Source organism: Pseudohalocynthiibacter sp. F2068 (assembly GCF_023015645.1).
GTDB classification, from domain to species: domain Bacteria; phylum Pseudomonadota; class Alphaproteobacteria; order Rhodobacterales; family Rhodobacteraceae; genus Pseudohalocynthiibacter; species Pseudohalocynthiibacter aestuariivivens.
In genome coordinates this window covers 1-41,240 of record NZ_JALKAK010000026.1, presented here as the reverse complement: position 1 = coordinate 41,240, position 41,240 = coordinate 1, and the positions used below count along the sequence as shown (strand labels likewise).

Here is a 41,240-nt window from a genome sequence, read left to right as displayed (position 1 = left end):
AATCTGACTGAGGAACATTTTGGTGCGCTCGTGTTGCGGATTGTCGAAAAACTCGATCGGGCCACTTTGCTCGACGATGTCGCCCTCATCCATAAATATCACCTGATCGGCGATGGTCCGCGCGAAGCCCATTTCATGGGTGACCACGATCATTGTCATACCCGTATCCGCCAGTTCGACCATCACATCCAGCACCTCTTTGATCATCTCGGGATCAAGAGCACTGGTTGGCTCGTCAAACAGCATGATCTTTGGGTTCATGCACAGGCTGCGGGCAATGGCGACCCGTTGTTGCTGTCCGCCAGAGAGTTGGCCGGGGTATTTGTCGGCCTGTTCGGGGATCTTTACCCGCTCCAGATAGGTCATTGCGGCTTCTATCGCGTCCGCCTTGCTCATCTTGCGGGTCCAGATCGGCCCCAATGTCAGGTTCTCAAGAATGCTCATATGCGGGAACAGGTTGAAGTTCTGAAACACCATGCCGACCTCGGTGCGAATATGGTCGAGGTTCTTCAGGTTTTTACCAAGTTTGATCCCGTCAACGATGATATCGCCTTCCTGGTGTTCTTCCAGCGCATTGATACAACGGATCAACGTTGATTTTCCCGACCCAGACGGGCCGCAAACGACGATCCGCTCACCTTGATGAACCGTCAGATCGATATCCTTTAGAACATGGAACGCGCCGTACCATTTGTTCATTTTCGCGATTTCGATGATGACCTCGGTCGAGGCGGCCGACGCAAGTTGAGCCTGAGTGAGTTCGATTGTCATGGGTTTCTCCTCGAAGGCTGGGTCAATGTTGATCCCCCGCCGAAAGTTTCACTTCCAGATGGCGGCTGTATTTCGACATCGAAAAGCACAGAACAAAGAACAGGAATGCGCCAAAGATCAGCGGCTCTTTGTGCAGGCCCAACCAGGGCATATCCTTGCTGATTGAACGCAGCATCCCAAGGATGTCGAACAGCCCAATGATCGACACCAGCGTAGTATCCTTCAACAGCCCGATAAAGCTGCCGACGATGTTCGGAATCATGTGTTTCAGCGCCTGAGGCATAATGATTAACCCGGTCGTGCGCCAATAGCCAAGCCCGATGGTATGGGCTGCCTCATACTGACCTTTTGGGATGGCCTGAAGCCCGGCACGCACGGTTTCGGCCATGTAGCAGGCATTGAAAAGAACAACGGCAATGATGACCTGCACTAGCTTGTTCAACACAAACCCTTCGGGCATGAACAGCGGAAACATGGTGGTCGCCATGAACAGCACGGTGATCAGCGGCACCGAGCGGAACACTTCGATAAATGCAACGCACAGAACCCGGACGACCGTCAGTTTGCTGCGACGGCCCAAAGCCAAAATGATACCACCGGGCAATGACGACGCGATGCCGATGCCCGCAATTACCATTGTCAGAAACAGCCCGCCCCATTTTGTCCAACTGACTTCCTCAGCCGTCCAGCTTGCTTGCCAGATAAACACCGCCGCGAAGACCGTAAGTGCGATTGCCAGCAACATATTGCGCTGGATCTTGTCCGGGGCAGTGGTTTTGCCCAGAACGCGCAGCAGATAATCCGGCAGGAATTCGCCCCGCAGCACACCGGTCAGCATATTCGCCGTATTTGCGATCAGCGCGACAATGGCACCGCTGACCATAATCTGCATGAACAGGCCCTTGTCGCCCCCCGAAAACAGATAACCCGCAAGGAAAGGATAGAACGCAACAACACCCGCCCCGATCAGGACCTTGCCTTTGACGCGGCCCATCCATAACGGGGCCATCCACAGCACCAGCATCAGCGCCCCAAAGTTGATCCGCCAAATCTGATCACGCGGGTAGCGGCCGTAAAAGATGTTGTCGAGCCAGTCGATAACGCCGGCCCAGCAGGCCCCGGTCAGGCTGTTGTCATAACATTCGCGCCGGTTCTGGGCTACAAAGGTCGCGTCGGTGAACCCCCAACTCCAGACCCCCGATACGGTGATGAAAACCAGATAACCGGTGACGACGGTCAGGATTGCGTTGAACCACGAGCTGAACAGGTTCTTGTGGATCCAGCCAATGGCGGAGCGTTCGCCAAGGGGTGCTGCGCGTTCAGGGGTTTTTGTGGCGTTGATTATAGCCATATCAGCGTTCCACCAACTGCACGCGTTTGTTGTAGATGTTCAGAAGACCGGAGATTGACAGGCTGATAAACATATAGAACGCCATGGTCATTCCGACCAATTCAACCGCATGTCCAATCTGGTTAAGCGTGGTTTGCATAAACAATGAGACGATGTCGGCATATCCAATGGCGATGGCCAGCGATGAGTTTTTGACCGTGTTCATCCATTGCGAAATCAAGGGCGGCACAATCGCAGGCATGGCTTGCGGGATGACAACCATCGCCATGATCCGGCTAGGTTTCAAACCGATGGAAAGTGCGGCCTCGTTCTGTCCCTTGTTGACTGACAAAATACCGGCCCGCACGGCCTCGGCGATCTGGGCCGCGTGGTAGATGCTGAGCGACACAAGCAGCGCCAGGAATGCCGGTGGCACGCTGGTTCCGCCTGCAAAATTAAAGCCTTGCAGCGTTGGCATATCCCAGCTGAGCGGCATGCCAGTCAGTACAAACACCGCACTTGGCACCAAGAGCACCAGTGCTAGGGATGGAAGTAGCGTTTTGGTTTGCTGGCCTGTGCGCTCTTGCAGTTTCCGCGCCTTGCGCCGCAGCAGGAACACCCCCACAAGGGCGGCACCAACCGCCAACAGGGTCATCCAGAACAGCCCGCCCATGATCGGTGTTGCCACATACAAGCCGCGGTTATTCAAAAGAAACATCTTGGCACCGAGCGAGATATCAATCGTCTTTTTGACCGCCGGTAACAGTGAAAACACCCCGATGTACCAAAACACGATCTGGATCAACAGCGGCGTGTTGCGGAAGATTTCGACAAATGCCAGCGCTACTTTTGACACCAGCCAGTTGTTTGACAGCCGCAGAACGCCGATGAAAAAGCCCAAGGCCGTGCTGACGATGATTGCCAGAAAAGAAACAAACAGGGTGTTCATCGCCCCAATCAGAAATATCAGGCCATAGGTGCCGACGCCGGGCGAATAGTCGATCAGTCTAAAATCAATATCAAACCCGGCCGAGCTTTTGATAAAGCCAAAGCCGGTGTTCATGCCGCGCACTTCAAGGTTATGGGCGGTGTTGGCGACCAGATACCACATCAGCCAGCCAAAAATCCCGGCGGTCAGAAGTGTCTGACTTGAGCGCGTGTGTTATTGACGGCTAAATGGGAGGTGTCACGATTTAGGTAATAAATGCGTTTGAATCGGGCGTGAGCCGAGAATACCTATACGATTGAAACGCGAATTTGGGTAGCCAAAGGAATTCCAACTCGCCTCAATTTCCCAACTCAGGCAATTCGTTAGACCACACAAAGATCGCACCACTTGGCAAGAGGGTGGCAAAATATTGGAACAAACCGTTCCACCAAAGCCACCGGCCTGGTGGCTGATGTCGATCCCGCGTTCGTGTCGCCGGTTTTCAGTGTTGTGTAACGATAGTGGGAAGCGGGCATAGAACGTCACCGCCAGAAGGGTTGCTTCAAGTGACGCTTTGCCGGAGTGAAATGTGCTGCATGTGCTCGTGCCCAAGGTTACGAAATCACTTGATCCGCCTGAAGCAAGTTTCTTCTGATAGCACTCCATAAATGGCTATGGACTTACAACAACGAACGACCGAGCATGGGTGTAGATGGGATCGTTCTGATCATGAAATTGAGAAACTGTGGTTTTATAGCTGATCCCCACTGAAGATGGAGGGACAACCTGAACTCAGGCCGATTTGTGCAGTAACGCCGTCCATATATGACATTTTATAATAAGCACCCGCTTTCAAAGGTAAATTAATGAAAAACATATCACCTTTCTCTTTGCCGGGGCGTTTCTGGCGCGGCAATCTCCATACACATTCGACACTTTCTGACGGAGCTTTACCCATAGAGAGTGTGGTCGAAGCATACAAGAATGCCGGCTATGATTTTCTCATGATGTCGGAGCATTTTGTTGAACAAATTAAATGGCCGATGGCTGATACGCGAAGTATGCGCTCAAACAGTTTTACAACAATACTCGGGGCTGAGTTGCACGCGCCTAAAACAAGCGTCGGGGAGCTATGGCACATACTTGCTGCCGGTCTCCCACTGGATTTTGAACCGTGCGGTGACGAGGAAACAGGCCCTGAAATTGCTCGTAGAGCAGTTGAAGCGGGTGCTTTTGTTGCTATCGCACATCCGGCATGGTCACAGTTCACAATGGAAGATGCGCGCAATATCAATGTGGCTCAAGCGGTGGAAATATACAATCATGGCAGTGCGGTTCAAACCGACCGGGGTGAAGGTTGATATTTGCTTGACCAAATGGCAAATGAAGGAAAACGCCTCACTGCTTATGCAGCTGATGATGCTCATTTTTCAAGTGGCCATGATGATGCTTTTGGCGGTTGGGTTCATGTGAAAGCGGAAAGCCTGGAACCTGACGATTTGCTCAATGCGCTCAAATTAGGAAACTACTACTCCAGCCAAGGCCCGCAAATCCATTCTCTGTCCATTTCCGAAGATCAGATCAATATTGAGTGCTCGCCCGTAGATTCTATTTCCGTTGTCGGCGGCACATCGCGTTCCGTTAAATCACACGGCAAATCCATTACCCGTGCAACGCTCAATCTTGCTGACCTTGACGTCGGTTGGCTGGTGCCGGATCGAAGCCCGTGGTTGCGCGTGACGATAATCGACGGAGCAGGCAAACGTGCTTGGACTAATCCCATATGGCAAGACGAACTTTAACGACGGCATTCAAAGAAGAAACTCTTGGATGCCATCTGGATTTTTTGCGTCAAGAGTTCCTGACACCCGATCATCGAATTTCTTCAGGGTTTAGAATGGGACGAGACAACGCGACATGAAACCTGGATTATCTACTGCTTCGGTGCCGAAGACACGCCTTACGTCTGTGCGGAGAACCGGGAGACCGGGGACGACATGGACATGATTGAAGGGCATGGCGTGAGGGGTGGGCGAGCAGTAGCAGGAGTCCTACAAAGCTTGGAGTGCAGTGGTTGCCTGAACATGAAGCGGGCATTGATTGCACCACACCCAAGGCGCTCTCGCGGGGCATTTTCTTTAACCTCTCTGGTTTGGGAAGACGAAGAAGTTCATGGCCAAGGATTGACGTAGATACAGTGAAAATTGCGGATACTTAGACACACTGAAGTGGCTGGCCACGTCGCCAGGGCAGGGCGAAATTTATGGTGTCAGCCGTTCAAGCATCTACCGGTGGCGCCAAAGCTAATTCAGTTACTTAATCCAACGAGATTTGTACGGGTTTCTGAGGCGAACATCTGAATTCTCGGATCTCCTGTTGAACGTAATTTGCCGCGTAAGTTCCATATTTCTTATTTTATTTCGCTTACCTAACAGAGAACCTCGAACAACGCAGCGGCACCCATGCCCCAACCGACGCACATGCTCACGACAGCCAGTTTCGCGTTGCGACGTTTCCCTTCCAGCAAAACATGCCCGGTCATACGCGCGCCGCTCATCCCATAGGGGTGACCGATAGAGATAGCGCCGCCGTTGACATTGAGCCGATCAGGATCGATTTCAAGTTTCTCACGACAATAGAGAAGCTGTGAAGCGAAAGCTTCGTTGATTTCCCAAAGGTCGATGTCCTGCACCTTAAGAGCGTGCCGTTCAAGTAAACGCGGGATCGCAAGAACTGGACCAATGCCCATCTCTTCGGGTGCGCATCCTGCAACAGCCATGCCTCTGAAGATACCCAAGGGTTCCAGATTGCGCTGGGCCGCTTCGTTGGACGACATGATAACGCAGGCCGACGCCCCGTCTGACATCTGGCTGGCGTTGCCCGCAGTAACACAGTGATCTTCGCCCATAACCGGAGCAAGCCCCTGCAAAGCTTCAAGGGTAGTGCCCGGTCGGTTGCACTCATCCGCGCTAAGCATCACGGGTTCTTCGCACGTTTCACCTGTGGCGTTATCCTTGACCGACTTCATTGTTTTGACGGGAATTATCTCATTGTCAAAGAGGCCAGTTGCTTGGGCTTTGGCCGTTCTTTGTTGGCTTGAAAGTGCATATTCGTCCTGCGCTTCGCGGCTGATATCATAGCGTTTCGCGACAACCTCGGCAGTTTCAAGCATGGGTATATAATAGTTATCTGCCACCGATCTGATTTTATATCGGTGCCCGTTCCATTTGTCGTTCTGAACCAGAGAAATGCTGTCCACACCTCCTGCAAGGGTAACATCGACACCTTCATGCATTACCTGATGTGCGGCGGTGGCGATGGCTGAAAGCCCGCTGGCGCACTGCCGGTCGATTGTTGCGGCAGCGATCGTATCAGGCAAGCCCGCAGCAAAAACCGCATGACGGGCTGCATTGATACCTGTGGTGCCTTGGGTCAGCGCACACCCCATGGTGAAATCTTCAATCTCACCCCCTTCCAGCCAAGCACGCGTCACCGCCGCGCGTATCGCATGCGCCGCCAAAACAGGCCCCTGAGTATTGTTGAAGGCTCCCCTATAGGCTTTGCCAAGAGGTGTTCGAGCGGTGGAAACGATGACAGCTTCGCGCATTTCAGACCCTTTCAGAGTTTTTCCAGACCGCACCAGTCGGCGATAAACAGCGCTGTTGTTTGGGTAATACGGCGCACGGATTCAAGATCGACGCGTTCATTGAAGCCATGAATTGATTCAGCCGCAGGTCCATAAACCAAGGAAGGGGTGTCTGCATAAAGCCCGAAGAACCGCCCATCGGTGGTGGCTGTGATCGGGGCCATATTCAAAGCGTTGCCTGTGACTAAGTGATGGGCATTTTCGAGTTTTGAGATAGCCTGACGCGCTGAGGCGACCTTGTGGTCCTTCAAGGCGTAACCTTCGGCGTGAAAACCATGATAAACAATCTCGGGCTTGTTGTTTCGCAGGAAAGAATGCCCCTGCGCAGCCTCTATCAGCACCTCTTCGATTTCGCGCTTAGCGTCGTCAATGCTTTGGCCAGGGAACAGGCCCATTCGAACGTCAAATACGCACCATGCCGGGACAGAGCTTGTCCAGTCGCCACCTTCAATCTTGCCAACATTCAAGTTCAGCGCATGTTCATGATTGCAATATTGGGCGTGCCTGAATTGCGGTTCATTCCAGCGTGCTTCCATTTTGTGAAGCGCATCAATCAGCGGAATCGCAGCCTCGATCGCGTTAGAACCACTTCCGGCGTAGGCAACGTGCACAGGAATGCCCTTGAGATGCACCTGAAACCAAAGGACCCCCAGTTGTGCACTGACGAGCTGTTCATCGAATGGTTCAGGGATAAGCGCGGCATCCGCTTTGTAGCCGCGCTGCAAGCACGCCAACGCACCGTTTCCGGTGCATTCTTCCTCGACAACCGACTGAAAATGCACATTAGCCGCCGGGACGTAACCGATTTCGCGCAGCGCATCCAATGCGAACAGATTGCTTGCCAGTCCGGCTTTCATGTCACCGGTACCACGACCATACATCCAACCATCGTCTACGCGGGGTGAGAAAGGTGGCGTGTCCCACATATCTAGCGGCCCTTCAGGAACCACGTCGATATGGCCGTTCAGGATAAGGCTTTTACCTTTATTGGTCGTACTTTTATGTGTGCCAACAACGTTCACCGCATCGTCATAGTTGCCGATGACCGGAGAAAAGCCGGGCAGGTGGCAAATATCTTCGACCTCTATATTCCAGCGGTCGACGTCATACCCTCGATTCCGCAGCTCATTTGCCATGAAATCCTGTGCGGATTGTTCGTTGCCGCGTGTTGACGGATGACTGCTGAGTTCAGAAAGAAACTCGATTTCGCTATCAAATAACGTATCAACCGCGTTCAGGATTGCGGATTTTTCTAAGGCTTCCATTGGTCTTTCCCGATTAGAACGTAGGCAGTGGAGCGCTTGGGATGGTGAGATCAGCACCGGTGGCGTTCACGACGTCCTCGACAGAAACACCCTCAGCGATCTCCTTTAGGATCAGGCCTTCCGAGGTGATGTCACAGACGGCCATGTCAGTGTAAATTCGATCCACACAGTTGATTGCGGTCAGGGGCAATGTGCAGCGCTCAAGTATTTTTGGGTTCCCGTGCTTGTCGGTATGGGTGGTGATCACACCCACTTTACGCGCCTTTTGCGCCAGTTCAATTGCACCGCCAACCCCCGCTGCAAAACGTCCTGGAATGATCCAATTCGCAAGATCCCCGTTGGCTGCCACTTCGAAGGCGCCCAGAAGTGTCAGGTCAAGCCGTCCGCTACGCACCAGTGCGAAAGAGACCGCGCTATCGAAATAGGAAGCCCCTGGAACTGGTGAAATATAAGCGCCACCCGCGTCAATCAGATTGCGGTCTGCCTTGTCTTTCGTCACAAGCGCACCAACACCGGCAATGCCGTTTTCAGAATGCAGGCAAACGGGCAAATCCTTGGAAACATAGGTCATCACCTGTGTCGGCAGTCCAATCCCCAGATTGACGGTCATGCCTGCCTCAATATCTTTCGCTGCGCGGCGCAGCATCCGTTCCTTAGCGTTCAACAATGCCATAGACCTCCGGCAGATCTGGTAAAGCCACGACGTGGTCGACAAAGGGGGCAGGGGTTTGCACATGCCCTGGATCTATCTTTCCAAGAGGCACCACCCTTTCCGCCTCGGCAATAGTGCAGCGGGCTGCCATGGCAATCAGCGGATTGAAATTCCTTGCTGTTGCGTTAAAGGTCAGGTTCCCAAATGGGTCAGCCGTATCCGCATGTACAAGCGCGAAGTCTGCTTTCAGGGCAGGTTCGAAAATTCCTTCTTTCCCTTCAAAAGTAACACGTTGTTTACCTTCGGCAAGAGGGGTACCCATCCCGATATCTGTCACAAATCCCATCAGACCGGCGCCCGCGACACGGATGCGTTCAGCCAAAATGCCCTGTGCAACGAATTCTACCTCTATCAGGCCTTCGTTCATTAGTCGCACGGCGTTGGGATTTAGCCCGATGTGGCTGGTGATAAGCTTTTTGACCTGTCCTGATTGCAGCAACCAGTCGACACCCATGCCAGCCTCGTTGCTATCATTCTTGATAATGGTCAAGTTTTTCTGGCCCTGTCTAACCAGTTCCTCAATCAGACAGAATGGTGAGCCGGGCACCCCAAAGCCACCGACCATGATACTGGCCCCATCCGGGATCAGGGTGATGACGCCTGCCATGTCGGTGGTTTTGTCGGGCATCGGCATCAGACATTCACCGGCAGGTTCATCTCGGCAGCCATCGAATCAAGGCTTTCGATTAGGGTTGCTGTGATTTCATCGATTTGAGGCCGGTTTATGATCAAAGGCGGGCAGACAAGAAAGTGGTCACCCTCAATCCCGCCACGTGTACGGCGTGAGTAGATGATCAAGCCGCGTTCATAAGCGAGATCGACCAGCCTGTTGTAAGCGTTAAGGCCCTTGGGCAAAGGCACCATGGTTTCGCGGTCAGAAACCAGCTCAAACGCAAGCAAAAGACCTTTGCCGCGTACATCCCCGATGAACGGATATCGATCCATTAGGGTGGTAAGCTCACTTTTCAGGATCTCACCCATAGCCGCTGCATTTGTGATCAGATCCAGTCTCTGAAGCTCTGTCAAAACGGCAGTCCCGGCAGCGCAGGCAAGCGGATTACCTGCGTAGGTAAAGCCGTGCAGGAAGCCACCCGCGTCCAGTACCGCATCAACAATGTCAGATTTTGCAACCATGGCACCAAGCGGTGAATATCCAGCGGCAAACCCCTTGGACAGGGCCACGATATCAGGTGTGATTCCCCAATGCTCTGAAGCCACAAATTTACCCGTGCGACCAGCGCCGGTCATAACCTCGTCGTAGATCAGCAAAATGCCAAATTCGTCGCAGATTTCGCGGATACGGCCGTAGTAGCTGTCGGGTGCCACCAAGGCCCCGGTAGAGGCGCCGCCAATGGGCTCCATGATAAAAGCCAACACAGTTTCCGGGCCCTGCGCAATGATTTCGTCCCGCAGCATCTCAGCGTATTTCAACCCGCGAGCTTCGTCATCCAGATTGTCTTGATCCAGATAGCACAGGGGCGCCGGAATCTTCGGCATCTCTCGCATCATAGGAGCAAAAGGCTTGGTAAGGGGGTCATACCCGGTTAGTGCGACGGCCCCCAATGTGCCCCCGTGGTACGACGGAAAGCGAGAGATTACTTTCCAGCGTTTATCATTGCCCTGTGTGATCGCATACTGACGCGCAAGCTTAACAGAACTTTCCACAGCTTCCGATCCGCCGGAAACAAAAAACACACGGTCCAACCCTTCGGGCATCAATTCAGCCGTCATCCGGGCAAGTTTTTCGGCAGGTTCGTTTTGAAAATGCAGACGGTAGCCAAATGAAGATTTATCCAACTGTTTCTTCATCGCCTCGATCACGCGGGGGTTGGAGTGGCCGATGTTGCTGACCATAGCCCCGCTTGACCCATCAAGGTAGCGCTTGCCCGATGTGTCCCAAAGGTAAATCCCTTCAGCACGATCCAGCATCGGACGCGCGAGGCGCGACTGATAGAACAAATTCGACGATCGTGTCATGTGCAGGTCTTTCACTTCAGTTCTGGCCTTGAAGGTGCTTTTTCAGAAAATCTTTTGTGCGGTCCTGGGTTGGATTGCGAAACACAACATCCGGAGAGCCTTCCTCGACAACATATCCTTGGTCCATGAATAGAACACGGTCACAGACATCCTGCGCAAAGCCCATTTCATGGGTCACGATGATCATCGTCATATGCTCTTCAGCAAGCTGTTTCATGACGAGGTTAACCTCTTCCACCAATTCGGGGTCGAGCGCGGACGTTGCCTCATCAAACAGCATCACTTTGGGTTTCATCGCGAGCGCGCGGGCAATGGCGACGCGTTGTTTCTGGCCACCCGAAAGCTGGCTGGGGTAGTAGTCAATCCTCTCCAGCATGCCGACGCGTTTCAGTTGCTCTTCAGCAAGTTCATTAACCTCTTTGTCGGAGAGACCTTTGAGCATCTTGGGCGCAAGCGTGATATTGCCGCGAACCGTTAAATGCGGAAATAGGTTGAAGTGCTGGAACACCATGCCGATGTCTTGCCGAACCTGATTTACATGCTTTTCATATTGCCTAAATGGAAGGTCCTTGTTGATCTGCACCCCGTCAAGCCACACCTCACCCGAGGTCAACGGGTCAAGCTCATTTATCGCGCGCAGCAACGTAGATTTCCCTGAACCGCTAGGGCCAATAATGGCAACGATCTGGCCTTTTTCCACAGTCAGATTAATGTCTTTGAGTACTTCGAGAGCACCGAAGCTTTTTGCTGCGTTCCGGATTTCTATAAATGGGGCATCTGACATGATCTGTCTCCTTGCTCGGGCCTAGCGTGACAACTGGATGTGGCGTTCGATCCGCCGCAAACCAGCTTCTAAAGCCAGGTTGATGAAGTAGTAACAAACCGCAGCCGTTACATAGAACTCGAAGGGCCGGAATGTACGCCCGATGGCCTGTTGCGCTGCAAGCGTTAGTTCAGCGACACCGATGACAGACACGAGGGCTGAATCCTTCAGCAATGCGATCATGTTGTTTCCGATTGGCGGAATGACCGCGCGCACAGCTTGCGGAATAACGACCTTGCGCAGAGCCTGACCGCGACTCAGGCCCAGTGTTCTTGCAGCTTCATTCTGGCCCTTGTCGACGGCCAGAATGCTGGCTTGTATTAATTCTGAATTGTAGACGGCAAAATGCAGGCCCAACCCGACGACCCCAGCCACAAAGGCAGGCAAGTCGATCCCGATCTGTATGAGGCCAAAATAAATCAGGAAGAGTTGAAGAAGCAGCGGTGTGCCCATGAACAACCAGGCGAACAACCGAAAGGGCAGGCGGACCAGCAAAGGACCATAGAGCGCAACAACTGCAAAAACGATCCCACCGAAAAAGCTAAGCAAGCCAGCAGCTATTGTTATAGCAACTGTCCATCCGACGCCGATGAAAATGACGTCGAAAAATTTTGGCACAACTGTAAAATCAAGCCCCATAGTGGTAGCTCCCGCTGTGGTTCAGAATAATCATGTGATCTGCACTTTCCGGTCGAGCCAGGCAATTCCGCGACCCGTTACATAAATAATGATCATGTAGAGTGCGCCCGAGATCAGAAACATCTCGAACGGTTTGTAGGTGGAGCCGATATAGCGTTGAGCGGTGTAGGTAAGCTCGATCACTGAAATTGCGGCGACCAGTGCAGTGCCCTTTATCAAAGCGTTAATGTTCACACCCAGCGGGCGAACCATCAGGCGCGCGGCCTGGGGTATTATGACATTGCGCATCGTTTGCCAGCGGCTCATGCCCAGCGTGCGTGCGGCTTCCATCTGGCCTTTGTCAACCGAGATGATCGCACCACGTATAGTCTCGGTCATATACGCACCGATGTTCACGCTCAGGCCAATCACGCCAGCTGAAAAAGCATCCAGCTGTATGCCGATCTGTGGCCCTCCGAAGTAGAGGATGAAAATTTGGATAAGCGCAGGCGTTCCCCGGATGATGCTGACATATGTTGCCCCGATCGCACGGAAGAAACGAAGGCGCGACAATCGCGCCGCCGCACCAAGCGAACCACAGATCAAACCCAGTATGGCAGTCAGAATGGAGAGCTGGACAGTCACCAAAGCCGCTTCAAGAAAGAAGGGAAAAACTCTCATCATGAGATCAAAATCCATTTTTCTCTCTTTCCATCCTAATGGTGGTCTTCACGTGCCAATATTGGCAACGCACGAATTTCGCGAACGAGCGCAGTGGTTTCTTCGATCGCTGCCTGAAGAAACTTAGCCCCGGTTTCCGGATCAGCGACGGTCGGATCACCCATCGTTCCATCGGGTGACGCTTCTGACCACCAGCGCATCAACATGGCCTTGCCGCCACCTTTGGCTAGATCCAGATTGAAAAACTTGCTGCTGGGGTTGTGCTTGTTTTGATTTGTCGATTTTTCAATATGCACAAACTCGGGCTGCAGATGCATGTACATAGCAGCTTCAAATTCACCAGCATGCGCGATGCCACCAATCTCGGACATTCGATGTTCGTTTATCCGGTCGGCGCATAAATTCCAGTAGGAAGCGGAGACACAGATGATTTCATTCGCAATCACGGTTTTGCGCGCCGCAAGATCAAGTACCGGATGATTTGAGCCGTGCGAGTTTAGAAGAAGGATGCGGCGAAATCCGTGATGCGCCAGCGATGCGGTTATGTCGGTTACAAATGCGATCAGCGTTTCAGGCTGAATCCATATGACACCGGGGAAATCCTTGTGATGCTCGTTGAACCCGTAGGCAATCGGGGGCATGACGAAGACTTCATCAGGGGCCATCTTGGCAACGCCATTCGCCACGGCCATTCCTAGCACTGTGTCTGTATCGAGCGGCATATGGGGACCATGGTCTTCGGTCGCTGACACATTCAGGATAACCACGCGATCTTTGTCTGCGTCGCGCACCTCTTCCCATGTCAGTTTGCCGTATTCGGGTGTCATCTTGGGGTTTCCTAGCCAAACGTGTCTGCCGAAGTTATCCGGCAGACACAAAGTTGATGAGGTCAGCGAATGTCGCCGCCGACCCATTTATTGGCAATTTCAAGGTATGTGCCGTCATCCATCATTGAATCGAGGGCTGCTTGCATAGCCGCAGCCAGCTCGGGGTTGCCTTCGCGGATAGCAATGCCCGCGCCGATAACTTCGGTTTCAAGGTCAGGTATCATGACAAAGTCATAACCGACTTCTTTCATCGCCAGAATTGCAGCGATCGAGTCGTTCACGATGGCGTCCACACGACCGTTGTCGAGTTCGAGCAGCAGTTCGGGTAATCCTTTGTACGTGCGGATTGTATATCCCAGGTCACGCGCCCATTCTTCGTGCGTTTCACCCAGCGTGACGCCAAGTGTCGCATCACCCAATTGCGAAACACTGGTTATGTCAGATCCAGCTTTTGTGAAAATGGCGCGCTTTGTTGTGTAATAAGGGCCAACAAAATCAACGACTTCGTCACGTTCTGCAGTGATCGACATGGAACCGACGATGGCGTCATACTTATTCGCAAGCAAACCACCGATGATGCCATCCCAGGCCGTTGTGACAATCTCGACCTCAATGCCCATGCGCTTGCCAATTTCCGCACCGATTGACGGGTCAAACCCGACGACTTCATTTTGCTCGTTAACGAAGTTGAACGGAGGGTAAGCGCCGCTCATTGCTATACGCATAACACCAGCTTCTTTGATGGCATCCAACTCATCCGCAAAAGCAGTCGAAGCAGAGCCTGCGATTGCAACTGTAAGGGACCCGGCCACAGCCACCGCCCTGAAGATATTTCTAAACGCATTCATGTCGCGTCCTTTCCTGTCAGTGTTTCCGTGAGCGGGCCGCGTGAACAGAAGCGGCTCTCGTTTTCGCTCTCATAAATCTGTTGCATGCCGGCTCTACATAATGCAAACAAATACTATCTATTTAGTACATTGATGAGATTAATAATGAAACCCTACGAGCAGAGGTTCCCTTGGAATCTGGATTGGAATTTGCTTCGCACATTCATGGTGGTTGTGGACCGAAGGGGCATCACCCGCGCAGCCGATTTTCTGGGCGTTACTCAACCCACAATAAGCAGCGCTTTGAAACGATTGGAAGACACGGTGGGCAAGCGTTTGGTCGACCGTCGTCCGAGTCATTTTGCTGTCACTGAGGCAGGACAGATCCTTTATCGTGAATGCAGCACCATGTTTGGGTCGGTGTCACAAATTCCGAGTTTAATGACGGAAGCAGAGAGCCGGATAAGTGGTCACATAAGTATTGTGATGACCAGCCATGTGGTGTCACCGCATTTCGACGAAACGCTTGAACGTTTCAATGAAGTCCACCCTGATGCTACATATTCCATTTCGGTTGCAGAAAGCCTGGAGGTACTTAACCGCCTTCGACAAAACCGGGCAACTATGGGCTTGTGTCTGATGAGAGAGCCAGACCCCGCACTGAAAGCCAGTGTCCTGTTTCGCGAATACTTTGGACTATACTGTGGGCCGCACCATCGACTATTTGGGAAAGAGCGGATCAAGATTTCCGAGTTGCAGGGTGAAAGTTCCGTTTCATTTCAAACCGATGTGGAAAGTGGTCCGCTCTATTCAGTTACGCAACTCAGAGAGATGGCTTTGCTGAAGCCCGATCTCAAGGGAATTTCAGCAAACTTACCCGAGGTACGTCGCATGATTATAGCCGGGATTGGAGTGGGTGCTTTGCCCGTGCATGTTGCACAAAAAGACGTCGATCTTGGCCAGTTGTGGCAATTGCCACCATACTCGAACTTACCAGCGGTTGATCTTTACTTTTTGACGAACCCAATGCGAAGTATGAACCCGGCAGAAATGGCGTTGGTTGCATCGATCAACCTATTGCTGAAAGAAGTGCCGATGGCCAAACGCATTTACGACTGAAATCTGGAAATAAGATTTACTGATCAACAAGTAGAACGCTTTTCTCCATTCAGAAATTAATAAACAGCTTCGTAAGCGGCACATCTATCTTCTTCGTTCATCCCGTCGAGGACCGATAATTCACCTCTTTTGTGGGCGATGTACACCGCCGCGAAGTTTTTTGGGAACCAGTTGCAAACAGTTTTGTTGTTCTCAAATCGCTGCAATGCTTCTTCCAAAGACTGGGGCAAGCGGACGTATCCGCGTTGCTCCAATTCCTCGGTTGTTAGAAGTGAGAGGTCTTCTTCAGTCACAGCCGGGGCAGGTAGCGCGTCTTCAATCCCTTGCGCACCGGCATGAAGAATTGACGACAGGGCCAAATAAGGGGATGCTGCCGCATCTGCAGCCCGGTACTCGAAGTTGTATTGACGCGCGATACTTTTCGGATCGGTCCCCGTGACTGGGCAGATGCGCACGGATGCTTCCCGATCTCGGAAACCGAGATTGTTGAACGCCGCGCTCCAACGATGCGGGGTTAGGCGTAGATAGGAGACATCAGAGGGCGCTGTCAATGCAATGATGCTATCAAGATATTTAAGAACTCCGGCTATGAAAGAGGCAGTGACTGGCGACATTCCAGCAGGCCCGTCGCCGGCGTAGGTGGCTGGTTCGCCGCTCTGATCCAGAAAACTCATGTGGATATGCACGCCGTTACCGACACCAGCAGGATCGCGGATTGGGGTGAAGGTCACTTCCTCTCCCAGACGTTTTGCGGTCATGCGGGTCAGTTCCCGTAAAATCACAGCCGCGTCAGCAGAACGAACACCCTGATCGGGACCGTTGGTGACTTCGTACTGGTTGGCACCGTATTCTTTCATGAAAGTATCTGGCTCAAGCCCACAAAATTCGAGTGCTGACATCAGCGCTTCGCCAAAGACGCGGCGATCGCTGAACCCAGCTAAAGAGTAAGCTTCACCTCGGTTTGATGTTGGGCCTTTGAATTGAAACTCATGCTCAAAAGCTGAAACGAGGCTGATACCGCCCACTGCTTTCAACCGCTCCAGAGCACCTTTCAGAATTGAACGCGTGCAGCATTCCCACGGATTGCCTTCAAGATCCGTGATGTCACCCAGCATAAGGCGCTCTGTTGGGCCGCCATCCTGAAAATCCACCTCGACATTTGTGCCGGAGTCGGGGATCAGCAACAAATCTCCCAAAGCTCCAAATGGGCCGTCAGCGATGGCATCAAAGCAGGTGATCATAACGTTTGTTGGGGTCCAACCAACACCTTTTCGCAACCGTTTTTCAAGATCAGCAACAGGAAAGGCTTTGCCGCGCGTTTTTCCGGCAAGGTCAGAAGTAGCAGCAAAAATCAGCGGGTTATTGATCATCGGTCGGTTCTCCAAAGTCCAGTCTCATCGAATCCCATGCTTCGATACGGGTTTTTGTCTTGCTCCAACTCGCTTCCGCGATTCGGGTCACTATCGCCTCAATCAGTGCCATCGCGCCAGCATAACTGTCCCACAGAGTGCCGCTGTCAATCGGAACAGCCAGTACCTCGGACGCGTGTTTGGAAACCGGTGAAAGCCATTTGTCGGTCATCAGGACAATTTGCACATTGCGCGTGTTTGCTGCCTTTTCCGAAAGTGCGTGAAGACTGCGTTGGTAGCGGCGGAAATCTGCGACAACCAGCACGTCTTTTGGCCGCATCCTCAGCAGGTATTCAGGCCAGACTTCTGGATCAGATGGCAGGTGATATACTTTACTTCTGACTTGTCGCAGATGGCGCGACAAATAAAGGCCAAGTGCGTCGCTCATCCGTCCACCAACGACGTAAATGTTGCGCGTTTCGTCCGACAGCAAGCTGCAAATCCGTTCGAACTGGGCTTCGGATACAGCATTGGAGGTTTCCTGAAGCAATGCATTCGCGCGCCCGAGAAAGCTCGCCAGAAATGCACCCTGAACTGGTTTGCTGGTTTTTTGCAGATCAACCGGAGAACGCTGCCCCTCTTTCAATTCGCTGATCAAGTGGCGCTGGAAGTCCAGATACCCGTTGAATCCAAGTTTGGTCACAAAGCGTGACACTGTTGGAGGGGATGTTTTGGTCATCTCGGCAAGGGATTGAATCGGTTCGAGTCCGGCAAAAGGATAGTCTGACAGCAATGCGGTGCACAGCTTGCGTTCTGTCACGGTCAGCTCTTCAGAGAGTTCTTCAATTCGATCTCGAACTTGCATCATGACTCCTTTTATGTACCAAAAAGCATTTTGGAAATAAATTGTCAAATTTATAAAAAATCTTGACTATGAAAAAATATAGTCAAAACTGAAAGGGTAAAATTTCTGGGATTCGTTATGCTAACTTCACCGCGCCAGCACATAATTTCTTCTGTTCTTGCGATTGTGATTGCTATCGTTCTCGCTTCGCTGTTGGCAAGTGCGCTCGGCGCGGCAAGCGAGCGGATACTGACCGTGTTTTTCATCTCACTGATCGCTGTGGTCGGAATGGGGGTCTATAGTGGTAATAGCGGCATTCTGAGTTTTGGGCATCTGTCCTTTATGGGGATCGGGGCCTATACAGCATCGCTTCTTACCTTGCCGGCCAATCTCAAAGTGGCGACCCTGCCTAAGTTGCCAGACTGGCTTGCAACGACAGAGATTGGCTTGTTCCCGGCCTCAGTCATCGCAATCATGCTTACAGTTTTTGTGGCTTTGCTGATTGGTATCGCTCTTGGAAAGCTTGAAGGGTCCGCCGCCACAATATCGACGCTTGGGTTGTTGATCATTATACATGGTGTGTTGATCGGATGGCGTGATGTTACGCGCGGGTCACAAACGTTTTTCGGAATCCCTCGTGAAACCACACTCTGGTCAGCAGCTATCGGGTGCATGTTTGCGCTGATCATTGCGCGGCTCTATCGGGATTCCGTCTCAGGTTTGCGTCTTCGTGCTGGCCGGGAGAATGCAATTGCCGCAAGTGCGGTCGGCGTTCGTATACGGCGAGAACGCCTTGTGTCCTGGGTGCTGAGCGCGGCCCTGATGGCATTGTCTGGCGCTCTCATTGCGCATTTTCTTGGCGCGATCAGCCCTAAGAAGTTCTTTTTCACAGATACATTCCTACTGCTTGCAATGTTGATTGTCGGTGGAATGAGCACGGTTACAGGTGCCGTAACAGGGGCCGTCGCGATAACAGTTGTGACAGAGGTTTTGCGCCGTTTTGAAGGTGGGTTTTCACTCGCTGGTTTTGAGATGCCTGCAGTCTTTGGAACGACGCAGATCGGCATCGGGGCAATTATTTTATTTGCCATGTTTCGCAAGCCTGAAGGCCTTGCTGGTTTGAAAGAATGGGAAGAAAGAGTTTTTTCCCGCCCACATGCCGTCAAAGTCACTGCATCTACTGAACAGCCTACAAAAGACACGCAGCCTTTGATTGCCAAAGGAATGACCATGCGATTTGGCGGTTTGACCGCCGTAAACGATGTATCAATCTCATTGCGGCCGGGCGAGATTATGGGACTTATCGGGCCGAACGGTTCCGGCAAAACAACCTTGATGAACATGTTGTCCGGTGTTTTAGAGCCTTCGAGTGGAAAGTTTCACCGGGGCAAGGAATTGTTGTCTGGGTTGGTGTCATACGAAATTGCGGATCGGGGTATCGCGCGCACCTTTCAGAACATTCGTTTGTTTCCAAATCTTACCGTACATCAGAATGTACTGGTTGCAGCGTTGTCAACTAAAGGCGGTGTAAATGCCGCCGCTCGTGCGGATGCTGCGCTTGAACGAATGGGTGTCATCGGACATGCGCATGATGACGCCGGGACGTTGTCTTACGGAGATCAGCGCCGCGTAGAAATCGCGCGTGCGCTCGCTTGTCTGCCGTCGCTTCTGTTCCTCGATGAACCTGCAGCGGGAATGAACTGGGAAGAAACGGACAGCCTCATGGAAACGCTGCGGATGCTAGCGAAAGAGTTGGGGATCGGGGTTCTGTTGGTCGACCATGATCTTAAGCTGATCAACCAGTTATGTGACCGCATCGCGGTTTTGAACGAAGGGCACCTGATAGCCGAAGGTTCACCGTCAGAAATTCGCAACAACCCCGCCGTAATCGAGGCCTATCTGGGCCCAAACAAAGACTGACTGTCACTACAACAGATGGAGAAAACCAATGAAAAAATTCCTGCTTATCTCAACAATGCTTGGTGCAGCAGCGTTTAGCATGCCAGCAGCAGCAGAAACGCTGCGCATCGGTTTAGCCACGGCCCAGTCGGGTGGGCTTGCTGGCTATGACTCGCCTGTCGTCGAGGGTTTCCACATAGCTGTTGACGAAATCAACACTGCCGGTGGAATCGGCGGCAATGTGATGATTGAGCTCATTGAAAAAGATGTACGTTCTGATGCTGCGCAAACGTCAATTGCAGCGCAGGAGCTGGTGGACGAAGGCGTATCTGTGCTGATTCTGCCCTGCGATGCAGATCCGGCGCTTGCAGCTATCGGTATCGTTTCCTCGGCGGAAATACCGGCCATTTCAACCTGCGCCTCTTCGCCAACGCTGCCTATGATTGGTGGGGAGTACATGTTCGCCAATTTCCCAGGAGACAACGTTCAGGCGACAGTCTCCGCCAGCTGGGCATATGAACAGGGGCATACCTCTGCTTACATTGTTTACTCACCTGATACTCAGTACACGACAATGCCGCTCTATTTCTCTGAAGTGTTTGAAAAGCTTGGCGGAACAATACTGGGGCAGGATACACATTCCATCGGCCAACAGGATTTTTCAGCTATAGCAACGCGGATCGCGGCATTGTCACCGCAACCTGACGTAATTATGACATCGTCCTACGAGCCTGATTTTCCATCGATGCTGAAAGCGTTGCGGGCAGCAGGTGTGACAAGCCAGGTGATAGGATCTGACGGGATTGACAGCCCGACGACCTTCTCGCTTGGTGATGTTGGGGAAGGCGTAGTTTTCACCACCGCAGGTCACGCGACCGAGGGCAGCCCTTTGGCAGCCTTTAACGCCAAGTACGAGCAAATTACCGGCAACCCGTCGGAAACCGTGTTCAACGCAGTTGGTTACGATCTGGTGAAAGTGCTGGAAGCTGCGGTGATCGCGGCGGGCGGTTCCACTGATCCAAAAGAACTGCGGGATGCGATTGCAAATCTTGAAAACGTACAGGGCGCAACCAGCCTTATCACCTACAAGGGGACAGACGGCATGCCAGTGCGTGAAGTCACCCTTATTCGTGTGAAAGACGGTGCGCGTGAACTTGTAGGTCAGCCCAGCCCGGACGCCTCGCTGATCCCAGCACCACGCATGCAGTAAGGTCAGATATCATGGCACCTCTTCTTTCAGTTCAGTCGTTGCAAGTACGGTACGGCCCTATCGAAGCGGTGCGTGGAATCGACTTTGAAATCAAGGAAGGCGAGATCGTCGCCTTCCTTGGCGCTAATGGCGCTGGCAAATCTTCGACACTTAATGCGCTTGTCGGGCTTGTGCCCGTTGCAAGCGGGACAGTTACATTTAACGGTTCCGATATCACCGATTGGCCGCCCGAAACACTTGCGCCAGCAGGGATGACTTTGTCACCCGAAGGTCGGCATGTTTTTGGAACACTAAGCGTTTCAGAGAACCTGTTAATGGGGGCTTACAGCATCAAAGACAAAGACGCTGTCAACGACGCCTGGGAGCGTGTGTATACGCTTTTTCCGATCCTCCACGAACGAAGAGACCAATTTGCAGGTACTCTTTCGGGCGGCCAACAACAAATGCTGGCCGTAGGCCGCGCGCTGATGAGCAATCCACGCCTTCTTTTGCTTGATGAACCATCCCTTGGGCTTGCGCCCAAAATTGTTGGGCAGATATTTGATTTGATATCTTTGCTGCGCGAACAAGGTGTCACGCTTGCCCTTGTTGAGCAGAATGTCTCGATGGCTTTGAACATCGCAGACCGCGGATATGTCCTTTCAAGTGGAAAGATCGTTGCGGCAGGCAGCGCATCTGAGCTTTCACAATCAGATGCCTTGCAATCTGCCTATCTGGGAGGTGAATGATATGGACCTGTTTTTACAACAAACCGTCAATGCATTTGCCCTAGGCGGCACTTACGCCCTCTTGGCACTTGGGCTCGCGGTGGTGTTTTCGATCATGGGCCTGATCAACTTCGCCCACGGCGAACTGATGACAATTGCCGGGTATGTCTTGATGTATTGTGGGTTGGCGGGATTGCCGTTCCTGTTGTCTGTCCCGCTTGCTATTTCGGCCTCGATGGTTGCTGCGGTCCTTATGGAGCGTATTGCGTTTCGCCCTGTCAGGAACAGTTCCGGGGCGACAATGCTTGTGACGAGCTTTGCTGTCGCGATGATTTTGCAGGTACTCTTTCAAAACCTGATTTCAACGCGATCGCAACCGGTTCTGCTTCCTCAACTTTTGTCTGACAGTGTAACGATTGGTGGTCTTGTAATCGGTGTTAACAAAATTGCTGCGATCGTCTCAACCCTCGTGATGCTGGTTGTTCTTGATCGGTTTATGAAACACCAGAAAACCGGAATCGCCATGCGCGCAGCCGCCGAGGATTTTGGTGTGGCGCGATTGATGGGTATTCGCGCGAATACGGTAATTGCCGGGGCCTTTGCTTTGTCAGGTCTGCTGGCAGGTGTTGCTGCTGTGCTTTGGGTAAGTCAGCGCGCGTCAGTAGACCCGTTGATGGGATTTATGCCAGTTCTAAAAGCTTTTATTGCCGCAATTCTTGGTGGGTTGGGCAGTTTACGTGGAGCGGTGGCCGGAGGGTTCCTGCTCGGCTTTATCGAAATTTACCTAGCGGCGTTTTTACCACATGAATTTCAAGAATTCCGTGAACCTATAGGCCTTGGGATCGTCGTTCTTGTTTTGCTGTTCCGGCCGAATGGGTTGATACCGTCAGCCGCCCTGAAAGCAATAAAGGTATGAGCCTCGTTCATTTTGACGTAACTGATACCCAACTTCTTGGGCCTGATGATCCAGCCCCGGTCGAAGTTGTGAATGCGGAAGCCACCCATCCGGTTCTTCTGGTTTGCGAACATGCCGGGCAAGCTCTTCCAAAACGGCTGGGCGATTTGGGAATAAGCACTGAAGCGCTGGATAGCCACATTGGTTGGGACATCGGGGCCGAGGGTGTGACCCGGCGCATAGCGCATATTTTGGGGGCACCTGCCGTGCTTCAGCGCTACAGCCGTCTGGTGATTGATTGCAACAGACCGACGGGAGCACCAGACGCAATTCCGGAGATCAGTGACGGAATATCAATTCCGGGGAATTCGTTACTGGATGCACAATCCCGCAACGCACGCGTACAGGAGATTTTTGATCCGTTTCAGGATGTTGTGTCCAAACAGCTTTCCAGTTTCCCCCGCCGCGCCACGTTTTCGATACATAGTTTCACTAGGTCCATGAGCGGTGTGAACCGTCCTTGGGATATTGGGTTTCTTTATCGCAGGGACACCCGCACATCAGAATGTTTGGCAAAGTTTGTGGCCGACGCGCGACCGGAACTGAAAATAGGCATGAATCAGCCCTATCAGATAGACGATGTCTCTGATTGGTTCGTGCCAAATCACGGCGAAGCGTGCGGGCTGTCACACAGCCTCATCGAAATTCGCAATGACCATATCGAAACGTCTGAAGGGCAGGCTTTTTGGGCTGAGATACTCTCGGACGCATTTGATCGCTTACTCAAGGAAATATGAGATGACCCTTACAAGAGATATTCCTCTGGTGCCGGAAGACTCTGCACTTCTGTTCATAGATGTTCAGAATTTCAGTGCGCATCGTGATGGCGCCGAGTTTTCAGATTTGCTTCCCGCAAAGTTTGAAGAAAAATATGGCTGGTATTTTGATCAGCTTGAAACGCGTATTATTTCAAACATGCAACGGCTACAGGCTTTTTCCAGAAAGGCCGGCGTCGAAGTCATGTATACAACCATTGAAAGTCTGACGCTGGATGGGCGTGACCGCAGTCTTGATTACAAGATAACCGGTTTTAACGTGCCAAAGGGATCATGGGACGGCAAAGTGATTGACCAGATCGCACCCGAGGGGGACGAGATGGTATTTCCAAAGTCATCCTCTTCAGTTTTTGTTTCTACGCATATCGACTACGTTCTGCGCAATCTTGGAGTTAAGCAATTGGTGCTTTCTGGGCTTCTGACCGACCAGTGTGTCGAAAGCGCAATCCGGGATGCTTGTGATTTGGGCTATCTGGTTACGCAGGTAACGGACGCCTGCCTGACCTATACTCAGGCACGGCACGATAATTCTGTCTCAACGATCAAAGGATACTGTCGGCAAGTCACAACAGACGAGCTGATCTCGGAACTACAAGCATAAACGGTGGAACCATGACGTCAGACGCAACGCTCTATGATCGCGACCGGAAGTCCGTTTCGGCGTTGCAAAAATTGCGGTTCTTTCCATTAGCGCTGAGAGGCGGCGATGGGCGCTATGTGATCGACGATTCCGACCGACGTTTGCTTGATCTCTCGGGTGCTTGGGGTGCTGCCAGCCTTGGGTATGGTCACCCGGCTATCCGTCAGAGTGTTGACTCTGCACTGCAATCGCAGGCCGGCGCGTCGATATTGTCCTCCACCAATGCGCCCGCAGTAATGTTAGCGGAACGTTTGTTGCAAATTGTTCCGGGGTCGGGCGAGCGACGCGTCTGGTTGGGGCATTCCGGAAGCGACGCGAATGAAACTGTCGCACGGGCAGTGGTCGCTGCGACAGGTCGCAACCGAATTCTTGCTTTCACGGGGGCCTATCATGGCGGCACGCAGGGCTCGATGGCGATATCGGGCCATTCTGCGCAAGAAGGTGTTGCGAAATCCGGCGGTCTCACCCTTGTGCCTTATCCAAACCCGTACCGACCCTATGAGGGTGACCCAAACGGCAATGCCTTGCTTGTTCATATCGAAACTCTGCTTGAAACCTCTTGTCCCGGAGAAGAGGTCGCTGCATTTTTCATCGAGCCGATACAAGCTGATGGTGGGTTGATCGTTCCTCCTGCGGGGTTTTTGCGAAAGCTGGCAAAGCTCTGTGCGCGATATGAAATTCTGACAGTATGCGACGAGGTCAAAGTAGGGCTTGCCCGCCCCGGTAAGATGAATTGTTTTGAGTGGGAAGATTTTACGCCCGATATCGTTGTTTTGGGCAAGGGTCTTGGCGGTGGTTTGCCAATTTCTGCGGTTATTGGCCCCGCAGAAATCATGAATGTTACAGTCTCGTTTTCGATGCAAACCTTGCATGGAAACCCGGTTTGCGCATCAGCGGCTCTGGCTGTTCTGGATACAATTCAACGCGAAAACCTGATCACGCAAGCCGCTGAAACAGGTGATTACCTGATAAAAACCTTTAAGAGCGTGCAGTCCGGACAACCGGTGATAGGTGATGTGCGGGGGCGTGGTCTCGCAATTGGGATCGAGCTAGTCCACAATGACGCAAAAACGCCAGCGACGGACCTTACCCGCAAAGTTGTTTACCGCGCCTGGGAACTTGGTGCGGTTTTCTACTACGTTGGCATGCAGTCAAATGTGTTGGAATTAACCCCTCCGCTAACTTTGACCCGCGAAGAAGCGGACAAAGGAACAGAAATAATTCTACGTTCAATCGAAGATGCGATTGCAGGAAATGTTTCAGATGAAGCTGTTGCCGAATTTACGGGCTGGTAAGTCTATTTTGTTTAAGGACGCTTGAGTAATTGTGGATGCAGAAGTCCTGAAAGATTTTAGACCATTTAATTGCTAATAATATCAATGCATTGCTTGCCCTTGCCTAAGCTAAGTTTGTTAATCCGTTTGAACGGTTAAACCGCTTCGTTACTTGCACACAAATTTCTCGCCGTGTTTTTCTGAGATTTTTGAAACTTCAGGGACTACAAAAAGCAGACAAAATGCCAAAGCTCACAGAGACCTTCGCCCTCAAGGTTCCCCAGACAAAAGCGGGCACGGACAAGCACCGGGACAGCGAGATCCGGGGGCTTGTGCTGTTTGTCGGCAAACGTTCCAAGACTTGGTATTTTCAGAAGGATGTAGGCGGTCAGACCAAGCGGGTTTTGATCGGGCGCTTTCCGGTTATCTCGGCGCAGGCGGCCCGACAGACCGCACTTGCGTTTGCCCTGGATTGGGGCAGGGGGGCTGGTAAGCAAATCCAGATTGGGGCACCCACGCTGGAGGCTGCGATGGAAGCCTATTTGATGCGGCCGAAACTGCGATCGGAAGCGCACAAGACCGGGATGAGATTGCAGTTCAGTCGACATTTGAAGGATTGGTTAAAACTGCCGCTGGATGAGATCAGCAAATCAATGGTTGCCACCCGTCATCGGGAAATGGCGAAGACACCGTCGGCGGCCAACCATACGCTGAAGTACTTTCGAACTGTCTACAATCACACGCGCCGGACGATCGGCTTGCCGGAATGCCCGACGATGGCAATCGAATGGTATGAAGAGCGGCCCAACGGCACGATCATTGAAGACCTCAAGCAATGGCGCGTGACGGTGAACAACCTCCACAATCCAATTCACAAGGTCTTCTATGAACTTGTTCTGTTTACGGGGCTTCGGAAGGCCGAGGCGCTGTCTCTGGAGTGGAAGAATGTGTGTGAAGATCACATCCACCTACCGCTGACGAAAAATGGGCGTAGCTTTGATTTGCCCATACTGCAGTTCCACCATGAAATCCTGGCACCCTTGCGTGGGCTCAGTCGGGAGTGGGTGTTTCCGTCTCCCAAATCTTCATCAGGATATGTTGGCAAACCCGAGCGGATGAAATGGGGTCCTCATGCCCACAGGCGTACCTTTGCGACCGTAGCGATGGAAGCGGGGGTATTGGAAGAGATCGTCGGTAGAGCGTTTCAATTACCGGAAGGTATCTGCCGACAAACAGAAAGAAGAAAAGAATAAAGAAAAGAGGTACTTTGACCGAAGGAATTCTGGCGCATTCGCATCGTCACCAAGGGCAGAGGTTAGTGCAAAAGAAAGTGCTAAGAAACTAGAAGCGGTTCATTTAAAAGTGGTCGATCTGCTTGGGGGAAGAACACTGGGATGGGGGCGACTGATGAAGATTCCAGAGCAAGAGCTCAGCAACATCGGAACTTCATTCATGAACGGAACGCTAGACTATGATCAAGCTGTCAGGAAATTGCTCGAAGCACTGGATGAAGAATAGTTGCAGTCAATGGTTGGAGTAGGTGACGTGGGCCTTCAGGTTTCCTCTCCGAATACCAAGGGGAGGGGGGGGTATCGAAAAACTAAAACCCCCCTTTTCGTACCGGCGCGGGTAGCTCAGTTTACACGCCCGCCGATTTGAGAAAAAAAGCCCATATATCAGCACTGAAAAGCAGTATCGAGGATTTGGTTCTTCAGGTCAGAAAAGTGTTAATGTGGATTTGTCACATGAAGGAATAACACATGAGAGTATGCGGATGTGAGATATCGGCACAGGAGGTTCGGCTTGCCGTTGTCCACTTGAACGATGAAGGCAACGTGGAGATGCTTCGATTAAAGACCACACGAATAGAGCTCGAGGATGACACATCCGAGGCGGATCTGCGATTATTCCTGGCGGCTCTTCACGAGTTTTCTCGCGAAAACCAAATAGATACCTTTGCGGTCAAAACCCGTGCCAAAAAAGGCAGAATGGCTGGTGGAGCCGTATCCTTCAAAATCGAAACTCTCATCCAACTCGTAGAAGGATGTGACACCAGATTCGTCAGTCCCGTGGCACTCTCGCACTTTGCGAAGAGAGAAGTAGAGATATATCCTGAGAAGCTACTGGTTTACTTGAAGAACGCCTTTCTTGCCGGCGCTTATGCCTTGACCAAGGGCTGATTTCCAACCTGGCTGAGCCACCCTGCGGGTGGCGGTTTGTTGGCGCTGTCAGCGGACGTAGGAAGCACCGTTAACATCGAGTGTTTGACCGGTGGCATGAGTTGCCAATCCAGATGCAAAGAAACAAATCGCATTCGCAATCTCTTCCGCTGGCGCAATTTCACCGTAAGGAATTTCGTTTATCAGCCGTTGCCGAAGTGTTGGATCGTGGTCAAATTCTGATTGTGCCATGTCGGTTAGGACAAACCCTGGTGCAACGCCGTAAGTGTAGATTCCGTTGCCACTATAAGCCCGTGCCAAGGTCTTGGTTAGCGATACCATTGCACCCTTGGACGCTGCATATGACCAGTGATCCGGAGAGTCTCCGCGAAACGCCGCGCGACTGGCCACATTCACGATGGAGCCACCTACCTTTGCATGCAGCCAATGATTTATCGCTTCCCGGCTCAAATCAGCCGCAGAAATCAGATTGATCTGCAGGGTCCGCAGCCACAACTCCCGCCAGGCCTCATCGGGTCCTGTTCGATCTTCGGTAAGGAACACACCGGCATTGTTGACCACTACGTCGATCTTTCCCTTCCACTGCAAGGCATCGCTCCAAAGTCCGGAGGCTGCGCCGGCATCGCCGAGGTCCGCTCTTACAAGGTGACAACTATCGTGTCCTATATCGGACCTAAGCTTTTCGGCGGCATCCTGGTTCGATCCGTAGTGAACGACGACCGAACCGCCAGAAGAAGTAATTACCTTGACCGTTGCCGCGCCTATGCCGCGCGAGCCTCCGGTGACCAAAACAACTTTTTCAGAGAAATCCATGCTGCCTCCCAATTTGGGCATTTGCGGCCCAAAAACCGCGATACCGCATATGTTATAGCGCCGCCTAAGGCTCGCCAAGTCATCTGGACCCGGTGCTGCTCACCTCACTATTGCCTTGAGACCCGTCGATGGGGTGGGTTGCCTGAGTTTCGACCCAAACCGGTCGTTCGTGTAAGGAGCGGCGAACTACCGCTTTGAGCCCAATGTGTCGACTGCTGCGGGATGTCCGAAAGGCGGTAATGCGTTGTAAAGCAGTCGTCGGGTCTATTTGAGCTTAGAGCCAACTCTGGATGCAAACCGCACGTGACTCAAAGTGTGGACCTGCGTTTGCGCGAATGATATTGACGGGGTCGAAAAAGGGGCCATTAAATCGCAAAATTTACTTTGCAGGTGGTCAAATGCCGTAGATTTAATTGTGGAGACGCTACACCGTGATACGATCTGATCTCACCCAAGACGAACTCAGGTCTCTTCTGGAAGACGATGAAACCGAAATGAGCGTTGTGTTCTCGGATCCATCCTTGCGCGATAATCCGATGATTTATGTCAGCGACGAGTTTGAGACGCACACCGGGTATACGCCTAAGGAAGCTGTCGGAAATAACTGCCGGTTCCTGCAAGGCCCGGAGACAAACCCGCATGCGATCGAGGCGATTCGCCAAGGCCTTAGGGCAGAAACGCGGTTCACAATCGACATCCTGAATTACCGCAAAGACGGTTCGGCCTTTGTGAATCGTTTGCGGATCAGACCGATCTATGACCCTAGCGGTCGTCTGATGTTCTTCGCCGGTGCCCAGAATCCGATCTGACCCACACGCCCCTGACTATCCATTTGAAAGCCGCAGGATGACAAGCGCGGCACCTGCGACATGCGTCAGCGTCATAAGAACCGAGAGCGTCAGCAAGGCAATTTCAAACATCACGGTCCTTTCGGTTTGCGGGCGAGCCCCAAGTATATGACGCTTTGCAAGGGCAGAGGCCCAAAGACCAGATCACCGCGTCGGTTGATCCCGCGTGGGCCCAGCCCTGTTATCGGGCCCGGCACAAGGGTCGCGTTCTCGATGGCAACGCGCAACTCCCGCGGTTTGATGAAAAGTTCGGGGTCGTGGGTGCCCTTGGGCAGAAGGAGCAGGATGTTTTCTGCAATGGTGATGATACCAAGGCGCGAGATGGGGTTGCGGTGGATCGTGTCGAACAGAAAGGTGCCACCGGGTTTCAGGACGCGCTCGACCTCGGCCAGCACCTTGGTCAGATCGTCGACATGTTCCAGAACATCGACGCAGACGACGGCATCAAAATGCCCGATGTAATAGGGCAAGTTCTCTCCAGCACCGACATCATACCGGATCGACTTGCCCGACGCGGTTGCGTGGCTGCGCGCGGCGTCTATGGCCTGCGCGGCCGGGTCGATCCCGGTGACATTCGCGCCACGGTCGTTCAGTGCTTCTGCCATGAAGCCCCCCGCACAACCCAGATCAAGCACATCCAATCCACGCCAGTCGATGTGACGATCAAACCACTTGAGGCGTCCGGGAACGAGGTTCTTCAGCGTGCGGACCCACCGGATGTCGTCCGACCACCACTGGCCTGCGACCTCGTCATAGATCTCGAGATTATTGCGCATTGTTCCAGTCATGCTCGCTCCTGCTGGTGAGAGACGGGATGGTAAACGTGCGATATGGGTGTCTTTCGCTTGCCTCACAGGCTGTCCGTTGGGGTATTTGCCGCCCGAACACCAATGTATCCCGCCACCTTAGAAAGCGCCGGCCTGACCGGAAGAAAGCCGCGGTAAGCTACTTCTAGTACGGGTATTACGCCCGGAATTTTGGCCAGCCGGGCCGCCCACGCCCAACCGGGCAAGGCCGCCCAAACCGCCACGAATGCGCGTGCGCCAGACAACAAGGTGCCATCCGGCAGCCGCACATGGAAACGGCGCATTGCGTCGCCGCATGCAAGCCCTGTTCCAAGGTCGGCATCCTTGCCGGACACATCGACGAACGTGAGTTGGTCGCTTCCGTCCCGCGATGCATAATGATTGATCTCGGCCGAGCAGAGTGGACAAGAGCCGTCGAAATAGAGGGTTGGGCCTTCGGTTTCGTTGCCTGCCAAAGGAAAGTTTTGTACCGCCTGCAGGACGATCAGGCCCGTCTTATTGCGTTGCATCGGCTGCCACTCCGTTACGTTTAAGGATGCGCTGTAGAGTGCGCCTGTGCATGTTCAAAAGCCGCGCTGCGTATGAAACATTATCGCCCGCCTCATGAAAAACATGCTCAATATGCTCTATGCGGGCCTCGTTCGGCGAAATCGGATTGACCGGTGCCGGAGGAACTTGATCTTTCGGTGCGCGTAGAACGTCGACTATTTCGTCGGCCGTCGCTGGCTTGGCAATATAGTCCACAGCACCAATGCGCGCCGCTGCAACAGCGGTAGGAATGTCACCATATCCCGTTAAAATGATCGCCCGTGCCTCGGGGTCGTGTTTTTCCAACGATCTCACGACATCGAGACCGCTGCCATCGAGCAGCCACAGGTCGATGACCGCAAAGCCGGGAACGTCCTGTTCGATCGCTGCGAGCCCTTCGGCCACACTGGCGGCTGTCCGGGCCTCAAAGCCGCGTTTCTGCATGGCTATTGCGAGGCGGTCACGCAGGGCATCATCATCTTCGACGATGAGCATCGAATTATTGTCTATGATATCCAACATTTTGAGCACCTTTGAGTTGTATACGGAGCCCGACGCTGGCTGGATTGCCATCGCGTCAATCCGTCGCTCCACCAAATGACTAGCTGTTCAAACTTCCAAGTACAGCGGGGTCGATCTGGTGTCCTCTTGGGGACTAGGCTGTAGGTCCTAAACCGTACAGGTCGATTTCGTAGAATTGCGGTGTAATTGAAATCTGGCCGAGTTGACCGTCCTTCCATACCTTGGTCTCATCAATGGAGCAGCGGCGGTTAGTCGTCAGGCTCTGGGATCTAGGTAGCTCAGACTTTCTTTAAGGATCTGCTTGTCCAGTTTAAGCGCCGCCACGATCTATTTGAGGCGCCCATTCGCCTTCTCCAGGCAGTGCATCTTCGACGGTTGTTATCGTTCCATTCCGCCAAGCCATTTTGCCGATTATACTACGTGACATCGCTGATCCCGATACCGCGACAGGCCGATGCAAAATTACTGCCACCCGCCGACCTAAACTCAATAGCGCGCAGTAGCATCAATACATCCTCGTCCGAATGCCGTTTCCTTGCTACTCAGAGCCCCCTGGCGAAACAAGTGAAGTGCCTCAGTTTTAAGTGGTGGAACGGCACCCATACTAACGTGAATCGCCTCTCCAACGGAAAGGATAAGTGATCCATAGCGAGCATTCTTCCGTAACATAAATATAGAAAACACGTGGAAACAAACGGCGTTCCAGAAGTGGGCTGCCGGATTAGAAAGGAACGCCAGATGAAACAGCTTGTCGTTAACGGATGGAATTTCATATTTGATGCTAATGTCAGCCCGCTTCGTAACATTCCCGATGTTGGGACACGACACTATGTGTTTCAGGCTTTGGCATTCATGTGGGCTGTTGCTTTTGCTACCGCTATCGGGAGCTACACGATATTTGCAGTAAGTATTCTCGGGCACACTGTCTTGATTGCGGCTGCAGCAATTACGGTCGCAACTTACACCACGGCTGCAAAGAAACCGAAGATGTTTGTATTCGGTTCGGGTCGTAGCAATGATGACGAACACGTTTAGCTGAAATAGCTGCCAGCGCAGCGAACGCTCACGTTTTCATGCGACCCGGCCATTTCGCACTCTGAAACACCCTAGTAGCACCGAATGATTGTTCTGAGCCCAATGTGTCGGATGCTGCATGCGCCATGGCCCTTGTGTTTGTTGCGAGCTACCAGACGTTTCAGTTTAGGGGGCAAGTGCGGACGCCTATGAGGCGGAATAAAAGCCGATGCTTGATACGGCAACGAGTGCACTAAACTCGTGACCTATTGCCACTATTCCGATGCGCCGAAGGCGTGTTGGGTCAAACAACGCTTCCACTCTATGCGCGATGAATGATGAGAAAGGTATTTGGACAGTCTGCCATTCAGACTTGGTCTCGAAGTCAGTGCGAAAGGATTGCCAAGATCGAGCTAACTGCGCCGTACGTAGCCGGAAGTCATAGATATGACTGTTCCCCCATACGGTCGCCTGAATGCCGTCCCAGGCGCTAATATCCACGCTCGAGCCATCCTGGCACAAATCAAACGCCATTTGGATAAATCCACCATTGTTGTCGAGAGAAACTTCTCCGCGTAGAACGGTTGCCTCTCGCCCTTCAAATATCTCATGAGTGACGTTCCCTGTAGATACGCCACCCATCACTGTGTCGGCCACGAATTCCCAATGAGGGTGAAGTTGCATGTTCTAGATCGCTCCTTTTATCCTGCGTTCTCTGCACTGTAGCGGTATATGAACCACGTCACACCTGATGTCGCTTGTAGGCCGGTTTTGATCTTTATGGTGACCACTTTCCCATATTTGAGTGAACCAAAAACGACTCCGACCCGTAACTATATTATCCAGCAAGGTGCTGGTGATAAATCTCATGGGAGAACTAAGATGATCCGCCGTACTTTTATTGCCCTCACATCAGCAGCCGCCTTTTCCACCGCTTCAATGGCGTTTGCAGATGGTCATTCCAAAGACATCGTCGACACTGCCGTTGGCGCAGGATCTTTCACAACGCTCGTTGCAGCAGTTCAGGCTGCTGGCCTTGTTGCCACCTTTAAAGGAGAAGGTCCGTTCACGGTTTTTGCACCCACAGATGAAGCTTTTGCCGCCCTGCCAGAGGGCACTGTTGCGTCGCTCTTGCTCCCCGAAAACAAAGACCAATTGGTTGCGATTCTGACCTATCATGTTGTCGCAGGCAAGGTGATGAGCACCGACCTAAGCAACGACATGGCGGCTCCTACGGTGCAGGGCGGTGACCTCAAAATTATGACCGAAGGCGGCGTAACGGTGAATGGTGCCAATGTTGTGACTGCGGACATTGAGGCCTCTAACGGAGTAATCCACGTCGTCGATGCCGTGCTTTTGCCCAAGTAAACAATGTTTGAATGGTCGCCCGTTTCGCGGGCGACCGACCCCTTTCCTACAAAACTACAAACTTGGAGTGAGCATGAAGGTTTTTTCAATCGCAGCCTGCGCAGCCGTCTTCGCAGGACCATCTTTCGCTGACGTGCGCGTCCAGTTTTTGGAACGTGCACCGAAGGATACTTTTATCGTTACAAACCAAGGGGCCTGTGCGATCGGGACTTCGGAGTTGGTCATTGATTTTCAGGGGACAAGCGCGGGGCTGATCTTTGACGTGTCAGGGTCGGGTGCGGGTGTGGAGGTGTTCCAGCCCTTTGAGGTGACCGAAGGCGCAGATTTTTTGACCAGCCTACCTACCATCTCTGATGGTGATCAAACCGCGACGCTATTGATCAATAATTTGGACCCGGCGCAAAGAATTGCGTTCACGATTGACGTTGATGACACGAATGGTGTGCGCGAAATCACTGTATCAGATAGCGAGATCAACGGTGCCACGGCAACATTGATCACAGCGCGCGATCGGGTGTCATCCGTGTTTGACACGAAGGCCGAGTTGGTGTTGCCCACGGCCGCTTGCTTGTCTTGAAGACACTGCAAAACAAAGCGCAGTCATGAAGCTTCGTTTAATCCTAGGCGATCAGTTATCGCTTTCGGTCGCGAGCCTTACTGATGCCACGAAAGAAGATCTGATTTTGATGTGTGAGGTCCGCCAAGAGGCGACCTATGTCAAACACCACAAAAAGAAGATCGTGTTTCTGTTTTCTGGGATGCGCCATTTCGCGCAAACACTCGTGAGCCAAGGGTTCAATGTCCACTACGTCGCATACGACGATCCAAAAAATACGGGGTCTTTGCGCGACGAGGTTGCTCGATTAACGGATGTGTATGACATCTCCGAGGTCATTGTCACAGCCCCGGGTGAATACCGCTTGCTGGCAGAGATGAAGCAATGGTCTGATGCGCTGAGCTTGCCAGTTACAATCCGTCCTGACGACCGCTTCCTGTGTACGACGGATAAATTTGCCGCTTGGGCCAAAGATCGCAAGCAGCTCCGCATGGAGCATTTCTACCGCGAGATGCGCCGCAAACATGCTGTGTTGATGTCCGATGACGGGCCGATCGGCGGGAAGTGGAACTATGATGCAGACAATCGCAAATCCCCACCTCAAAACCTGAAGGTACCTGACCCATTTCAAGCGGATGTTGATGACATCACCCAAGACGTCATTGCGCTTGTGGCTGAACATTTTCCCGACCACTTCGGCGATATCTATCCATTTCATTTCGCCGTGACGCGCGGCGCTGCTTTGCAAGCTCTGGATATGTTTGTTGATGAGCGGCTGAGGCTGTTTGGGGATTATCAGGACGCAATGGTCCAAGACGAACCATGGATGTTCCACAGTCACATCGGGCTTTATTTGAACTGCGGGTTTCTTACCCCCTTGGAGTGTATCACCCGTGCAGAGGCGGCCTTTCATGACGGGAGCGCGCCGCTGAACGCTGTTGAAGGATTCGTTCGGCAGATATTGGGATGGCGTGAATACGTGCGCGGCATCTATTGGCTCAAAATGCCCAACTATAAGTCGATGAATGTCCTTGAAGCCAAGCGCCCGTTGCCCGAATTTTACTGGACTGCCGACACGCAGATGAACTGCATGCGCCAATGCATTACGGAGACCAAGCAGAACGCCTATGCCCATCATATCCAACGGTTGATGGTCTTGGGCAACTTTGCATTGATCGCAGGTCTCGCCCCGGCGCAGGTCAATGACTGGTATCTATTGGTCTATGCGGATGCATACGAATGGGTCGAATTACCGAACGTGAGTGGCATGATCTTGTTCGCGGATGGCGGGCTGTTGGCGTCAAAACCCTATGCGGCCAGCGGTGCCTACATTCACAAAATGTCGAATTACTGCGAGTCTTGTCGATACAATCCCTCCGTAAAAAACGGCCCCAAAGCCTGTCCGTTTAACTATCTGTATTGGGACTTTATCGACCGCAACGCAGCCAAACTGCGTGGCAATCCAAGGATGGGATTTGCTTATAAAGGTCTGGATCGCATGACGGACGAGAAGCGAAGCGCGATCCGCGCGGATACTGAAAGGTTTTTCAACGAGATTGAGGCATATGAAAAAGGCTAACCTTCCGCAGAAAATATGCCACGTGTGCGCACGGCCCTTTAGCTGGCGCAAGAAGTGGGAAAAGGTTTGGGAAGACGTGCGCTATTGCTCTGCCAAATGTCGCGCCACGCGAAAGACGTCAGCAGCAAACGAAGGGATGCAATGACCCGAATGGCTCTTCTCTCAACCTTGCGGCAAACTGCCTACGACCGTTGCATTTCCCGCGCTGGCTTATCACATCTAGAAGGACAAAGGAGTAACACATGCGCTCACTTAATTTGCGAAGGCTGGCGCTGGTTGTCGCTCTGCTTGTTCCATCACTTGGCTCGGCCGAGAACGCTATGATTGAATTCCCATTGTCTGAACCCGCCCTTTGAGATTACTTCAGCGATCAGGTTATGGGTGGGGTTTCGGAAGGCAGCACGACATTCGAGACCGTTGGTGAAAAGCCCGTCTTGCGGTTGACTGGCCGCGTCAGCACGGCCAACCGCGGCGGATTTATTCAGGCCCGTACCAAGTTGGATGCGCCATTGCCTGACACCGCGCAAGGCATCATTTTGAATGTGCGCGGCAACGATCAACCTTACTACCTGCACCTCAGAACAAAGTGGACTGTTTTGCCGTGGCAATTGTATCAAGCCGAATTTGATACATCTCAAGCATGGCGGGAAGTGCGCATTCCGTTCGAGGCATTCGCTCCTTACGGCGGGCTTTTACGCCAATCCTTCAAGATTTCAGATGTTCGTAGCATTGCCGTCGTTGCCTTTGGACGAGACCACAACGCAGATTTGTCTGTGCGTGCCATAGGAGTCTATTGATCCAAGGAAATTCCTCTCCGAACAAAGAACTGAAAAAAATGTATGGCGATAATCTTATACCCAATCAGCACAACGACATCTTACCCCGCGATATCTAGTGGGAGTGTCGTCCACTGACTGACGCTTCTGCCGGAAATGCTGCGAAGAGCATGAATGTTAATAATTCGAAAGCTTCGGCGCAGCGTTGACCAATGTGGTGAATGACTGCTTCGGGCGGTAAACAGACCCTGCGAACACCGCCTCGGATGGCAGCTTAGTCCCGCTCAGCAGTCGTTGGCGCAGACTGCAGCGAACTTCTGCTTTGAGCCCAAATTGACGGTACTGGTTTTCGTATTCGGATCCACACGGGGTTTGCACAATTGGAGTCGGTATCGCTACAGTGGTATCTGTCCATAGGGAGGCTGTCATGAAATCCGAAACTAATTCGGTCGTCGACCACTATACCCGCAACAATCTGATGGAGCGCATACGTGAGGCGCTTTCTAGTGCAGGTCACGATTCCGACATCCTGACAGTTTCAATGCTTAGCGAGCTTGATCACCTGCATGGCGGAGGTCTGACAACGACTGAAGTTCAAGCCGAACTTGCTCAAATACCATTTGGCTGCCAAGTTCTTGACGCCGGCTGTGGTATCGGCGGACCTAGCCGGTATCTGGCAGACACCTACGGTTGTCAGGTTTCCGCAATCGACCTTACGCCTGAATTCGTCGAAGTGGCCCACCAACTAAACGAACAGGTTGGTCTTGACGACAAAATCACCGTAACAGTTGGAAGCGTTACTGAGCTTCCTTACGAGGATCATAGCTTTGATGTGGTTTTAAGTCAGAATGTATCGATGAATGTGGCTGACAAGACTAAGATGTTCAGCGAAGCTTTTCGTGTTCTCAAACCACGTGGAATATTCACATTCAGCCATCTTGCTGATGGCCCGAACGCGCCGCCGATTTATCCGTTGCCTTGGGCGCTTACTCCGGATGTCAGCTTTTTGGAAACTCCACAGAAAATCATAGATGTGTTGTCGGCCGCCGGATTTGTTGAAATTGAAGATAAAGCCTCGGTGGCAAGCTCAAAACCTGGCGGTCCGCCGCCGTCGGGGACGATCGGGGGAGCGCCAGCAATGGGCGACGATATGCCCGCAAGAATTCAGAACTCGATTCAGTCAAATCAAGAGGGCCGACTGATACCAATGATGGTAGTTGCTCGCCGCCCATCCTAAGTCGGACCGCGCAGCACACATTGCCGATTTAGGGTTCTTCTAATTTGGAATAAATCAGTCAAATTCCCGCACAGACCAGTATTGTCGACTTTGTAAGCGCAGGCACGAAATCAGGGTCTGACCACCCAACGCTGAAGCAGAGCGCGTCTCAGTCCACCGAGGGATGATTATCGGGCAAGCATCTCAGCCAAAATGGTGTCGAAATCCTCGCCCGCCTCGGCCCGGGCGATGAGTTCCAAAAGCCCGGCATGCCCGGCCTTTCGTTCAATGCGCGCAACCTCGGTGGCTGCGGCTCTATATGCGCGGCCAACGCCAAGAGCGCGATAGGCGTCGCCCCAGTTCCAGAAGTTACGCACTCTACGCACGCGCGCTCTGTCGGAGGCAGTGATCTGACCATGCCAGATAGGATGATTTGCGACATGGGTCGCAAGCCCTTCGTCGAACCACGTCGGATACGGCTGCCGGACAAGGTTCGAAATACCCATTGACCGGTGTAGCCGCGAATGGGTCATCTCATGCGTGAGTGTTCCTTGCGTCAGACCTCCTGGGCTGACCATGACCGCCATATCGGCTATGGAAAGCCCGTTCCCGCCGATGCCGAAAGAATGTGCACAGACCCGTGTGGTGCAGAGAATGAGTGTCGGGTGCGCGGCATCGCCGAAAAAGTCGATCACCCTCGCGCGCGATGCGTTAGCAATGTCCAGAAGCTCACCCGCGCGACCTGGTGCATCGGTCCAAACGCGTGGCGCGATTTCCGAAAGCCCATAGGCGTGGGGTATCGCTACACGGTGGTTTCCCGGAATAGCCACGCCCAGAACCAGCGCGGCGAGCACCCCGTTGGTGACAAAACTAAAAATCCGGGCTAGCACGGCGATCAACCAGTCAAAATTTCGGCCAATGCCACCCTGCGCAATCGAAGACGCGGGAGCGATCAGCGTTGGAATCTTCTGCGCTATATACGCTGTTTAGGTTCTCGTTTTCTTCAGTCATTTTGAACCTCCACAAGCAGATGTCTGCGCTCACTTGGTAACGCATAGTCAAATTATGACAACTTCGGAACTCCTCAAAGTTGAACGCTTTAACTATCTTAGCAAACGGCAGCTTTATCCGCATAGCAGTCATCGGTGCAGACGGCAGAGAAAGTCTGCTTTGAGCCAAAACTGGCAATTCTTTGCGAAGTGACTAGTGTCGGCTTTGGTATAAGGAGCACGCAATATGAGCAGCATGAAAGCGGTTGTCGTCCGCGAAGCCGGAGGGCCGGACGTCTTGAGCGTGGAAACCATGGCAATCCCAACACCGAAGCCTGGTTGGGTGCTGATCCGCGTGCGGTCCTTTGGGTTGAACAGATCAGAGCTTTTCACCCGTCAAGGACATTCTCCGAACGTTCCTTTCCCCCGTGTACTTGGAATTGAAGCGGTGGGCGAGGTTGTCTCGGCACCAGATGGTGGATTTGGTGAAGGCGACAAGGTTGCGACCGCAATGGGCGGAATGGGCAGACAATATGATGGCGGCTATGCCGAATATACTCTCGTCCCCGTGGGGCAGGTTCAGAAACTTGACACAACGCTGCCTTGGCATGTCCTTGGGGCGCTGCCCGAGATGGTTCAGACCGCGTGGGGGTCACTGCATACCTCACTCGGGGCTAAGAGCGGCGAAACGCTTTTGATCCGCGGCGGCACGACTTCGGTGGGTTTGACGGCAGCGATTATTGCCAAGAATGCAGGTTTGCGCGTGCTGGCGACTTCCCGACGAGAGGACAGGCGCGACATGCTACTGAAGAATGGCGCTGATGAAGTCTATATTGACGGAGGTGAAATTGCCCCTGCCGTTAGGGCGGCCCATCCAGAAGGTGTGCATCGGGTCTTGGAACTTGTCGGAACGACAACGCTGCTGGACAGCCTGCAATGTACCGCGATGGGCGGCTCCGTCTGTATGACAGGTATGGTCGGGAACGCATGGGAGCTTGAGCACTTCAGTCCGATGGGGGCGATCCCAACAGCGGTGAACCTGACGACCTACGCGGGCGGCGCTGAGGACTTCATTTCGACGCCATTGCAACAAGCGGTCGATGCCGTAGCGGCGGGAACTTTCATCCCGCCGATAGGAAAGACCTTTTCCATCGATGATATCGTCGCGGCGCACCGTGCGATGGAAGAAAATACCGCAGGCGGAAAAATTGTGGTCACGACGTAGGAGCATAGCAGACATCTGACCAAGCCGGACGAACGGCAACAAAGTCCGCACAGCAGACCTAGGGTTGCAACGCGGCGAATGACTGCTGTGAGCCCAGAGTGTAAAAATTCTGCGGTGCAGCCAATGACCGCTTCTCAAGTTACACAAACCAAAGAAGGGCGTAGCCATGCTGTACTTTCCGAATGCATGTCAGTCAGCATTAGTAAAATAGGACCGCTTCCAGAAGATCACAGCCAAGAATAGCAAACTGACGAGGTTAGGCACTAAAATTTGCGCAAGCCCAAGCCGGTCGCTCACAGTGAGCAAAGCAACAATCCCATTGAGAATGAATAACCCAATGTAGAAAAAGGCCCACTTCACGCCCCAGGGTTTTCCATTCCAAAGGGCGTAAAAGAATATCGCAGGCCCTATGAAATCGAGAAACAGGACTACGAGAAACGCGCCAATGCCGAACACAAATATACCCAACACCGGCAAACCGTTTTCCATCAGGTTTGGTAGGTTCATCGCCGATCCTAAAGCCCACACGACCATCACGACAGACAGAATCTTAAGCGCTAGAGGAATGGGCTTCCAGCCCGTTCGTCGTGAGACTTCCGCGCTCATTTTATACTACCCATGAGCTCCGCAAGTTTATCGAAGGCTTGGTTCCATCCACCTTCACCGGCTGAACCCTCTGGTACACCGACGTGAACCATCGTCATCGTGGTCTTGCCGCCGGCTTCGCTCAGTTCAACAATGACTTCGGTGATATCAGGGTGCCCCGATGGCATACCCATGCTTTGGGGAGAGATAATCGTGCCGTCTTCGTCGCACATGCTTTCAGTATAGACGAGGCGAGACGGGCTTTTGATCTCTTTGTAAACACCTATAAACCACATCGACATCGTGCGCTCAGGCGACTTCATCTCCATACAAATCTTGCGTGTTCCGCCGACAACCAAATCCATTTCGGCTGTTGGAACAGACATCCCCATGGGGCCGTACCATTGCTTGAAAAGCTCTGGATCAGTCCACATTTTCCAAACATTCTCAATCGAAGCATCAAATTCACGCTGTAACTTTACCCAAGTTTGTTGATCACTCATCGCTTGTTTCCTTCATTGTCAGGAGAATTTCGTTCATCACGTCAAAACGCGTGACCCAGATGTGGCGGTACTGATCGGTCCAATCGGCGACGACTTTTAGCGGTCGTGCATTCAATGTGCAGGGTCGGAATTGCGCATCCCGACCCCGTGTGATCAGACCAGCATTTTCAAGAACACGGATATGCTTTGAGATTGCAGGCAGGCTCATATCGAACGGCTCTGCCAAGGCGTTTACGGTTGCTTCGCCCTGCGCCAGATGCGCAAGGATCGCTCTCCGGGTCGGATTGGCTAAGGCGGCAAAGGCCACGTCAAGCTGATCAGACTTATCCATAGCTGCATTTAATATACCACATGGTTAATTAATCAAGTGGTATAATACAGAGATCAACCCAACTTGTGAATCTCGCATTCACTAGTGTTTCCCAAAGCCGACATTGCTGAATATCTACTAATCGGCAGCAAAGTCCCGGCGGTTTCAACGGGTGGTCGCAACACTTTAGTCTTTTTGGAAAGATGGAGTGTTAGAGATGAAATATCGGACGCGGACGTTTTAC

Annotated in this window: 44 protein-coding genes and 2 pseudogenes; 21 read left to right on the top strand and 25 right to left on the bottom strand. The window is 52.6% G+C overall.

Annotated features, from left to right (window positions below; all coding sequences use genetic code 11):
• The 4 genes and pseudogenes from MWU63_RS19665 to MWU63_RS19650 all read right to left on the bottom strand — a co-directional run.
• The coding region (locus tag MWU63_RS19665; protein ID WP_246531880.1) for an amino acid ABC transporter ATP-binding protein at nucleotides 1-771 on the bottom strand (771 nt) is incomplete at its 3' end.
• Nucleotides 772-793: 22 nt separating this feature from the next.
• Complete coding sequence (locus MWU63_RS19660) at nucleotides 794-2,122, bottom strand: amino acid ABC transporter permease (RefSeq protein WP_213891543.1); 1,329 nt, start codon at nucleotides 2,120-2,122, stop codon at nucleotides 794-796.
• Between the two features lies 1 nt (nucleotide 2,123).
• Nucleotides 2,124-3,212 (bottom strand): ABC transporter permease subunit, encoded by a 1,089-nt coding sequence (locus tag MWU63_RS19655; protein ID WP_247079665.1) that lies wholly within the window; start codon nucleotides 3,210-3,212, stop codon nucleotides 2,124-2,126.
• A 279-nt stretch (nucleotides 3,213-3,491) separates the two neighbouring features.
• Nucleotides 3,492-3,641 (bottom strand): annotated as a pseudogene (locus MWU63_RS19650) (IS6 family transposase); the annotation flags it as partial.
• Nucleotides 3,642-3,895: 254 nt separating this feature from the next.
• Between MWU63_RS19650 and MWU63_RS20515 the strand changes: the two are divergent.
• Both MWU63_RS20515 and MWU63_RS20510 read left to right on the top strand, forming a co-directional pair.
• Entirely contained in the window at nucleotides 3,896-4,390 is a 495-nt protein-coding gene (locus tag MWU63_RS20515; protein WP_343229482.1) for a hypothetical protein, read from the top strand.
• Nucleotides 4,391-4,405: 15 nt separating this feature from the next.
• Nucleotides 4,406-4,831, top strand: coding sequence for a hypothetical protein (locus MWU63_RS20510; RefSeq protein ID WP_348646258.1), 426 nt, complete (start codon nucleotides 4,406-4,408; stop codon nucleotides 4,829-4,831).
• Between the two features lie 626 nt (nucleotides 4,832-5,457).
• Here MWU63_RS20510 and MWU63_RS19640 read toward each other — a convergent pair.
• From MWU63_RS19640 to MWU63_RS19595, 10 genes are all read right to left on the bottom strand, one after another.
• Nucleotides 5,458-6,636 (bottom strand): acetyl-CoA C-acyltransferase, encoded by a 1,179-nt coding sequence (locus MWU63_RS19640; protein ID WP_213890964.1) that lies wholly within the window; start codon nucleotides 6,634-6,636, stop codon nucleotides 5,458-5,460.
• An 11-nt stretch (nucleotides 6,637-6,647) separates the two neighbouring features.
• A complete protein-coding gene (locus tag MWU63_RS19635; RefSeq protein ID WP_213890966.1) occupies nucleotides 6,648-7,940 on the bottom strand; it encodes an ArgE/DapE family deacylase in 1,293 nt (430 codons plus the stop codon).
• Nucleotides 7,941-7,953: 13 nt separating this feature from the next.
• Nucleotides 7,954-8,613, bottom strand: coding sequence for a 3-oxoacid CoA-transferase subunit B (locus tag MWU63_RS19630; protein ID WP_213890968.1), 660 nt, complete (start codon nucleotides 8,611-8,613; stop codon nucleotides 7,954-7,956).
• Complete coding sequence (locus MWU63_RS19625) at nucleotides 8,594-9,286, bottom strand: CoA transferase subunit A (RefSeq protein WP_213890970.1); 693 nt, start codon at nucleotides 9,284-9,286, stop codon at nucleotides 8,594-8,596. The genes MWU63_RS19630 and MWU63_RS19625 overlap by 20 nt, the downstream gene beginning before the upstream one ends.
• Nucleotides 9,286-10,629 carry an aspartate aminotransferase family protein gene (locus MWU63_RS19620; protein WP_213890972.1) on the bottom strand — a complete coding sequence of 448 codons (1,344 nt, stop codon included), beginning with the start codon at nucleotides 10,627-10,629 and terminating at the stop codon, nucleotides 9,286-9,288. Before MWU63_RS19620 ends, MWU63_RS19625 begins: the two co-directional genes overlap by 1 nt.
• A gap of 16 nt (nucleotides 10,630-10,645) precedes the next feature.
• Nucleotides 10,646-11,413 carry an amino acid ABC transporter ATP-binding protein gene (locus MWU63_RS19615; RefSeq protein WP_213890974.1) on the bottom strand — a complete coding sequence of 256 codons (768 nt, stop codon included), beginning with the start codon at nucleotides 11,411-11,413 and terminating at the stop codon, nucleotides 10,646-10,648.
• Nucleotides 11,414-11,434: 21 nt separating this feature from the next.
• A complete protein-coding gene (locus MWU63_RS19610; RefSeq protein ID WP_213890976.1) occupies nucleotides 11,435-12,091 on the bottom strand; it encodes an amino acid ABC transporter permease in 657 nt (218 codons plus the stop codon).
• Between the two features lie 30 nt (nucleotides 12,092-12,121).
• Complete coding sequence (locus MWU63_RS19605; protein WP_213890978.1) at nucleotides 12,122-12,769, bottom strand: amino acid ABC transporter permease; 648 nt, start codon at nucleotides 12,767-12,769, stop codon at nucleotides 12,122-12,124.
• A 17-nt stretch (nucleotides 12,770-12,786) separates the two neighbouring features.
• Nucleotides 12,787-13,578 carry a creatininase family protein gene (locus tag MWU63_RS19600; RefSeq protein ID WP_213890980.1) on the bottom strand — a complete coding sequence of 264 codons (792 nt, stop codon included), beginning with the start codon at nucleotides 13,576-13,578 and terminating at the stop codon, nucleotides 12,787-12,789.
• 62 nt (nucleotides 13,579-13,640) lie between these two features.
• Nucleotides 13,641-14,426 carry a transporter substrate-binding domain-containing protein gene (locus tag MWU63_RS19595; protein ID WP_213890981.1) on the bottom strand — a complete coding sequence of 262 codons (786 nt, stop codon included), beginning with the start codon at nucleotides 14,424-14,426 and terminating at the stop codon, nucleotides 13,641-13,643.
• A gap of 144 nt (nucleotides 14,427-14,570) precedes the next feature.
• Between MWU63_RS19595 and MWU63_RS19590 the strand changes: the two genes are divergently transcribed.
• Nucleotides 14,571-15,524, top strand: coding sequence for a LysR family transcriptional regulator (locus MWU63_RS19590; RefSeq protein ID WP_246531841.1), 954 nt, complete (start codon nucleotides 14,571-14,573; stop codon nucleotides 15,522-15,524).
• Between the two features lie 56 nt (nucleotides 15,525-15,580).
• Here MWU63_RS19590 and MWU63_RS19585 read toward each other — a convergent pair whose 3' ends face one another.
• On the bottom strand, nucleotides 15,581-16,894 hold the full coding sequence (locus MWU63_RS19585; RefSeq protein ID WP_213890983.1) for a glutamine synthetase family protein: 1,314 nt from the start codon (nucleotides 16,892-16,894) through the stop codon (nucleotides 15,581-15,583).
• Nucleotides 16,884-17,741 (bottom strand): MurR/RpiR family transcriptional regulator, encoded by an 858-nt coding sequence (locus MWU63_RS19580; protein WP_348646257.1) that lies wholly within the window; start codon nucleotides 17,739-17,741, stop codon nucleotides 16,884-16,886. Before MWU63_RS19580 ends, MWU63_RS19585 begins: the two co-directional genes overlap by 11 nt.
• Before the next feature lie 114 nt (nucleotides 17,742-17,855).
• On the opposite strand from MWU63_RS19580, the gene MWU63_RS19575 reads away from it, so the two are divergent.
• The 9 genes from MWU63_RS19575 to MWU63_RS19535 all read left to right on the top strand — a co-directional run bounded on the left by MWU63_RS19575 (nucleotide 17,856) and on the right by MWU63_RS19535 (nucleotide 27,358).
• Nucleotides 17,856-19,637, top strand: coding sequence for a branched-chain amino acid ABC transporter ATP-binding protein/permease (locus MWU63_RS19575; protein ID WP_213890985.1), 1,782 nt, complete (start codon nucleotides 17,856-17,858; stop codon nucleotides 19,635-19,637).
• A 28-nt stretch (nucleotides 19,638-19,665) separates the two neighbouring features.
• Nucleotides 19,666-20,826 (top strand): ABC transporter substrate-binding protein, encoded by a 1,161-nt coding sequence (locus MWU63_RS19570; protein ID WP_246531842.1) that lies wholly within the window; start codon nucleotides 19,666-19,668, stop codon nucleotides 20,824-20,826.
• 11 nt (nucleotides 20,827-20,837) lie between these two features.
• On the top strand, nucleotides 20,838-21,554 hold the full coding sequence (locus MWU63_RS19565) for an ABC transporter ATP-binding protein (RefSeq protein ID WP_247079663.1): 717 nt from the start codon (nucleotides 20,838-20,840) through the stop codon (nucleotides 21,552-21,554).
• Between the two features lies 1 nt (nucleotide 21,555).
• The gene (locus MWU63_RS19560; protein ID WP_213890989.1) at nucleotides 21,556-22,449 is read left to right on the top strand and encodes a branched-chain amino acid ABC transporter permease; all 894 of its coding nucleotides are present in this window, start codon (nucleotides 21,556-21,558) and stop codon (nucleotides 22,447-22,449) included.
• Nucleotides 22,446-23,225, top strand: a complete 780-nt coding sequence (locus tag MWU63_RS19555) for an N-formylglutamate amidohydrolase (protein ID WP_213890991.1) — start codon at nucleotides 22,446-22,448, stop codon at nucleotides 23,223-23,225. The genes MWU63_RS19560 and MWU63_RS19555 overlap by 4 nt, the downstream gene beginning before the upstream one ends.
• A 1-nt stretch (nucleotide 23,226) precedes the next feature.
• On the top strand, nucleotides 23,227-23,865 hold the full coding sequence (locus MWU63_RS19550; RefSeq protein WP_213890993.1) for an isochorismatase family cysteine hydrolase: 639 nt from the start codon (nucleotides 23,227-23,229) through the stop codon (nucleotides 23,863-23,865).
• Nucleotides 23,866-23,876: 11 nt separating this feature from the next.
• Nucleotides 23,877-25,199, top strand: coding sequence for an aspartate aminotransferase family protein (locus MWU63_RS19545; protein ID WP_247079661.1), 1,323 nt, complete (start codon nucleotides 23,877-23,879; stop codon nucleotides 25,197-25,199).
• A 221-nt stretch (nucleotides 25,200-25,420) separates the two neighbouring features.
• A complete protein-coding gene (locus MWU63_RS19540; protein WP_247079659.1) occupies nucleotides 25,421-26,431 on the top strand; it encodes an integrase family protein in 1,011 nt (336 codons plus the stop codon).
• 507 nt (nucleotides 26,432-26,938) lie between these two features.
• A complete protein-coding gene (locus tag MWU63_RS19535) occupies nucleotides 26,939-27,358 on the top strand; it encodes a DUF3010 family protein (protein ID WP_247079657.1) in 420 nt (139 codons plus the stop codon).
• A gap of 48 nt (nucleotides 27,359-27,406) precedes the next feature.
• On the opposite strand, the gene MWU63_RS19530 is transcribed toward MWU63_RS19535, so the two are convergent.
• The gene (locus MWU63_RS19530) at nucleotides 27,407-28,171 is read right to left on the bottom strand and encodes an SDR family oxidoreductase (RefSeq protein ID WP_247079655.1); all 765 of its coding nucleotides are present in this window, start codon (nucleotides 28,169-28,171) and stop codon (nucleotides 27,407-27,409) included.
• Nucleotides 28,172-28,602: 431 nt separating this feature from the next.
• Here MWU63_RS19530 and MWU63_RS19525 point away from each other — a divergent pair, with 431 nt between their 5' ends.
• On the top strand, nucleotides 28,603-28,980 hold the full coding sequence (locus tag MWU63_RS19525) for a PAS domain-containing protein (protein WP_247079653.1): 378 nt from the start codon (nucleotides 28,603-28,605) through the stop codon (nucleotides 28,978-28,980).
• Nucleotides 28,981-29,090: 110 nt separating this feature from the next.
• Here MWU63_RS19525 and ubiG read toward each other — a convergent pair whose 3' ends face one another.
• The 3 genes from ubiG to MWU63_RS19510 form a co-directional block, all read right to left on the bottom strand.
• Nucleotides 29,091-29,795 carry a bifunctional 2-polyprenyl-6-hydroxyphenol methylase/3-demethylubiquinol 3-O-methyltransferase UbiG gene (gene ubiG / locus MWU63_RS19520; protein ID WP_247079668.1) on the bottom strand — a complete coding sequence of 235 codons (705 nt, stop codon included), beginning with the start codon at nucleotides 29,793-29,795 and terminating at the stop codon, nucleotides 29,091-29,093.
• Nucleotides 29,796-29,869: 74 nt separating this feature from the next.
• The gene (locus MWU63_RS19515) at nucleotides 29,870-30,334 is read right to left on the bottom strand and encodes a DUF393 domain-containing protein (RefSeq protein WP_247079651.1); all 465 of its coding nucleotides are present in this window, start codon (nucleotides 30,332-30,334) and stop codon (nucleotides 29,870-29,872) included.
• Nucleotides 30,321-30,875 carry a response regulator gene (locus tag MWU63_RS19510; RefSeq protein ID WP_247079649.1) on the bottom strand — a complete coding sequence of 185 codons (555 nt, stop codon included), beginning with the start codon at nucleotides 30,873-30,875 and terminating at the stop codon, nucleotides 30,321-30,323. Before MWU63_RS19510 ends, MWU63_RS19515 begins: the two co-directional genes overlap by 14 nt.
• A gap of 738 nt (nucleotides 30,876-31,613) precedes the next feature.
• On the opposite strand from MWU63_RS19510, the gene MWU63_RS19505 reads away from it, so the two are divergent.
• Entirely contained in the window at nucleotides 31,614-31,910 is a 297-nt protein-coding gene (locus MWU63_RS19505) for a hypothetical protein (RefSeq protein ID WP_213891422.1), read from the top strand.
• Between the two features lie 186 nt (nucleotides 31,911-32,096).
• Here MWU63_RS19505 and MWU63_RS19500 read toward each other — a convergent pair whose 3' ends face one another.
• The gene (locus MWU63_RS19500) at nucleotides 32,097-32,573 is read right to left on the bottom strand and encodes a CIA30 family protein (protein WP_213891420.1); all 477 of its coding nucleotides are present in this window, start codon (nucleotides 32,571-32,573) and stop codon (nucleotides 32,097-32,099) included.
• 198 nt (nucleotides 32,574-32,771) lie between these two features.
• On the opposite strand from MWU63_RS19500, the gene MWU63_RS19495 reads away from it, so the two are divergent.
• The 6 genes and pseudogenes from MWU63_RS19495 (at nucleotide 32,772) to MWU63_RS19470 (ending at nucleotide 37,405) form a co-directional block, all read left to right on the top strand.
• Complete coding sequence (locus MWU63_RS19495) at nucleotides 32,772-33,257, top strand: fasciclin domain-containing protein (RefSeq protein WP_213891418.1); 486 nt, start codon at nucleotides 32,772-32,774, stop codon at nucleotides 33,255-33,257.
• Nucleotides 33,258-33,330: 73 nt separating this feature from the next.
• Nucleotides 33,331-33,834 carry an aggregation factor core gene (locus tag MWU63_RS19490; RefSeq protein ID WP_213891416.1) on the top strand — a complete coding sequence of 168 codons (504 nt, stop codon included), beginning with the start codon at nucleotides 33,331-33,333 and terminating at the stop codon, nucleotides 33,832-33,834.
• 25 nt (nucleotides 33,835-33,859) lie between these two features.
• Nucleotides 33,860-35,392 carry a cryptochrome/photolyase family protein gene (locus MWU63_RS19485; RefSeq protein ID WP_247079647.1) on the top strand — a complete coding sequence of 511 codons (1,533 nt, stop codon included), beginning with the start codon at nucleotides 33,860-33,862 and terminating at the stop codon, nucleotides 35,390-35,392.
• Nucleotides 35,379-35,537 (top strand): DUF2256 domain-containing protein, encoded by a 159-nt coding sequence (locus tag MWU63_RS19480; protein ID WP_213891413.1) that lies wholly within the window; start codon nucleotides 35,379-35,381, stop codon nucleotides 35,535-35,537. The genes MWU63_RS19485 and MWU63_RS19480 overlap by 14 nt, the downstream gene beginning before the upstream one ends.
• 229 nt (nucleotides 35,538-35,766) lie before the next feature.
• Nucleotides 35,767-36,189 (top strand): annotated as a pseudogene (locus MWU63_RS19475) (CIA30 family protein); the annotation flags it as partial.
• A 406-nt stretch (nucleotides 36,190-36,595) separates the two neighbouring features.
• Nucleotides 36,596-37,405, top strand: a complete 810-nt coding sequence (locus MWU63_RS19470) for a class I SAM-dependent methyltransferase (RefSeq protein WP_247079645.1) — start codon at nucleotides 36,596-36,598, stop codon at nucleotides 37,403-37,405.
• Nucleotides 37,406-37,572: 167 nt separating this feature from the next.
• Here MWU63_RS19470 and MWU63_RS19465 read toward each other — a convergent pair whose 3' ends face one another.
• Complete coding sequence (locus MWU63_RS19465) at nucleotides 37,573-38,274, bottom strand: hypothetical protein (protein WP_213891407.1); 702 nt, start codon at nucleotides 38,272-38,274, stop codon at nucleotides 37,573-37,575.
• A 346-nt stretch (nucleotides 38,275-38,620) separates the two neighbouring features.
• On the opposite strand from MWU63_RS19465, the gene MWU63_RS19460 reads away from it, so the two are divergent.
• Entirely contained in the window at nucleotides 38,621-39,598 is a 978-nt protein-coding gene (locus tag MWU63_RS19460; RefSeq protein WP_213891405.1) for a zinc-binding alcohol dehydrogenase family protein, read from the top strand.
• 189 nt (nucleotides 39,599-39,787) lie between these two features.
• Here MWU63_RS19460 and MWU63_RS19455 read toward each other — a convergent pair whose 3' ends face one another.
• Genes MWU63_RS19455 through MWU63_RS19445 form a run of 3 tightly spaced genes read right to left on the bottom strand, consistent with a single transcriptional unit; the run spans nucleotide 39,788 to nucleotide 41,017 of the window.
• Complete coding sequence (locus MWU63_RS19455) at nucleotides 39,788-40,204, bottom strand: hypothetical protein (protein ID WP_247079643.1); 417 nt, start codon at nucleotides 40,202-40,204, stop codon at nucleotides 39,788-39,790.
• Nucleotides 40,201-40,686 carry an SRPBCC domain-containing protein gene (locus MWU63_RS19450; RefSeq protein WP_213891402.1) on the bottom strand — a complete coding sequence of 162 codons (486 nt, stop codon included), beginning with the start codon at nucleotides 40,684-40,686 and terminating at the stop codon, nucleotides 40,201-40,203. Before MWU63_RS19450 ends, MWU63_RS19455 begins: the two co-directional genes overlap by 4 nt.
• Nucleotides 40,679-41,017 (bottom strand): metalloregulator ArsR/SmtB family transcription factor, encoded by a 339-nt coding sequence (locus MWU63_RS19445; protein ID WP_213891400.1) that lies wholly within the window; start codon nucleotides 41,015-41,017, stop codon nucleotides 40,679-40,681. The genes MWU63_RS19450 and MWU63_RS19445 overlap by 8 nt, the downstream gene beginning before the upstream one ends.
• Nucleotides 41,018-41,240: the final 223 nt, after the last annotated feature.

Bases quoted from the DNA above. Each gene is read 5' to 3' on its own strand.
- ubiG (WP_247079668.1), bottom strand. From the start codon at position 29,795: ATGCGCAATAATCTCGAGATCTATGACGAGGTCGCAGGCCAGTGGTGG.
- MWU63_RS19505 (WP_213891422.1), top strand. From the start codon at position 31,614: ATGAAACAGCTTGTCGTTAACGGATGGAATTTCATATTTGATGCTAAT.
- MWU63_RS19585 (WP_213890983.1), bottom strand. From the start codon at position 16,894: ATGATCAATAACCCGCTGATTTTTGCTGCTACTTCTGACCTTGCCGGA.
- MWU63_RS19470 (WP_247079645.1), top strand. From the start codon at position 36,596: ATGAAATCCGAAACTAATTCGGTCGTCGACCACTATACCCGCAACAAT.
- MWU63_RS19575 (WP_213890985.1), top strand. From the start codon at position 17,856: ATGCTAACTTCACCGCGCCAGCACATAATTTCTTCTGTTCTTGCGATT.
- MWU63_RS19555 (WP_213890991.1), top strand. From the start codon at position 22,446: ATGAGCCTCGTTCATTTTGACGTAACTGATACCCAACTTCTTGGGCCT.
- MWU63_RS19660 (WP_213891543.1), bottom strand. From the start codon at position 2,122: ATGGCTATAATCAACGCCACAAAAACCCCTGAACGCGCAGCACCCCTT.
- MWU63_RS19545 (WP_247079661.1), top strand. From the start codon at position 23,877: ATGACGTCAGACGCAACGCTCTATGATCGCGACCGGAAGTCCGTTTCG.
- MWU63_RS19540 (WP_247079659.1), top strand. From the start codon at position 25,421: ATGCCAAAGCTCACAGAGACCTTCGCCCTCAAGGTTCCCCAGACAAAA.
- MWU63_RS19580 (WP_348646257.1), bottom strand. From the start codon at position 17,741: ATGATGCAAGTTCGAGATCGAATTGAAGAACTCTCTGAAGAGCTGACC.
- MWU63_RS19625 (WP_213890970.1), bottom strand. From the start codon at position 9,286: ATGCCGATGCCCGACAAAACCACCGACATGGCAGGCGTCATCACCCTG.
- MWU63_RS19500 (WP_213891420.1), bottom strand. From the start codon at position 32,573: ATGCAACTTCACCCTCATTGGGAATTCGTGGCCGACACAGTGATGGGT.
- MWU63_RS19640 (WP_213890964.1), bottom strand. From the start codon at position 6,636: ATGCGCGAAGCTGTCATCGTTTCCACCGCTCGAACACCTCTTGGCAAA.
- MWU63_RS19480 (WP_213891413.1), top strand. From the start codon at position 35,379: ATGAAAAAGGCTAACCTTCCGCAGAAAATATGCCACGTGTGCGCACGG.
- MWU63_RS19635 (WP_213890966.1), bottom strand. From the start codon at position 7,940: ATGGAAGCCTTAGAAAAATCCGCAATCCTGAACGCGGTTGATACGTTA.
- MWU63_RS19460 (WP_213891405.1), top strand. From the start codon at position 38,621: ATGAGCAGCATGAAAGCGGTTGTCGTCCGCGAAGCCGGAGGGCCGGAC.
- MWU63_RS19530 (WP_247079655.1), bottom strand. From the start codon at position 28,171: ATGGATTTCTCTGAAAAAGTTGTTTTGGTCACCGGAGGCTCGCGCGGC.
- MWU63_RS19565 (WP_247079663.1), top strand. From the start codon at position 20,838: ATGGCACCTCTTCTTTCAGTTCAGTCGTTGCAAGTACGGTACGGCCCT.
- MWU63_RS19455 (WP_247079643.1), bottom strand. From the start codon at position 40,204: ATGAGCGCGGAAGTCTCACGACGAACGGGCTGGAAGCCCATTCCTCTA.
- MWU63_RS19610 (WP_213890976.1), bottom strand. From the start codon at position 12,091: ATGGGGCTTGATTTTACAGTTGTGCCAAAATTTTTCGACGTCATTTTC.
- MWU63_RS19445 (WP_213891400.1), bottom strand. From the start codon at position 41,017: ATGGATAAGTCTGATCAGCTTGACGTGGCCTTTGCCGCCTTAGCCAAT.
- MWU63_RS19485 (WP_247079647.1), top strand. From the start codon at position 33,860: ATGAAGCTTCGTTTAATCCTAGGCGATCAGTTATCGCTTTCGGTCGCG.
- MWU63_RS19550 (WP_213890993.1), top strand. From the start codon at position 23,227: ATGACCCTTACAAGAGATATTCCTCTGGTGCCGGAAGACTCTGCACTT.
- MWU63_RS20510 (WP_348646258.1), top strand. From the start codon at position 4,406: ATGGCAAATGAAGGAAAACGCCTCACTGCTTATGCAGCTGATGATGCT.
- MWU63_RS20515 (WP_343229482.1), top strand. From the start codon at position 3,896: ATGAAAAACATATCACCTTTCTCTTTGCCGGGGCGTTTCTGGCGCGGC.
- MWU63_RS19510 (WP_247079649.1), bottom strand. From the start codon at position 30,875: ATGTTGGATATCATAGACAATAATTCGATGCTCATCGTCGAAGATGAT.
- MWU63_RS19515 (WP_247079651.1), bottom strand. From the start codon at position 30,334: ATGCAACGCAATAAGACGGGCCTGATCGTCCTGCAGGCGGTACAAAAC.
- MWU63_RS19450 (WP_213891402.1), bottom strand. From the start codon at position 40,686: ATGAGTGATCAACAAACTTGGGTAAAGTTACAGCGTGAATTTGATGCT.
- MWU63_RS19605 (WP_213890978.1), bottom strand. From the start codon at position 12,769: ATGGATTTTGATCTCATGATGAGAGTTTTTCCCTTCTTTCTTGAAGCG.
- MWU63_RS19495 (WP_213891418.1), top strand. From the start codon at position 32,772: ATGATCCGCCGTACTTTTATTGCCCTCACATCAGCAGCCGCCTTTTCC.
- MWU63_RS19655 (WP_247079665.1), bottom strand. From the start codon at position 3,212: ATGTGGTATCTGGTCGCCAACACCGCCCATAACCTTGAAGTGCGCGGC.
- MWU63_RS19600 (WP_213890980.1), bottom strand. From the start codon at position 13,578: ATGACACCCGAATACGGCAAACTGACATGGGAAGAGGTGCGCGACGCA.
- MWU63_RS19590 (WP_246531841.1), top strand. From the start codon at position 14,571: ATGAAACCCTACGAGCAGAGGTTCCCTTGGAATCTGGATTGGAATTTG.
- MWU63_RS19490 (WP_213891416.1), top strand. From the start codon at position 33,331: ATGAAGGTTTTTTCAATCGCAGCCTGCGCAGCCGTCTTCGCAGGACCA.
- MWU63_RS19615 (WP_213890974.1), bottom strand. From the start codon at position 11,413: ATGTCAGATGCCCCATTTATAGAAATCCGGAACGCAGCAAAAAGCTTC.
- MWU63_RS19570 (WP_246531842.1), top strand. From the start codon at position 19,666: ATGAAAAAATTCCTGCTTATCTCAACAATGCTTGGTGCAGCAGCGTTT.
- MWU63_RS19620 (WP_213890972.1), bottom strand. From the start codon at position 10,629: ATGACACGATCGTCGAATTTGTTCTATCAGTCGCGCCTCGCGCGTCCG.
- MWU63_RS19560 (WP_213890989.1), top strand. From the start codon at position 21,556: ATGGACCTGTTTTTACAACAAACCGTCAATGCATTTGCCCTAGGCGGC.
- MWU63_RS19535 (WP_247079657.1), top strand. From the start codon at position 26,939: ATGAGAGTATGCGGATGTGAGATATCGGCACAGGAGGTTCGGCTTGCC.
- MWU63_RS19595 (WP_213890981.1), bottom strand. From the start codon at position 14,426: ATGAATGCGTTTAGAAATATCTTCAGGGCGGTGGCTGTGGCCGGGTCC.
- MWU63_RS19630 (WP_213890968.1), bottom strand. From the start codon at position 8,613: ATGGCATTGTTGAACGCTAAGGAACGGATGCTGCGCCGCGCAGCGAAA.